At 49.3% G+C, this 57,671-nt stretch carries 45 protein-coding genes (2 of these 45 only partly in view); 33 read left to right on the plus strand and 12 right to left on the minus strand.

The genetic code is table 11. The features are described 5' to 3' along the window. Positions 1-1,341, plus strand: partial view of a response regulator gene (locus H7F31_RS15640; protein WP_187104938.1) — the 3' portion only. 234 nt of this gene lie to the left of the window's left edge; only the last 1,341 of its 1,575 coding nucleotides appear in the window; its start codon lies beyond the left edge, outside the window; its stop codon occupies positions 1,339-1,341. Positions 1,342-1,370: 29 nt separating this feature from the next. Here H7F31_RS15640 and H7F31_RS15645 read toward each other — a convergent pair whose 3' ends face one another. Then, on the minus strand, positions 1,371-2,966 hold the full coding sequence (locus H7F31_RS15645) for an alkaline phosphatase family protein (protein WP_187104939.1): 1,596 nt from the start codon (positions 2,964-2,966) through the stop codon (positions 1,371-1,373). Positions 2,967-3,142: 176 nt separating this feature from the next. Between H7F31_RS15645 and H7F31_RS15650 the strand changes: the two genes are divergently transcribed. The 8 genes from H7F31_RS15650 to H7F31_RS15685 all read left to right on the plus strand — a co-directional run bounded on the left by H7F31_RS15650 (position 3,143) and on the right by H7F31_RS15685 (position 14,019). After that, a complete protein-coding gene (locus H7F31_RS15650) occupies positions 3,143-3,523 on the plus strand; it encodes a glycoside hydrolase family 16 protein (protein WP_261800436.1) in 381 nt (126 codons plus the stop codon). A gap of 187 nt (positions 3,524-3,710) precedes the next feature. After that, positions 3,711-4,730, plus strand: coding sequence for a glycoside hydrolase family 130 protein (locus tag H7F31_RS15655; RefSeq protein ID WP_187104940.1), 1,020 nt, complete (start codon positions 3,711-3,713; stop codon positions 4,728-4,730). 145 nt (positions 4,731-4,875) lie between these two features. Beyond that, on the plus strand, positions 4,876-6,189 hold the full coding sequence (locus H7F31_RS15660) for an ABC transporter substrate-binding protein (RefSeq protein ID WP_087566372.1): 1,314 nt from the start codon (positions 4,876-4,878) through the stop codon (positions 6,187-6,189). A 302-nt stretch (positions 6,190-6,491) separates the two neighbouring features. Then, positions 6,492-7,364, plus strand: a complete 873-nt coding sequence (locus H7F31_RS15665; protein ID WP_087566371.1) for a carbohydrate ABC transporter permease — start codon at positions 6,492-6,494, stop codon at positions 7,362-7,364. Positions 7,365-7,379: 15 nt separating this feature from the next. Next, positions 7,380-8,210: a carbohydrate ABC transporter permease gene (locus H7F31_RS15670; protein ID WP_087566370.1), complete on the plus strand. Its 831-nt coding sequence runs from the start codon at positions 7,380-7,382 to the stop codon at positions 8,208-8,210. A gap of 98 nt (positions 8,211-8,308) precedes the next feature. Further along, on the plus strand, positions 8,309-10,096 hold the full coding sequence (locus tag H7F31_RS15675) for a cache domain-containing sensor histidine kinase (protein ID WP_187104941.1): 1,788 nt from the start codon (positions 8,309-8,311) through the stop codon (positions 10,094-10,096). A 13-nt stretch (positions 10,097-10,109) separates the two neighbouring features. Then, positions 10,110-11,705: a response regulator transcription factor gene (locus H7F31_RS15680; protein WP_187104942.1), complete on the plus strand. Its 1,596-nt coding sequence runs from the start codon at positions 10,110-10,112 to the stop codon at positions 11,703-11,705. Positions 11,706-11,712: 7 nt separating this feature from the next. Next, positions 11,713-14,019 carry a glycoside hydrolase family 3 C-terminal domain-containing protein gene (locus H7F31_RS15685; protein WP_187104943.1) on the plus strand — a complete coding sequence of 769 codons (2,307 nt, stop codon included), beginning with the start codon at positions 11,713-11,715 and terminating at the stop codon, positions 14,017-14,019. Positions 14,020-14,254: 235 nt separating this feature from the next. Here H7F31_RS15685 and H7F31_RS15690 read toward each other — a convergent pair whose 3' ends face one another. Both H7F31_RS15690 and H7F31_RS15695 read right to left on the minus strand, forming a co-directional pair. Further along, positions 14,255-15,487 carry a CynX/NimT family MFS transporter gene (locus H7F31_RS15690; protein WP_187104944.1) on the minus strand — a complete coding sequence of 411 codons (1,233 nt, stop codon included), beginning with the start codon at positions 15,485-15,487 and terminating at the stop codon, positions 14,255-14,257. A gap of 217 nt (positions 15,488-15,704) precedes the next feature. Then, on the minus strand, positions 15,705-16,265 hold the full coding sequence (locus H7F31_RS15695) for a helix-turn-helix domain-containing protein (protein ID WP_187104945.1): 561 nt from the start codon (positions 16,263-16,265) through the stop codon (positions 15,705-15,707). 198 nt (positions 16,266-16,463) lie between these two features. Here H7F31_RS15695 and H7F31_RS15700 point away from each other — a divergent pair, with 198 nt between their 5' ends. The 6 genes from H7F31_RS15700 (at position 16,464) to H7F31_RS15725 (ending at position 22,249) form a co-directional block, all read left to right on the plus strand. Next, on the plus strand, positions 16,464-16,871 hold the full coding sequence (locus H7F31_RS15700) for a hypothetical protein (protein WP_187104946.1): 408 nt from the start codon (positions 16,464-16,466) through the stop codon (positions 16,869-16,871). A 156-nt stretch (positions 16,872-17,027) separates the two neighbouring features. After that, on the plus strand, positions 17,028-17,909 hold the full coding sequence (locus H7F31_RS15705; protein WP_187104947.1) for an AraC family transcriptional regulator: 882 nt from the start codon (positions 17,028-17,030) through the stop codon (positions 17,907-17,909). A gap of 68 nt (positions 17,910-17,977) precedes the next feature. After that, complete coding sequence (locus tag H7F31_RS15710) at positions 17,978-19,369, plus strand: ADP-ribosylglycohydrolase family protein (protein ID WP_187104948.1); 1,392 nt, start codon at positions 17,978-17,980, stop codon at positions 19,367-19,369. A gap of 77 nt (positions 19,370-19,446) precedes the next feature. Beyond that, entirely contained in the window at positions 19,447-20,352 is a 906-nt protein-coding gene (locus tag H7F31_RS15715; RefSeq protein WP_187104949.1) for an AraC family transcriptional regulator, read from the plus strand. Between the two features lie 92 nt (positions 20,353-20,444). Then, the gene (locus H7F31_RS15720; protein WP_187104950.1) at positions 20,445-21,440 is read left to right on the plus strand and encodes a phytanoyl-CoA dioxygenase family protein; all 996 of its coding nucleotides are present in this window, start codon (positions 20,445-20,447) and stop codon (positions 21,438-21,440) included. Positions 21,441-21,445: 5 nt separating this feature from the next. Then, positions 21,446-22,249 carry a sugar phosphate isomerase/epimerase family protein gene (locus H7F31_RS15725; protein ID WP_187104951.1) on the plus strand — a complete coding sequence of 268 codons (804 nt, stop codon included), beginning with the start codon at positions 21,446-21,448 and terminating at the stop codon, positions 22,247-22,249. A gap of 109 nt (positions 22,250-22,358) precedes the next feature. Here H7F31_RS15725 and H7F31_RS15730 read toward each other — a convergent pair whose 3' ends face one another. Further along, entirely contained in the window at positions 22,359-23,171 is an 813-nt protein-coding gene (locus H7F31_RS15730; RefSeq protein ID WP_187104952.1) for a helix-turn-helix domain-containing protein, read from the minus strand. A 140-nt stretch (positions 23,172-23,311) separates the two neighbouring features. Between H7F31_RS15730 and H7F31_RS15735 the strand changes: the two genes are divergently transcribed. After that, positions 23,312-24,211, plus strand: a complete 900-nt coding sequence (locus H7F31_RS15735) for a sugar phosphate isomerase/epimerase family protein (RefSeq protein WP_261800437.1) — start codon at positions 23,312-23,314, stop codon at positions 24,209-24,211. 18 nt (positions 24,212-24,229) lie between these two features. On the opposite strand, the gene H7F31_RS15740 is transcribed toward H7F31_RS15735, so the two are convergent. Then, positions 24,230-25,138, minus strand: coding sequence for an AraC family transcriptional regulator (locus H7F31_RS15740; protein ID WP_187104953.1), 909 nt, complete (start codon positions 25,136-25,138; stop codon positions 24,230-24,232). A 125-nt stretch (positions 25,139-25,263) separates the two neighbouring features. Between H7F31_RS15740 and H7F31_RS15745 the strand changes: the two genes are divergently transcribed. Next, positions 25,264-26,100, plus strand: a complete 837-nt coding sequence (locus tag H7F31_RS15745; RefSeq protein ID WP_187104954.1) for a phytanoyl-CoA dioxygenase family protein — start codon at positions 25,264-25,266, stop codon at positions 26,098-26,100. A gap of 248 nt (positions 26,101-26,348) precedes the next feature. On the opposite strand, the gene H7F31_RS15750 is transcribed toward H7F31_RS15745, so the two are convergent. Beyond that, positions 26,349-27,179, minus strand: a complete 831-nt coding sequence (locus H7F31_RS15750; RefSeq protein ID WP_261800438.1) for an AraC family transcriptional regulator — start codon at positions 27,177-27,179, stop codon at positions 26,349-26,351. Positions 27,180-27,346: 167 nt separating this feature from the next. On the opposite strand from H7F31_RS15750, the gene H7F31_RS15755 reads away from it, so the two are divergent. From H7F31_RS15755 to H7F31_RS15770, 4 genes are all read left to right on the plus strand, one after another. Further along, on the plus strand, positions 27,347-28,090 hold the full coding sequence (locus tag H7F31_RS15755) for a phytanoyl-CoA dioxygenase family protein (protein ID WP_187104956.1): 744 nt from the start codon (positions 27,347-27,349) through the stop codon (positions 28,088-28,090). A 192-nt stretch (positions 28,091-28,282) separates the two neighbouring features. Next, the gene (sigK, locus tag H7F31_RS15760; RefSeq protein ID WP_087566344.1) at positions 28,283-28,981 is read left to right on the plus strand and encodes an RNA polymerase sporulation sigma factor SigK; all 699 of its coding nucleotides are present in this window, start codon (positions 28,283-28,285) and stop codon (positions 28,979-28,981) included. Positions 28,982-29,221: 240 nt separating this feature from the next. Further along, positions 29,222-30,244: a tRNA dihydrouridine synthase gene (locus H7F31_RS15765; RefSeq protein WP_187105382.1), complete on the plus strand. Its 1,023-nt coding sequence runs from the start codon at positions 29,222-29,224 to the stop codon at positions 30,242-30,244. Between the two features lie 281 nt (positions 30,245-30,525). Further along, complete coding sequence (locus H7F31_RS15770) at positions 30,526-31,218, plus strand: hypothetical protein (RefSeq protein ID WP_187104957.1); 693 nt, start codon at positions 30,526-30,528, stop codon at positions 31,216-31,218. Between the two features lie 42 nt (positions 31,219-31,260). On the opposite strand, the gene H7F31_RS15775 is transcribed toward H7F31_RS15770, so the two are convergent. From H7F31_RS15775 to H7F31_RS15800, 6 genes are all read right to left on the minus strand, one after another. Next, the gene (locus H7F31_RS15775) at positions 31,261-32,079 is read right to left on the minus strand and encodes a carbohydrate ABC transporter permease (protein WP_187104958.1); all 819 of its coding nucleotides are present in this window, start codon (positions 32,077-32,079) and stop codon (positions 31,261-31,263) included. A gap of 24 nt (positions 32,080-32,103) precedes the next feature. Next, positions 32,104-33,072, minus strand: coding sequence for a carbohydrate ABC transporter permease (locus H7F31_RS15780; RefSeq protein ID WP_187104959.1), 969 nt, complete (start codon positions 33,070-33,072; stop codon positions 32,104-32,106). Positions 33,073-33,130: 58 nt separating this feature from the next. Next, entirely contained in the window at positions 33,131-34,456 is a 1,326-nt protein-coding gene (locus H7F31_RS15785) for an ABC transporter substrate-binding protein (RefSeq protein WP_187104960.1), read from the minus strand. 30 nt (positions 34,457-34,486) lie between these two features. Further along, complete coding sequence (locus tag H7F31_RS15790; RefSeq protein ID WP_187104961.1) at positions 34,487-35,272, minus strand: tyrosine-protein phosphatase; 786 nt, start codon at positions 35,270-35,272, stop codon at positions 34,487-34,489. Between the two features lie 42 nt (positions 35,273-35,314). Further along, the gene (locus H7F31_RS15795; protein WP_187104962.1) at positions 35,315-36,136 is read right to left on the minus strand and encodes a metallophosphoesterase family protein; all 822 of its coding nucleotides are present in this window, start codon (positions 36,134-36,136) and stop codon (positions 35,315-35,317) included. Positions 36,137-36,337: 201 nt separating this feature from the next. Beyond that, positions 36,338-36,988, minus strand: coding sequence for a GntR family transcriptional regulator (locus H7F31_RS15800; RefSeq protein WP_187104963.1), 651 nt, complete (start codon positions 36,986-36,988; stop codon positions 36,338-36,340). A 228-nt stretch (positions 36,989-37,216) separates the two neighbouring features. Here H7F31_RS15800 and H7F31_RS15805 point away from each other — a divergent pair, with 228 nt between their 5' ends. The 12 genes from H7F31_RS15805 to H7F31_RS15860 all read left to right on the plus strand — a co-directional run. After that, the gene (locus tag H7F31_RS15805; protein WP_187104964.1) at positions 37,217-38,242 is read left to right on the plus strand and encodes a dienelactone hydrolase family protein; all 1,026 of its coding nucleotides are present in this window, start codon (positions 37,217-37,219) and stop codon (positions 38,240-38,242) included. Between the two features lie 205 nt (positions 38,243-38,447). Then, positions 38,448-41,636 carry a heparinase II/III domain-containing protein gene (locus H7F31_RS15810; protein WP_187104965.1) on the plus strand — a complete coding sequence of 1,063 codons (3,189 nt, stop codon included), beginning with the start codon at positions 38,448-38,450 and terminating at the stop codon, positions 41,634-41,636. Continuing rightward, positions 41,633-45,043 carry a hypothetical protein gene (locus H7F31_RS15815; RefSeq protein WP_187104966.1) on the plus strand — a complete coding sequence of 1,137 codons (3,411 nt, stop codon included), beginning with the start codon at positions 41,633-41,635 and terminating at the stop codon, positions 45,041-45,043. The genes H7F31_RS15810 and H7F31_RS15815 overlap by 4 nt, the downstream gene beginning before the upstream one ends. A gap of 191 nt (positions 45,044-45,234) precedes the next feature. Further along, positions 45,235-47,559, plus strand: a complete 2,325-nt coding sequence (locus tag H7F31_RS15820; RefSeq protein ID WP_187104967.1) for a helix-turn-helix domain-containing protein — start codon at positions 45,235-45,237, stop codon at positions 47,557-47,559. Between the two features lie 249 nt (positions 47,560-47,808). Next, positions 47,809-48,786: an ABC transporter permease gene (locus tag H7F31_RS15825; RefSeq protein WP_187104968.1), complete on the plus strand. Its 978-nt coding sequence runs from the start codon at positions 47,809-47,811 to the stop codon at positions 48,784-48,786. Positions 48,787-48,807: 21 nt separating this feature from the next. Further along, on the plus strand, positions 48,808-49,689 hold the full coding sequence (locus H7F31_RS15830) for a carbohydrate ABC transporter permease (RefSeq protein ID WP_187104969.1): 882 nt from the start codon (positions 48,808-48,810) through the stop codon (positions 49,687-49,689). 71 nt (positions 49,690-49,760) lie between these two features. Continuing rightward, complete coding sequence (locus H7F31_RS15835) at positions 49,761-51,374, plus strand: ABC transporter substrate-binding protein (protein WP_187104970.1); 1,614 nt, start codon at positions 49,761-49,763, stop codon at positions 51,372-51,374. A 325-nt stretch (positions 51,375-51,699) separates the two neighbouring features. Then, complete coding sequence (locus H7F31_RS15840) at positions 51,700-52,635, plus strand: ABC transporter permease (protein WP_261800439.1); 936 nt, start codon at positions 51,700-51,702, stop codon at positions 52,633-52,635. A gap of 5 nt (positions 52,636-52,640) precedes the next feature. Then, positions 52,641-53,534 (plus strand): carbohydrate ABC transporter permease, encoded by an 894-nt coding sequence (locus H7F31_RS15845; protein WP_261800440.1) that lies wholly within the window; start codon positions 52,641-52,643, stop codon positions 53,532-53,534. 100 nt (positions 53,535-53,634) lie between these two features. Then, positions 53,635-55,188: an extracellular solute-binding protein gene (locus H7F31_RS15850; RefSeq protein ID WP_187104972.1), complete on the plus strand. Its 1,554-nt coding sequence runs from the start codon at positions 53,635-53,637 to the stop codon at positions 55,186-55,188. Between the two features lie 25 nt (positions 55,189-55,213). Continuing rightward, entirely contained in the window at positions 55,214-57,520 is a 2,307-nt protein-coding gene (locus H7F31_RS15855) for a helix-turn-helix domain-containing protein (protein WP_187104973.1), read from the plus strand. Between the two features lie 93 nt (positions 57,521-57,613). Next, positions 57,614-57,671, plus strand: partial view of a polysaccharide lyase family 8 super-sandwich domain-containing protein gene (locus H7F31_RS15860; protein ID WP_187104974.1) — the start only. 3,221 nt of this gene lie beyond the right edge of the window; the window shows 58 of its 3,279 coding nt (coding positions 1-58); the start codon lies at positions 57,614-57,616; its stop codon lies off the right edge, out of view.

Raw genomic sequence — 57,671 nt, forward strand, 5'->3', positions numbered from 1 at the left:
TTCCTCATCATTAGCGGATATAGCGACTTTGCTTATGCGCAGAAAGCAATCGGGCTGGGCGCCAAAGGTTATCTGCTGAAGCCCGTGAAACGGGAGGATTTGCAGAAGTCGGTGGAGCATGTGCTGCAGGAGGTATCGACAAGGCAGGCTCTCTCCCGCAATATGAGGCAAGTATCCAGACGGGCCAGAGAGACGGATCGCAAGGAACTGTATATGTTCATGCAAGGGGCGGTCTATGATGGCAGCTGGATAGCCGAGACGGAGGAACAGAACTCGGAGCTCTGGCGGCAATACCGGCTGTGTCTGCTGCGAGAGGAGCTCTGGATAAACCAGCCGGGAGCCGTCAGCGCTCATGGCATGGAGTCCATTGCGTACGGCGTATATGGCAAGCGAGGCTGTTTGCCTTTGCAGCATCGTCCGCATCTCATCCTTGCGGTCGACGCGGCCGTCGATCCCGGTCCGTTGGCAGCCGCGCTTAAGGACGGAGGCATCGATGCCGTGGCCGTGATGACGGGACCTCGGCACGGGTTGAAGGAGCTGCCGGATAGTTATTCGGCGCTTATGGAGCTGTATCGCCACAGCTATCTGTTCCCGGACAAACGTTGTCTGACGCCGGCTCATATCGAGGGATTGGAGCAGCATTGGCAGCTGCCGTACGAAGAGATTTATGCCTTGTTCCAACTGGTCGGCACAAAAAACAGCGGCCAAATCGCCGACGGCATATCCGGTTTATTCCACAAGAGCGTCTTGCAGCGTTACCACATTCGTTACACGCAGCAGCTATGCCGCGCCATGGTGGAGATGCTGGAAGAATACGAGCGCGTCATCCGTCCCTACCTGGGGGAGGAGGCGCTGGATATCGATTGTCTGCGCAATCTGTTCGACTATCCGGGCATCCGCGATTATATCGGGGCGCTCCAGCAGCAGCTGCTTCGGCTAAACCAGTTTTATTACGAATTCAAGTGCAGCTACCGCAATACGCAGGATCTTAACGAAGCTATTCGTTACATTCACGAGAACTACCATAAGCCGCTGGATCTCGCGATGGTATCCAATCACGTGTCCTTGAATTACGCTTATTTTTCGAATCTGTTCAAGAAAAACGTAGGCAAAGGGTTCGCGGAGTATCTCCGCGACGTACGTCTGGATAAAGCGCGGCGGCTGCTCGCCGATACCGAACTCAAAATCGTCGAGGTGGCCGACATGGTGGGCTACGAAAGCTATAAAAGTTTTACAAGGACGTTCCGCGATGTGATGGGCATGCAGCCAACGGAATACCGGCAGCAGATCCGGCGGAAGCAGGGAAAGGAAGAAGAGGCATTCCGGGATACGGCGCTTTGACGAGCTAATGCAAGCCGTTCATGAGACGCCTATTGCTTTGCCAGAAGCTTTAGCAGAAATGATTTAATATCAATGAGCCGCAAGTATTGCGGCTTTTGATCTGTTCCGCTAACGATAAGAGGAACCAGGGATTCCGCTTGTCCAAGAGATCCGTGACCTCCACCTCCCTTGTGCGTAGGCGAGCTTCTGCCTGCCAATTCATAACCTGGCTTTGCGGTGACAATCAAATAATCTCCAGGGTGAGAAAACAAAGCTCCGGATAGCCGTTGCAATACATCAGGGTATTGACCGTATTTCAATGCATGATGCTGAGTATTAATTTTCAAATCCAACACTTCCGCATTTTGTTCGACGGTCCATTTTTGTTGGTAGGGATCAACAAGTTTTCCATTGGCTTTAAATCTGAGCTCTTTTGAATTTTCACCTTGAATGGCGTAGATCCACTCCTTTTCCTTCCACGAAATGATTTCTATGCGAGGATCAGCTTTTAATAAATCGGCAAGGTCTCTTAGCGGTTTGTCCGCTTTAAGATGATAAACGTAAGCCATGGTTTCATTGACTGCGAGTACGATTTCCGTTTCGTCCGTTACTGTTTCGCCCTGAGGCAGAATTTTATAGCCGTTGAAAAAGGAAGGCAGATCGATAACCGGATTTTCTCGTGCAGGCAAGATCTGGGTCATTCCGCTATCTCCAACTAGAATAAAAATCACTTTATCCAAAGCTTCTTTCGGCGAATCAAAGCTTTGCAATAAAGAGTGAAGCTGTTGATCTAATTTCTTGACTCCTTCTAGCTCCGAAGGTCCCTTTTTATGGATTTTTTGATCCAAATCAGGCAGATAAACATATAAAAAATCGGGCAATTTATTTGCTTCTATTAAATACTTGACGGTTTCAACTGAAAATTGATTATTTAAACCCATGCGGCTGATTAAACCGTCAGGCATTTTTTTAATGTCTTCAAGCGGATCGGACAATGAACCGAGCGCTAAAAAATCAGGTCCTTTGACAGGAATTGTTTTAGGTAAAGAAGCGGGAACCTGGATCCAGGGAGGAATGGTTAAAGTATGATCCATGTTGCCCCGATAAATCAAACCGTTAATACTGCCTGATTTCAACCCGAGTCGGGCCAAGTCCTCATAGATGGTAGGCACTTGTCGGTTTAAGTGGCTACCATTCAAGTTGACTAACGCATCGACCAATACCGGGTCAACGCCATGCTTAATGACCTCTATCGGTCCGGTTCCATAGTTGATTAGTTTATGATCTTTCATCGAATACCATATCAAACCAGGCACATGATGACTATCCGGATATGTTCCCGTAAGCAGTGAACAATCAATCGTCACGGACATGGTGGGAAAAGAACTAACCACATTTTTATAATATTGACCATTTTCGATTAGAAATTGTATAGTGGGAAGTTCTTTTTGCGCTATGCCTCTATCAATTGCTTGAGCCATTAAGGAATCGATCTGCAGCAAGATTACTTTCTTTGAATCTTCACCTTTAATGGATTTGACCCGGACTAAATCTTGTTCTTTAGGCGCTAATTCCTGCTTTTGGCAGCCCAAAGCCAGAATCAATGTAAAGATCATCACCAGGATCAGACACTTTTTTGCACGCATGATTGAAGTCCACCAGCCTTTCCATAATATAATTATTATGAATATACTGTTCCATCATCTTACTTTTATACATAGACGATTTTGCTTTTTTTGCCGGATGAATAACAACGGAGACGTTTCCCAAAAATTCGATAGATGTAGCCATCGGAACGCCAACCGATCCGGCTATCAGCGGAATGAACTTGATCTGGCAGGATGAATTCAGCGGAACGGCGCTCGACACGAACAAGTGGAATTACGAAACAGGATATTACATCACGAACGATCCGAACAGCTGGGGTTGGGGCAACGCGGAGCTGCAGCATTACACGAACAGCACGCAGAACGTATTCTTGCAGGACGGAAAGCTGAATATTCGCGCGTTAAACGATGTCAGATCATTCGCGCAGGATCCGAACCGATACGCGCAATATTCCTCAGGCAAAATCAATACAAAGGATCATATGTCGCTGCAATACGGCCGGGTCGACATTCGGCGATCAAGCCCGATATCGACGCCGAATCTGAATCGAAGCTGGCCGGCAAGCATGCGGGAAATGGAATTGGTAGAAAGTTGAACATGATCAGGCAGCTCATCGCGTGCTACTGAAGGTAAACGGCATCCTCTTGCCATGCAGGAGGGGCCGTTTATTTTTTTATTGATAGATTTCGGATGTTTTCTAAATTCGGTGGGATATAAGTGTGCAACGGGGAGGGCTATAATAACAACTATATTACGAAATCATGAAGCTGGAGGGGACATCATTGAACATTACCAGACATGCCGAAAACCCGATTGTCGTACCGGGTCTGTACGATTGGAGATTGGCAACCGTATTCAATCCTGCCGTTATTAAAGATAATGGGAAAACCTACATGATCGAAAGAACGGCGGGTTCGCTTACGCCTTGCAAAAACTATTTGGGCCTGCTTGAAAGCACGGACGGCGTCCACTTTACCCACGTCGTCGATACGCCGGTGTTAACGCCGGACGAGCTCGGATTCCCATACGGCAGCGTACAGGATCCGCGCATGGTCAAGATCGAGGATACGTTTTACATGACGATTGCGCTTCGTCCTTGCGCTATGAACTACTATCCGACGGGGACGGGCATCCCGGAGCGTTCCATTCCAACATACCCGGACGGCTGGGGAGAAGAGGAAGGTCATTGGCTGACTCGTTCGATCCTGTTGTCCTCCAAGGATCTGATCCATTGGGAGTATGTGTCCACAACGACGCCGCTTGAGATCAACGACCGAAACAACATCCTGTTCCCGGAGAAAATCAACGGCAAATACGCTCTGCTCCGCAGACCGGAAGAATATATCGGAGAAGAGTACGGCACCGAGCAGGCGGCAATCTGGATTTCGTATTCCGACGACCTGAAAACGTGGGAGGATCCGGTGTTGTTCGCGAAAGCGGAGCAAGAGTGGGAAATGAAAAAGATTGGCAGCTCGACTCCGCCAATTCGCACGGAACAGGGATGGCTTCTGTTCTATCATGGAGTCGATCAGCAAACGGTATATCGGCTTGGCGCGATGCTGCTTGATCTGGAGGATCCGACGAAAATTTTGGCTCGTACTTCGGACTTTATTATGGAGCCGGAGACGTATTACGAGAAATTCGGATACCAAATTCCGAATGTCATCTTCCCGACCGGATGTGTGCTGGATGAAGGAATTCTGCACATTTATTATGGCGTCACGGATACGGCCATTGCGCTTGCGACAGTGCCTCTCGATGAGATGCTTGAACATCTGCTTGAACCATCGAATCGAAAGTAACTGACATAATACAGGATAAAATCGAAGAATTTTGGGATATTTCCGATTATTAAGATTTTTTATAATGGAAGTATAGATCAATTGGGCGCCCCAATTACTGATCTTCACAAATAAAGCGATTACAAATATGGAAAGAGGGTTAAAAATGGCTCATTCAAACTTCAAAAAAAGAACTCTTCTTGTTTCGCTGGCAGGATTAATGGCCGTGTCGACTGCGGCATGCGGCAATTCCGAAGAAAACAACGCAAGCGGCGGCTCTAAAACGGAAACGGTTACGTTAACGATGATGCATCCTTGGACAACGCCTAACATCGACAACGATGTGTATAAGGCGCGAATCGAACAGTTCCAGAAAGATCATCCGGAAATCGTGATCAAAACCGATGAAGTCCCTTCCGCTCAATATAAAACCAAGCTTCGCACGCTCGCGGCAGCCAATAACCTGGCGGATATTAACGTTGTGTGGCCCGGAGCAGATTTGGCGCCGCTTGTAGAAGGCAGTTTGCTTGAGCCGATCAACGGTCTGATGGATAACTGGAAAGAAATTTTGCCGGAGAGCGCGCTCTCGCCATTTAACGTAGCCGATCAGCAATACGCAGTTCCGACGAAGCAAACATTTGTTGATATCGTTTATTACAACAAAGAGATGCTGGCAAGCGTAGGTTACGACGCATTCCCTACCACTTATGCCGATTTCATCGAGCTGGTGAAAAAGCTGAAAGCGGCTGGCTTGACGCCGATCTCGCTCGGCAACAAAGAACAATGGCCATTGCAGTCCTCGATTCTGTCTATCGTCGGCGACCGTTTTACGGGCAGCGATTTCCTGGAGAAGGTCATGAAAGGCGAAGCGAAATTCACAGATCCTGAATTTGTCAGCGCCATCTCCGTTATCGATGAGCTCGCCAAGCTGGATGCCTTTAATACGGATGCGAACAACATGGACTCGGTACAAAGCCAGGACTATCTGATCCAGGGCAAAGCGGCTTTGCATATCACGTCCTCGACAGTGGATGCGCGCGTGCGCATCAATAATGAACAAGGCGACAAATTCGGTATCGCTCTGTTCCCAAGCGTAGAGGGCGGCAAAGGCGATCCGGCCAAAAGCGCCGGCGTCGTTCAGTACGGCATCGCCATCAAAAGCAAGCTGGACGAGCGTAAAAAAGCGGCTGCCGAAGAATTTATGAAATATTTCGTAAGCGAAGATTTATACAAAGACTTGATCAGCAACGGCGTTGTAGTTCCCGCAAAAGTCGACGTTCCGGAGGATGCAAGCCCGTATCTTAAAGAAATGCTTGAATTGACGGGTAAAGGAACTGCTCCTGTATTCGACAGCATCATTCCGACTCAAGTTGTCAGCGTCATTCAGAACGGCTTGCAGGCTCTGACCGTAGGTCGCGGAACGCCGCAGGAAGTCGCGCAGGATACGCAAGCTGCAATGGATGAGTACAACAAGAAATAAGCTTCGATTTGTCAGGTTTGAGGCAATGACAGAGAAAACCCGGGTTCCGGGTTTTCTCTGTCTAGAGCCGTGGAAAAGTTAGCGGACTTTTTGAACTACCACAGAAAATCCATGTTCAAAAAGTTCGGTTCTCAGTACCGAGAAGATTGAATGAAGCTAGAAACTGAGTATCGGAGCGTAGCAGAGCTACGTGAGAAACGGAAGGTTCGGCTGAATTCAATATTCGACGTCGAATAGGCTACTCGGGATACTTCGTAATGGGAAGCGAACTTTTTGAACTACCTTAGAAGGGAGAATGATGGATGCATACGCTTAAACGGAGCAAGCTGGCCATCTTTATCGGATTGTTTCCAGCCCTCCTTATCTACCTGGGAATTGCCATCGTTCCAATCGGAATTTCCTTTTATTATTCGCTGATGGATTGGAACGGAATCGGCGCCAAAGAATTTGCCGGATTCGACAACTACGTGAGAATGTTCAATAGCGATACGTTTTGGCTTTCGGTTAAAAATAATATCGTCATTATGATTACGGGCTTGGTCGGCCAACTGCCGTTAGGACTTCTGATGGCATTGCTGCTCAACAAAGGCCTTAAAGGTTCGGGTTTTTTCCGTACGGTTGGCTTTATGCCGGTCGTTATCTCCTCGGTTATGGTCTCGCTCATTTGGGGGATGATCTACAACACGGAGTTCGGTTTGCTTAATAATTTCTTGAAGTTCGTGGGGCTCGAGAGCTGGCAGCAGAATTGGCTTAGCGATCCCAAGTGGTCGATTCTGTCCATCAGCATCGCCTACATCTGGCAGAACGTCGGCCTATATATGGTCATGTTCCTTGCCGCTCTTCAAAATATACCCGACGAAGTCAACGAAGCGTCGGAGCTGGACGGAGCGACGGGGCTTAAGCGGACCTGGTTCATTACGCTTCCCATGATTCGAGCCACGCTGATGGTCACGATCGTGTACAGCATCAGCAACTCCTTCCGCGTGTTCGACCTCATCCAGGTTTTGACCGGAGGCGGTCCGGCGCATCAAACCGAGGTTATGACGATCCATATGTATTCCAGCGCTTTCGTCAATTTGGAGTATGGATATGGTAGCGCGGTGTCGATTATGATTCTGCTGTTCAGCTTGGTCGTGATTACGATTGCAAACCGGCTCGGCAAGGAAAAGGCATAGGAGGGAGGAGCAATCGTGAAACAGAGATCTCCATTATTCAAAATATTCGCTTACGTATTTTTAGGTTTGTTCGCTATTATGAATCTGGTCCCTATCTTCTGGATGATTATTAACTCATTTAAGACGGAGCAGGAATATGCAGCGGATCCGTTTTCCTTCCCGACGGGTATCGAGCTTTCGAACTACGTGAAGGCTTGGGATATCGCCAATATGGACACTTATTTTATTAACAGCTTCCTGATTACGTTTATTTCGCTTATCGTGACCGTGTTTTTGGGCGCGCTTGCGGCGTTTTTCTTATCCCGATTCGAATTTAAGCTGCGCGGATTTACGTATGCCTTGTTCCTTCTCGGCATGCTGGTTCCGATCCATGCAACCTTGATTCCGATCTTCCTTATCATGCAAAAACTGAGCTTGATCGATACCTATTTCTCGCTCATTCTACCTTATACGGCTTTTCATTTGTCGCTCACCGTCTTTATTCTGGAAGGTTTTATGCGCGGCTTTCCGAAGGACATGGAGGAGTCGGGCATCATGGACGGCGCGGGCATCTTCCGGATCTTCTGGTCCATCATTTTGCCGCTTACGCGTCCCGCGATGGCAACCGTCGTTATCTTGAACTTCATCTACAACTGGAACGAATATCTATTCGCTTTGGTTTTGATCACGTCCAACAGCCTCAAGACGCTGCCGCTCGGCCTATCCAACTTCGTTGGCTTGGAAACAGCGAATTATACGCTTCAGATGGCTGCGTTAACGATTGCTTTTATCCCGATTGTCGTTTTCTATCTCCTGTTGCAGAAGCAATTGGTTACGGGCATGACGGCCGGCGCGGTAAAAGGTTGATTCGTTATTCCACATAGATGTACAATATGTCCCACAAGGTTAAACGCTAGGGCGTGTATGCATACACGCCCTAGAACCGGCAGCTAAGGAGGCGCATCATGACAATGGGCAGAAGAAGTTGGGCAAGGCTGAGCTTGAGGAAAAAAGCGCTCATCATCTTTCTGTTGTTCGTGATTTTGCCTACTGTCGGGGTTGGCGTTATTGTCCAGTACAACTACCAGCTCGTTTTGCGAGAACAATATATAAGCGCCATCCAACGTAATTTGGATAATGTCACAAGCCAGCTGTCCGAACAGACGAAGATGGTGACGGATATGGCCGACTACCTGATTTTAAGTCCGGATATGCGGCAATATTTGCGGACCTCTCCGCCTCTCGGCGATCAACAGAAAGCAGACTTGAAAAACGATATCGAAAACTTCCTGACCTTCCAGTTGATGTCCAAAAGCTATATCCGATCCATTGAGATCGTCGGAAACAACGGCAATTCCATCGGGATGGGCGAGCCGTTTACCGGCGATGAAAGCGGTTGGCAGGATCAAGCCATAGCCAAAAAGGGCGGCTTGTTCTGGACGCAAGGTTATGCCTTGGAAAGCGCCTGGTACGGTCAGGTTAACGTGTTTTCCTTGATAAGAGTGCTCAACTCCTATGTCGATATCACGCGGCCGCTAGGCTTGCTGACAATCCGGCTGGACGAACAAAGCATGGTGTCCGAACTGGAGAAGGGCATCCTGAATGATTCATCCGGCCAGGTTTATCTATTGGGTGCGGAAGGCGAGCTGCTTCTCGCTTCGAATGATCAGACGCCTCAAGATTACAAGCCTTATGCCGAACAAATCAACGAGTTAGCCCGGGGCAAGCGCAGTCTTAGCACGGTCGATGTAAACGGCGAGCCTCACATGACGCTTTATCATCGAATGCCCATAACGGATTGGACGATCGTCGCGATGATCCCCGAATCGCATATCTCCGAACAATTCCGAAGCGCGGAATGGATGATGACAGCGATATTGGCGGCTATTATCGTATTGGCTTTGGCAGCTTTTTACGGCTTTAATTATATGATCATAAGGCCCATATTAAGGTTGAAGAAGGAAACGGTTCGCGTAGCCGGAGGCGACTTCAGCGTAAGAGTTCCGGTGGAATCGCAGGATGAGATCGCGGACTTGAATCGGAAGTTTAATGCGATGGTCGGTACGATCGAAGAGCTGATCGAGCATAAGTACAAGCTGGAGCTGAACGAAAGAGAGTCTGAGCTCAAGCTGCTCCAGAATCAGATCGATCCTCATTTTCTGTATAATACGCTGGATATGATCCGCTGGACGGCAAGATTGGAGAAAGCGGACAAGTCGAGCCGTCTGATCGAAATGTTGTCCAAATTTTTCCGGGCTCGGGTAGGGAATAATCAACATCAGACTACGCTCGCAAAAGAAATGGAGTTTGTACAGGCCTACTTATTCTTGCAGCAGTACCGGCTGGGCGACAAGCTGGCGTACAAGTTGCATTTGGAAGCCGAGATCGAGGAAGCGCCAACGCTAAGGGCTTCCATCCAACCGTTGGTCGAGAACTTTTTCAAACATGGAGTGGACAAGTCAAAGCCTGTCCATATCGTCGAAGTTATCGCCTATCGGCATGAGGAAGATATCTGGGTGGACGTCTCGGATAACGGGAAGGGAATGACCCCTGAACGCAAGAAAGAAATCATGGAGGCCATACAAGGAAGTCATTCGCTTGAACCGATGATGGGCAAGCGCGGCGCTTTGCACAATATCCATGAGCGGATGACGATTTCCTTTGGGCAGCAGTATGGCTTGCAAATCGTCGAATCATCACCCGAGGGAACCGTGATCAGGCTGCGGCTGCCTCTACCGAATGCAGAAAGCTAAGGCGGTGCACATCATGGACAACCAGGTTGAAGAGAAACGGCAGCTTATCAAATTGATCATCGTAGACGATGAACCCGTCATATGCCAGGGACTTCGATATACAATCGACTGGAATGAACTGGGCGTCGAAGTGATTGGGGAGGCTTATGACGGCGAGGAAGCTCTTCGATTGATGGAGCGGGAGCAAGCGGATATCGTGCTGACGGATATTCGCATGGATGGCATGGACGGCTTGGAACTCTCCAGACAGCTTGCGCGGCGTTATCCGGATGTCCGAATCATCATCATAAGCGGTTACGAGGACTTTTATTATGCAAGGCAAGCTATGCGGATCGGCGTTCATGATTATTTGCTCAAGCCCGTGGAGATCGACGAACTAAGCAAGGCCGTTACCCGGATGGTGGAGGAGATGCGCAACCGCAGCCAACTGGACGGGATGCAGGAGATCAAGCTTTGGCTCACCAACGTTGCCAGAAATGGAATCGCGTACAGCAAAGAAGCGCCTTCGTCCTTGCAGGGCTCCCAATATCGTATTGTTGCCAGTCAGCTGGATCGGTATCAGGAGCGATACGGGGAGCTGGCGCAGGAGCAGCTCGATGAGCTGCGGGAGCAGTGGTCGGGCAACATTTTGCGAATCACGGACGGTCGGCCCGAGCTCCGTTCTTTCTCTATCTTTGATCACGAGAATTTGTTGGTCACCTTGATTGTGGCCGATCACAAGCTGCAAGCGATGGAATGGGAAGCGATATGGGATCAAATGGCCCGCGCGTGCAAGCAACCGCCTGTCGTTTATTTTGGGGTGTCGCAGCTTTACGAGGATTTAAACGAAACCGCTCTGCGCTGCGCGGAAGCGGCGAACCTGTTGAATTATTATGCGTTAGAGCAGGCAACGGTGCTTGACTCCCGGACGGAGCTTGTGTGGAGCGAAAGAAGGCGGCCGGCGGCGCTCGACTTGGCCCAGTCGGTACAGCTGCTATCTACGGCCTTGTTTAAGCAGAGCCAAAATGAAATGAAAGAAGCGGTTGCGAGCCTGTTCGCCTTCTTTAGGGAGCAGCTCTACTTTCTGTGCGAAATCGAGTCCGCGTACGAGGAGCTGCTTACGTTGCTGAGACAGCGGCTGCGCAAAAGCGGCATTACGGGGCTGGATTCGGGAGTGGGCGGCAGCGCCATCGATACAAACCTCTATAATACGTATGAGTCGCTCGAACAAGCGATACTGCGGGACATGCAAAAGCTATTCGAGATGATCGAGCAAAGCGGCGGCGACCGTTCGTACTGGATTGTCGAGAAGTCCAAACGGTATATCGATGAACATTACACCCAGGAGCTTAAAGCTTCCGAGGTTGCGGCTTGGCTTAAGATTACGCCCAGTTATTTCAGCTACATTTTCAAACAAAGCACGGGCAAAGGTTTTACCGAATATTTGAACGAGTTGAGAATGGAACGGGCCAAACGTTTATTGGCTACCACGCATGACAAAGTGTTCGAAATTGCGGCTCAGGTCGGCTATAAGGAATACAAGTATTTTGTCTCCGTGTTCAAGACATACATGGGGATGACTCCCAAGAAATACAGAAGCATGCAGGCAGGAAACATGGATCCGGGGTGAAGCATCTATGGAAAAATACAAGCAGTCCGGCTTGCCGATCAAAGAGCGCGTAGACGATTTGATGTCGAAAATGACGCTCAGGGAAAAAGTCGGGCAATTAAATCAACGGATGTACGGCTGGAATGCGTACGAGAAGCAGGAAGGCGGATCCTATGCGCTAACGGATGCGTTTAAGCAAGAGTCAGCCGCATTCGGCGGGATGGGCGCACTGTACGGATTGTTCCGCAGCGATCCCTGGTCGGGCGTCGATTATTACAACGGCATTGCGGCCGAGGACAGCGCCGTCGTGGCGAATCAAATTCAACGATATATGCTGGAGCATACCCGGCTGGGCATTCCCGTTATGTTTAGCGAAGAGAGTCCGCATGGCCATCAGGCGCTGGACGGGACGATGCTGCCGGTTAATCTTAATGTGGGATCGACTTGGAATCCGGCGTTAATGGAACGTGCTTATCGCTTGACCGCGGCGGAAATCCGAAGCCGGGGCGCGCATCTTGCTTTGGTATCCGTGTTGGATATTTTGCAGGATCCAAGGTGGGGACGTTCGGAGGAATGTTACGGCGAGGATCCCCATCTGGCGTCGGTGTTTACGAAAGCCGTTGTACGGGGCATGCAAGGGGATTGGTCTCAGCTCGCGGAGGCGGATAAAGTCGCCGTCGTATTAAAACATCTCAGCGCGCAGGGAGCCGGGATTGGCGGCAAAAACGCCGGACCGGCAAGCATCGGCGAGCGGGAGCTGCGGGAGATTCATCTGCCGGCCGCGATGGCCGGAGCGAAGGCGGGGGCGGCTGGATTTATGGCCGCTTATAATGAAATCGACGGCATTCCATGCCATGCCAACAGCAAGCTGCTGACGGGAATTTTGCGTGAGGAATGGGGCTTCGAAGGGATCGTGATGGCCGACGGCCAGGCGATTGACCGGTTGCTGGCGCTCACGGGCGGACATGAAGCAGCTGCTGCTCTTGCTTTATCCGCGGGAGTCGACTTAAGTCTGTGGGACAAATCGTTTACGACGCTGGAGGCGGCTGTTTTGTCCGGGCTCGTCGACGAGTCGTATATCGACAGGGCGGTTGCCCGCGTCCTTCGCTTGAAGTTCGAGCTGGGTTTGTTCGACCGTCCTTATACGGACGAAACCAAGGCGGCATCCGTCGTGGGCAGCGAGGACATACGCCGTATCAATTTGGCTATTGCTCGCGAGTCCGTCATTTTGCTCAAAAATGACAACATGAGACTGCCGTTTGATGCAAACGTTAAGCGTATCGCGGTGATCGGGCCCAATGCCGATCGAATATACAATCAGCTGGGGGACTATACGAGCGTCCAGCGTCCGAAGACCGGCTCGACCGTGCTGCAAGGGATTCGGATGGCGGCTACGGAAGACGTTGAAGTCGTCTATGCGCACGGCTGCGGAATCCGCGACGCATCGACAGGAGGTATCGCCGAAGCGGTTGAAACCGCCAAGGCCGCGGATGTCGCCGTGCTTGTTCTGGGCGGCAGCAGTACGAGACAATTCGGCGATCTGTTCGACGGCAACGGCGAAGCGGTCATTGCGGGCGAGCGACCCGCCGAGATGGATTGCGGCGAAGGGGTAGATTTGGCGGATTTGCGGCTGGGTGCAGCTCAAATTCAGCTGGCGGAAGCAGTGGCTGCAACAGGTACGCCCGTTGTCGTTGTATTGATTCAAGGTCGCCCCCATGCCATCGGCGAGGTGGACGAGCTGGCGGACGCCGTCTTGTGCGCATGGTATCCGGGCAAGGAAGGCGGACAGGCAATCGGAGAAATCCTGTTCGGTCATGTCAACCCTAGCGGCAAGCTCCCGGTTTCCCTGCCGCGTTCGACGGCGCAGCTGCCGGTATATTACAACCAGAAGGATCCGAGACGTCCGCGCGTATACGTCGATATGACGCCAGCGCCTTTGTATGCGTTCGGGCATGGGCTCAGCTATACGAGCTTCGAGTACAGGGAGCTTGGCTTGTCCGCCGCGACGATTGCCGCAGGCGATCTCGCAAACGGAGAGCGCGTCAAGGTTGCCGTCAAGGTTAAAAATACGGGCGATGTCGCAGGTTCGGAGACGGTGCAGTTGTACATTAAAGCCCGGGAGTCCATGGTGACCAGACGTATAGCCGAACTGAAGGGTTTCGTCAAGGTTGCTCTGGAGCCGGGCGAAGAACGGGAGGTCACGCTGGAGCTGGGAGCCGACGAGCTGGGCATCTGGGACAGCTCCATGGCCTTTGCGGTCAAGCCGTGCAAGGCGGAGGTTAAAGTAGGCGGCAATTTGCAGCATACTTTGAGTGCGGAGCTGGCGATAGTATAGGAGAATATATTACCGGATGTAGTATCTTGCCTTTAATTGAATCAGCACTGCGATCTCGACTAGGAGAAACGCAGTGCTTTTTTATAGTTTAGGAAAATAATGCGACATACCAGACTGTGGATCATGAGCCTGCGGTTGTCATGCAAAAATAGATTGACGGTCTTTGCGACTCTTAGGGCGGAAACAGGTTAAATCTCAAATTGTAAGGGGCTTAATAGTAACGAAAGTATCCCCTTCATGCTTTCCGCGGCAGCTCGTAACTATTTCGGCTACCTACAAAACGGTTTCTTGCTGCTCCTATACCGACTAAAAAGAGCAAGACCGAAGCGCCAAGCAGAATGAATAGTGGCAGGTTCCAACTATTTGTCGCATCATGCAGATATCCTATAAGAGCAGGACCGACTGCGGCAAAAAGATATCCGATCGATTGTGCCATGCCAGACAGTTTCGCTGCTTGATGCGCACTTTCAGTACGTAACCCGAAAAACATCATGGCCAAACTAAAGGCGAAGCCTCCACCAATTCCGAGCATGATGATCCACAACAGAAGAATATTGGAGCTTCCGTAAAGAAGTCCAATCGTTCCCGTCAATAGCAAAATGGTTGTAATGACCACTAAAAACCGTTGGCTAGACATGCGCCCAGCAATAACGGGGACAATAAAGGCAAATGGGAGCATAACTAACTGCATGATCGAGAGGTACCATCCTGATTGGTTTGGATCAATTCCTTGCTGCTTTAAAATTTCAGGCAACCATGCGATCAAAACGTAGAAAACCAGGGACTGTAAACCCATAAACAAGGTTACTTGCCAGGCAATGAGGGATTTCCAAACATTCACATCGTTGCTGGCCATTTGTTGACTCGTCGTGGTTGTTTGCTTCGTTTGATTTCTTAATTGGGGTAACCAACAGAGGATCGATACAAAGCTTAGAATCCCCCATATTCCCAATGCTCCCTGCCATTTTAGACCTGCGTTTACGGCTAGAGGCACACTGATTCCCGATGCGATTGCTCCACATAAATTCATTGAAATGGAGTAAATACCTGTCATGGAGCCAATTTTATTTGGGAAATCCCTTTTGATTATACTTGGCAATAATACATTACATACGGCAATTGCGAATCCAAGAATTGCTGTCCCGATAAACAGATTAGCTGCGCCAGATAAAGAACGTATTACAATACCTACAGTCAGAAAGAATAAGGCGATCATTATGATGCGTTCAACCCCATGCCTTTGTCCTAATTTTGGTACTAGGGGCGATAATAAAGCAAATGCAAGCAAGGGTACCGTTGTGATCAGGCCTGCTGATGTATTTGAAATATGAAGGTCATCCCTTATCAGACTCACTAAAGGACTGACTGATGTTAAGGGAGTACGTAAATTAGCTGCAATAACAATAATGCCGAGAATGATCAGCCCTATAGAGGATGGTACGGCTTTATTATTTTGTTTGTTCGGCATTCTTAATTTCTCCTTCCTGAATTCTTGCGTATTATTTGCTTCCTGCTGATTTTATAAAAACGATATACCCGCGCGAATAAATAAAGTATATTATAACATAATTTATTTATCAATAAGTAATTTATAATATACTTTCGTTCGTCTGAAAACAAAAATACAACTCTGAAATTCCCGTCATGGAATTCAAAGTTGTATTTAATAAGTGGAATTTTCGACTTTAGAAATCGTACTTTAAGGCTATATGGAGCACTGTTTCGCTATCCGTATGATTGGTATAAGAATGAGGACAATCTGCACGAAAACTGATAGTATCATATTGATTCAATGTGAAAATCTCTCCATTGACTTGAATTTCAATGGAACCAGTCATGACTGTCGCAATTTCAGTTGTATCGACATGATGACCTTCAGGCTGATACGAGCTATTTGGCTGTAAGTAAGCCCGACACATTTCAATATCGTTACTTTTAAAGATTGGTTCAATGATCCAATTTTTTTGATCATTAGAAAACCTCAATCCTTCGCCTGCTCGATACAAACTAGCAGAGTCTTCTGATTTGAACAAAGCCAATAGCGGTAAAGATATACCTTTTGAAATTTTCCATATAATCGCCAAAGTTGGATTTGTCTCTCCACGTTCGATATTCCCCAGAGTAAGTTTGCTTACGCCCGTTAGTTCCGATAAGTCGTCTAGGCTCATGTTTTTTTCTTTTCTGTACTTTTTCAAGGCAACACCGATTTGTAATACGATTTCTTTTGATTCATTGATTTCATCCATTAAATTCACCTCAACAAAAAAACGTTATAGCTAGTATATTATTTATCCAGATTCTTTTCCAGATCGCATATTTGAGCTTGCCAATCTCCCGTATTAAGGAGTCCGAAAGTCACCCGAATGGGGTAAATAGAGGCATGTGGCTTCCCTTATCCTTGAGTGATGCCATAATAACGTTTACGGTACCCTTGGAGCTGTACCGTGGCTCTGGATCGCGGAAGCTGGGCGATGCTGATTACTTGCGGCACAGAGCGCAGCGAACTTGCGGTAGCCCAGTGGATAGCCGCGAAAGGCGCCCGCTTGGAGGCTTCGCTAAAGCTGTACATGAATTTGGCGGCCACCCTACTGATCAGTCCGATCTTTCCTTCCCTTGGCAAGAGCCAGGAGGCTTATCGAAAGCTGGTCCAGGAAGTAGAAGGACAGACAGTCCAGCCAAAAACGAACGACCGCGACGAGCTGCACAATCGCTTCGAGGACCCGGCCTTCGCGAGCATTCGTTCGGAGCTCGAGCGCAAGCTGCTGCTTTGGACGATGGAAAAGGAAGACCGTCTTCCTCTGAATACGACGGTAAAGTTGAATTATGCGGAAGTGAAGGCGAAACATGCGTAATGGCTATGCAGTGCATATATGAATAAGAAGAGTCATTTTTTCGACAAAGAACCAGCCCTCGTCTTGAGAAATCAGGCGGGGGCTGATTCGTTTTGATCTTTCGGCATGTTGACAGCGCTAAATCGTCCCTCTACCATGAAGTCAGAGGTGAGAAGCATGGTCAAAAGCATGCGTCTGAACATTGAATACGAGCATGATATCGCGATCAACGCCTTTTATTGGACGCCGCGTTCGTATAGAGAACCGCTGCACTATCATGCGAGTCTGGAGATCGGCTGCTGCGTGTCGGGCGAGGGCGAGTTTTATTTCGGCTCCAAAAAATACGTTGTCGCTCCAGGAGATATATTTATTGTCAATAATACGGAAAGGCATATCGCCTGCTCGGCGGAGCATAATCCAAGCTCCTATTTGTTCCTGAATTTCGATCCTGGTCTGTTGCTGGAGGAGGACGAACGATTGCTGCTTCCCTTCTCCATTCCTTCGGAACGGTTTCAGAACCTGATTCCTTCAGGCTCGGCATTGGCAACAGCGATTTGGCCATTGATGCAATCCATATGGCTGGAGCTGGACCGAAAGCTGGAGGGATATCAAATGATGGCCAAAGGCTTGCTGCTGCAAATCGCTTCCCATCTGCTGCGTAGCTGCAGCACCGATATTCCGCCATCCGAGTGGAGGGAAATAACCGATTCCTTCTCGAACTTCCGCATCATATCCGCTTATATGCAGGAGCACTTCAATGAGCCGCTGGATCTGGAACAGCTTGCGCGAATGCTCCATCTGAGCTCCTCCAGAGTGTCGAGAATGTTTCAGGAGGTACTCGGACGAGGTTTCAAAGATTATTTGCTATTACTCCGGCTCGCCGAGGCGCGCCGTCTTTTGGTACGGACGGATATGCCGGTGACCGAGGTTTGTTTTGCAAGCGGATTCCAGAGCGTTTCTTCCTTCTATCGTTTATTTGCCGGAGCGGAAGGCATTTCTCCCATGGCCTATCGGAATAAATATTCGGGAATTGCAATTTTTGAGAATGATCTGCCTTGATCTGGGAAGCGTTCGGCTTCGTCTTCTTATATAATCAGTCCTAAACAAGCGGAAGGGATTGAATGCGTATGGCTGGTTGGGATCCATTGAAAGCGCTCGTAAGAGAAGAGGTTGTCCAAAGAACGGAAGAGGGGTGCGACACGCAGGGCTTCGCTCAAAGAGTGGAGGAAGCGGGCGACGATGAAGGAAAGCTCATGAGACTGTATGAGGAACTGTCCAAGCTGCAAGCGAGAACGGACTTCCCTTATGAGGAGCCGTCAGAGCTGGAGAGCATTCGCAAGCTGCGTCCGGAAGGACCGCGCAGTCTGAAGGCCGGATGGTCGGAGCAGCAATGGCGCGACAAATTTTATGGAGCGTGGCTGGGACGGAGCGTCGGTTGCGCCCTTGGCAAGCCGCTTGAGCACGGGCCGTACATGGCTGGAGCAAATGGCAATCCCGGCTGGAGAAACGTTCAGCTCTGGTTTGAAGGCGCCAACGCCTGGCCGATTCAAGGTTACACGCCGATCGAATCGCCGGGAGCGAAGGAGTTGGGTCTTGCTCATTACGGCTTGAAGAGCACGCGCGAGCGGATTGCATTTATGGAAACCGACGACGATATTCGTTATACGGTGCTTGGATTGATCATGCTCGAAGAGAAAGGACTGGATTGGGATTCATGGGATATCGGCAAGCTATGGCATAATCGCCTTACTTATGCTCAAGTTTGTACGGCCGAGACGCAGGCGTATTTGAATTTTTCTCAAATGACTTCTCATATGAAGACTGACAGACCGGAGAAATGGAAAGAAAAACTGGAATGGGTTCGCACGCATTTGAATCCATACCGCGAGTGGATTGGCGCCCAAATTCGCGCAGACGGCTTCGCGTACGGGGCAGCAGCAAAGCCCGAGCTGGCTGCCGAACTGGCATGGCGCGATGCCTCCTTCTCGCATATCAAGAACGGGATTTACGGTGAAATGTTCGTTGCGGCGATGATTGCCGCCGCGTTCGCCGAAAAGGACCCGCGCCGGATCGTCGAGATCGGCCTTAGCGAAATTCCGGCGACGTCCAGGCTTGCTGCGGATATCCATAAAGCAGTGGAGATCGCATCCGCGGCCAGGGATCAAATCTCGCTTGTTGATCAAATCTGGGAATCGTTCAAGCATTACCATCCGGTTCATACGAATAATAATGCGGCGCTGGTCGCGGCTTCCCTGATCTTTGGCGACGGGGACTTCGAGAAGGCGGTCACGACTTCCGTACTGGGTGGCTGGGACACCGATTGCAACGGGGCGACGGTAGGATCCATTATGGGCGCGGCATTGGGAGCAGATGCGCTTCCTTCCACATGGACGGCTCCTTTAAACGATACGTTGTATGCGGACCTGCCTGGCTTTCATCCCATTGCCATTTCGGAATGCGCGGAGCGCAGCTACAACGTTTTCCGCAAGCTGTCGGGACAATTGGCAGGTAACAGCTAGCTGCTTGGTCGGCTGAGATGTCCATCTGCCGCAGCAACTGATTTTTCGATAAAAGGGCTTAGATGGAGGGCATGAGGATGACAGCTAGCGAGTTGCAATCGATCCAGTTTCACTGCGTCGGAGATTTATGGGTGCAAGCGGGATACGTGCTCGGCCCTCGCATTATTCCGGATTTCGAATTGGTTTATTTTCCGGAAGGTACAAACACGGTTTATACGGCAGGCGGCAAGTCGTATTCGTTAACGGAGCCATGCCTCCTTGTCACCCGCCCGGGGGAAGAACACAGCTACCATTTCGATCCGGACAGAAACGTCCGTCATTTGTTCATTCATTTCGAATCGCTGTTTTTGAGAAACCGGGAGCCCGGATTCGAGAGTTTGTTCGAGAGCCGCTCTTACTATTCTGCAGACCTATTCCCGCTCGTGCCCGGTATATTGCAGAAAATATTGTGGATCGCGAACCGCCAGCCGCCTCATTGGCTGAGAAGACTGTCGTCGTTGATGCTGACGACATTGGAGGAGCTTGCTTCCACGGATGCTCACGCCATGAATGAGGCGGAGTCGCTGCCGATTCCGGTTCAGCAGGCTATTGCGTTTATGTCCAGGAAATTGTCCGAGGCGATTAGCATCGAAGAAGTCGCCAGCCGTTCGGGCTGGTCGCACGAACATTTTACGAGAGTTTTCTCCGCCTGTACGGGCATGTCGCCAAAACGGTTTCTGCTGGAACTCCGGCTGCGTAGAGCAGAGGAATGGATGCTGAGGGGCAAGGGAACGATCAAGCAGATCGCATTCCAAGTCGGGTTTACGGACGAACATCATTTCTCAAAAACGTACAAGAAAATCCGGGGGATCTCGGCTTCGGATTATATTAAGCGCTCCAATGCTACGCTGTTTCGCCATGCAGTTGAGCCTTTTGAACCGTCTTCGACCGTGTTTTTTCCGTCAAACCGGTTAGTCATCGTTCAAGAGTCGTACATCAAATAAATACATCATTTGTAGGTATCGTTCCATGGAGAACCATCATCGATTTTTTTACAATAGGAATTGAAACGAGTCGATGAAGGAGGCCTTTTTCAATGGGAAAATTTTATTATCCGAAATCCCGACAACGGGACAACAGATATTTGGTTAGCGTAGAGCAGTACAAGCAGTATCATCGGGATGGTTATCTGATCGTTCGCGGTTTGCTGGATTCTTCGCAGGTTGGCGAGCTGTACGAGCTGGCGGAAGATGCCAGACGCAAGGAACTAGAACCGCAAAAGAAAGCAGACGAGAATAACGGTGATCCTTTGAAGGATGAGTTCGCTGCGGCGACGAGAATTCACATGTTATCCCGTGTTAATGCTGCTGCGGAACGCGGCATGCTGAACCCGCTTATTCTTGACGTAACGGAAGCCCTAATCGGCCCTGATGTATACGCCTTGCAATCCATGATGTTTTTAAATCCGCCCGGCAAGGGCGGCCAGGGATGGCATCAGGACTCCTGCTACATTCGGACGCATCCGGATACGCTGATCGGCGCTTGGGTCGCTCTGGAGGAAGTCGATGAAGAAAACGGCTGTTTATGGGTTGTTCCGGGTTCTAATCACGAACCGGTCTATCCGCCGGATCGCGTTGGAGGAGGCAATGTCCATGCGCTCGACGCATTCTCCGATCTGCACGGCGTTCAAAACGTCAGTCATATCGACGATCAAGTGAATACGCTCTCCAAGGTGGTTGCCAACTACCCGCCGCCTATTCCCGTTAAGCTTAGCGCCGGAGACGTCCTGTTCTTTGACTCGCATTTGTTCCATCGCTCATACCCGAACCGTACGACGGACAGGTATCGCCGTTCGTATGTTTGTCACTATTGCAACGCGCGCTCCTGGGTGCCTTGGGATCATGACGGCTTCGAGGGGGACTCGGGCAATTATCGCCAGATATTGGCCAGAGGCAGCACGTCGCAGCCGTATTCCGAACCGGTCTTCGGGACCGAAGTGTATTTGACGGACGAGACAGAGGTCGGAGAAAGTATCGCCATGATGGGGATGGATAACGGCATGATGATGCCCATGGGCATGAAGAAGGAGTGAACGGTATGAAGTTAAACGTATTTAAAGCGTTGTGGGGACTGGAAGGAAGCTACGAGTTGCTGCTGGAACGCGCAGCGAATGCGGGGTATGCCGGCGTCGAGGCTCCGATGCCAAGCCGCGAGGATGAAGCGGGGTTTAAGGAAGCGCTTAAGCGTCATGGCCTATCCTACATTATTCAGACATTCACGTACGGCGACCATGCAGGCAGCTTCGAGGAGCAAGTCGAGCGGGCGGCAAGCTTCGAGCCTGTATTGATCGTCTGCCATAGCGCCAAAGACAGCATGAGCGAGTCCGATCAGGATCGGTTCTACGAGAAAGCTCTGCGAATCGAGCAGAAGGCGGGTATCCGGGTCGGTCACGAAACCCATCGCGGGCGCGCGATGTTCACGCCCTGGACGACGGCAAGACTTCTGAACAAATTTCCCGAGCTGCGTATCACGGCAGACTTCAGCCACTGGGTAAACGTTTGCGAGTCGTATCTGGAAGATCAGCAAGAAGCGATCGGGCTTGCGATCGAAAGAGCGATTCACGTGCACGGCCGAATCGGTTTTCCCGAGGGGCCGCAGGTGCCGCATCCGGCTTCGCCCTATTTCGAGAAGGAGCTCGGTTTGTTCCTGCAATGGTGGGAGCGCATCTTCGCGGCACAGACGAAGTCGGGCAAGGAGCAGACCACTTTTACGGCGGAATTCGGTCCTCCGGGCTATATGCCGACAGATCCGTTTACAAACAAGCCGATATCGGATTTGTGGGAAGTGAACGAGTGGATGACGGAATGCCTGAAGAAAAAATATGTGCAGTGGATGGGATAAAGGTTTTGTAGTGAAGAAGTGGAGCGAGCGAGCGAGCGGTATCGGGATTTCATTCCCATGCCGCTTTTGACGATGTTCAGGCTCAGGATGAGATCGTTATCCGTTCATGCTAGTCATTTGGATGCAAAGCGCCCCGCCTCCCCGCCTTCGAAGGGCAGTAGCCTCTAACTTTCTTGAATTGCTTGCTAAAATAATAGATGTTCTGGTAGCCCAGCGCTTCCGCTACCTCCCCTACCATCATGCCGTGCTGGTTTAGCAGCAGCTCCGCGCGTTCGATCCTCTTCTCGATGATATAGCTCTCGATCGTCTGGCCCATCGTTTCCCTGAACTTCATAGAGAAGTAGCGTGGCGACAAATACGCCTGCTTCGCCAGTTCCGCGATCGTGCCGGCCTGAGCCGGATTTTCCCGAATCGTTGCGGCGATCTTCGTCATTGCTTCGAGATGCGGGCTCCGCCTTCTAGAAGCCTCTTTGCTAGACAAGCTCTCCCGTTCCAATCCCATAAGAAGGAGGCGAAGCAGCATGCAGGCTTCTTCTTTATGGCGGTGCTCCCTTAAGGTCATAACTTGCACGAATCTGTCCAGATAGGCTTCGATAACGTACGGGGAAGAGATATCATAGCGGGACGGGAGAGCGGCCAGCATTTCGGAGCTCCCTTTTGCAGTGAAATGAATATAGGTGACGACTAGCGGCAGGTCGGGATTATGCCAGGCGTCCACGCGGTCGCCCGGCCGAAACAGATAACACTGGTTGTGCGACAGCGGATGCTCCTCGCCGTTAAGAACGAGCCGCCCTTCTCCCCGCCATACATACCACAGATCGTAATCGTGAAACGGAACGTCGCCGCGATTCCACTTCCACCCCCGTTCGCAAACGACCTTGCCGTAAGACTCTCCCGGAATGAACAATGGAACCCCCAGCATCTCCCGCCCAGCTCCTTTCTTCCTGCTTATAAGTCAAATTGTATAAATAGTTGAATCAAATCATTCATTTCTTTCGCATGTTTATTACTCTATCATTGAATGATAGAAACGACAAATATTATAAAAGGGTGGTGCTCGGCATGAAGAAATCGGCAAAAACGATTACGTCCGGGGGGCTAATGAGGCGCATCAGCGATGGATCGAACCGGCCCCCGCGGCTGGAAGTGCATCAATCCTGGTGGGCGATCAACGGAACGTCCGAAGAGGGCACTTCGATAGAGCGGAAGCTGGAGCGGGTGGCGGAGGCGGGATTCGCTGGGCTGCTAAGCCGCCTGCCTGAGCATGGCCAGGAAGACTGGGTCCGATTGCTGCGGAGTCATGGTTTGCATTGGGGCGTCCAGAGCTTTCCGTCATCGGGTGACACGTTCTTTCCGGTACTGAAACGGTGTCGCGAACTCGGAGCGCAATACGTGAACGCTCAGGTCGCAAACAGCTTCGTGACGGGCGACGAGGCCGTTCGTTTGCTAGGCGGGCTGCTGGAGACGGCCGGGCGGGCCCAAATCCCTATGTTCGTCGAGACGCATCGAGGCAAAATTACGCAAGACCTGCTTAGAACCCTGTCGTACATCGAAGCGCTGCCGGAGCTGCGCCTCACGTTGGACTTATCCCATTATGTTCTCGCGGGCGAGATAACCGTGGAGCAGGATGCGATCGAAGCGGGGCGTTGGTTCGAGCCTTTGTTCAGGCGCGCCTCCTGCATACATGGCCGGGTATCGAACGGCCAGCAGATTCAGGCGGAGATCGGCAGAGAGGGCGACGATCCATGCTCTGCAAGGTTCGTGAGCTGGTGGTCGAGTTGCATGCACGAATGGTTGACAGGGGCGGGACCCGGCGACGTATTTCCATTCGTCTGCGAGCTTGGTCCGGCGCCATACGCCATGAAGTCGGGAGAAGAAGAGCTGTCCGACCGATGGGAGCAGGCGCTCATTCTTAAGAAGCTGGCCGAACGGGCTTGGGCATTGGCTGTGGCAAAGATTTAGGGTATGGCTCCAGATCCGCTAGCCGCGGCTTCTCGGGGAGTTATCCCGCGCCGAGCCGGATATGCGCCACTGAGACGGCGTGCAGCCGATAAAACGTTTGAACACAGTCGCAAAATGCTGGCTTGACGCATAACCCAGCCGATACGCGATATCCGTTACGGAATGCTCCGTATCGGTCAGCTGCCGACAAGCTTCCTTAACGCGGAGCCGCTCGGAAAATGCCGTCGGAGCTTCTCCCGTGTAGGCTTGGAAAGTTCGGTAAAAGTGGGAGCTGCTGACGCCGGCCGTCATGGCAAGTTCGTCGACGGTGGGCCGCCATTCCGGTTCGCGCTCCATTCGGGCGATTAACGCATCATAATGGTGAAGCAAGTCGTGAGCGATCGTATCCGTTCTTGCGCCCGATTGTATCAAGGCGAGCAATGTATCGAGAAGCGCGCTGCGCACAACGACACTGCGGAGAGGGCTTTCCAAAGATATCGCATCTTTTAACTTCTGGAACGATTGCACTGCGAACAATCCGATCTGCTTTACGCGAGGCAATCGTTCGATCGCATCGCTGACGAGACGGCTTTCTTCCTGTGGGAGTCCAAGCCAGGCATGCCGATGAGGCGCTTCGATGATTAGCCACCAAAATTTGCAGGGTTCGATCGCGTTGAATCCGCCGCGGTGCTTCTCGCCCGGTCTGGAGTGGAACAAATCGCTGGCATAGGTTTCGAAGAGCCTGCCCTCAAGCTCCCAGCTCGCTTTGCCTCTTTCTATAAACACAAATTCATAGCAACCGGGATGTTGATGCTCAAATAGCGGCGCCGCTTTGCGGAGCTCATCGCTTCCAAGCATGACAAGTTCCGGTACACGCTGCACGGGCGGGTCGATTTCAGTGTTAAATGTCCAGCGGGCTTTAGACTTATCGGCATCGGTTTTTCCCATGAGTCACCGTCCTGATTGTTTCTATAACTATTCCGTGTTTCTAATCCTACTTAATACCGGCGCGAACGTCAAACGAATCGCTCGAGTAGTATGCTTAGGGCATCCAATTGAAGGAGGGTGCTTTGATGCAAACACAAGCCGAGAGAACCTACAAAATTACGCAAGCGGATAAGGAGATTTTCGCCCGCAACGGGTACTGGATCAGCCCCAAGCTGATTGACGACGAGCAGATCGCACGATTGCGCCAAGCGCATGAGCGCATTTGGAGCGGGGATTACGACGGCGACGCTTATCCGATGAACCACTTCCGATTAAGCGACAATCCGGATGCGCTACGCAAGCTGGACAACGGCTGGTGGATTAACGACGAAATTCGGGCTGTCGTCACGGATCCGCTGATTGGAGAGTTGTCTGCCGACTTGCTGGAGACGGACGAAATTCGATTGTGGCACGACCAAGTCATCTACAAGCCTGGAATCGGAGGCAAAGCAACGAAGGCCGGCAATGTCGGCTGGCATCAGGACTACGGCTATTGGCAATGCTCGGATACCTCCGATATGATTACCGTCTGGATCGCTCTGCAGGATACGGACTTGACCAACGGAGGCATGATGACGATTGTCGGATCTCATAGGTGGGGATTGGTGCCGGACAGCGATTCGTTCTTCAATCAAAATATGGAAGAGCTGAAACACAAATATTCGGATGGCCGCGACTGGGTGGAGGAGCCTTGTATCCTGAAAGCAGGGCAAGCAAGCTTCCATCACGGGCTCACGTTCCATGGCTCGGGACAGAACCGGACAAACGAGCCACGCCTGTCGGTCGTCGCCCATGTGATGAAAGGCGGTACCGGGTATCGTGCGGGAATCCAGCGCCATGACAATATTCGGCTGTTAGGACCTAGACCGGTGCAGGGGCAAACGTTCTCTAATGAGTATTTTCCGGTTATCTATAAGCGGTAAGAGGCACAGGAAAAGCAAAAAAGAAGGGTTTGTCCAATAAGTCTCAAAAATAAAAAGTTGGGCGGAAAGACGCGCCGTCCAACTTTTTTGTTTACCTGCTTTTTCATGACAGTGGCGAGGGGGATGCCTGCCACTTAACATTCAACCAAAACGGGGCGTCCAGCACTCCGTTTTCACTGACTTTTTGGATAGCCATATGGCCAGGTGCTAGCCTATTTGGCGGATTGTGTATGAATTTTCATACACACTTAACTACGTATACGATTTGTACCTAGGCCTTTCCACGAGTTCCGGCGAACTTGCGTTGCGGTAAGACCTGTCATTTGTTTCATTTGTCTGGCCAGATGATGAGTCGTTTGATACCCGCAGCGTTCGGCGATCTCCGTGACGGTTAATCCCGTATGGACGAGCAGATCAATCGCCTTGTTTACGCGAAGCTTCCATAAATAATGGATAGGCGTATCGTTCTCGTAATGCCGGAACAAACGAACGAGATGCTCCGAAGATACGCCGGCCTTGGATGCCAGGTCGGTTAATGAAATTTCCTCCATGAGATGTTCTTTCATCCACGAGATAGCTGTGTACACAGACGAGTGGTTCTCCCGTTCCGTCACGCGCTTGGATTCCAACGGATATAATTGCAGCGCTGCCAAGCCTAACGTTCGAAGCAACGGATCGCCGGGATATGTTCGATGCTGGACGGACAATAGAAGATCGGTTAGATGGTTCAATTCTTCGGACAACGGGAGTACGACAGGAAGTTCTGCCATTAACGTTAACGTTTCTTCCGGCAATTCCTCGACATGCACGGCAATCCACCGATGCCACGTCTCCTCATCCTCGGCGAATGCAAATCGTTCTTCGTAACCGGGCATCAGCTTTACGACATGGCCTGGCTGCACTTGCATCATTTGCCCCTCTATTGAAACTCTCATCTCGCCAGAATGCAGCAACACTAATTGAATGTCCTGCTGGATACGGGGACCGAAACGTCCGCCCGGCGGGTAAACGATCGATCCGGCTGTGACCGATTGTACATGGTCAAGGCTAATGGGACGGGGTAATGCTGAATCCGGCATCATCTTGTCTTCCTTTCGTCGCTGCTATTGTCATCATCGTATTCCATGTTTATTAGTGATGTCAATTATAGACACATATCCGATAATTGTATCCATTGTGGAGTTGGGGCGCTCGCTGTAAGCTTTCTCTATCAAGAGAATCCTTAATATCCTGGAGGGAATAACAAATGACTAACAAGTATACAGCGTCAATCCAACCGTTAAGCCAAGAGAATGTCGACTTTTTTAGGGAGCAGGGGTATTATCTCTTCAAAAAGGGAATGAGCGAGGATTTAATCGATGCCTTTAACGGACACATCTACGATATTCGCAACCAATCCCCGATGCCAGAGTGGGCCGCCGTCGAAGAGAGCAAAAAATATTCGCTGCGCCTGTTCAATCCGCATAAACATGACAGCTTCTCCAGGCAGCTTATGAAAAACAATATCGTACGCGGAGCATTGGCGCAGTTGATGGGCAAGGAAGCCGTATGCGTGCAGAGCATGTATTTTTACAAAGAACCCGGCTCTCCCGGCCAAGCGTCTCATCAGGATTATTATTATATTAAAAACGACCCTATGACGATGATTGCTGCTTGGACGGCAATGGAGGAATCCGTTGATGAGGAAAACGGCTGTTTGTGGGTCATGCCGGGTACGCACAAGCTGGGACTGCTGCCGCATGGCGCGGTCAAAAATATCGAAGAACACGAATCGTGGACCGAGGAGACGGAAGGCGTCGATACGAGCCGGCAAATCCCGGTTGTCATGGAAAAGGGAGATATCCTGTTTTTCAGTGAGCTTCTCATCCATTCATCCAACAAAAACCGAAGCAAAGATCGCTGGCGCCGCTCTTACGTATGCCACTATATTCGAGAGGATTCCAATGTTCTTCACCGCGAGGACTTGCGTCAGAAATATCCTTTATACTAGTTAGCGCAAATGTGATGTATGTCGATTTTGCCGTTTACAAGATGGATTCCTTACGTACAGGCACACATGGGCCCTCGCCTACATACAATGTACAACTGACGTTCTAGTGGGCAAGGGCCGGAAACGCGAAACGAAGATTCGGCGTTCGTTTCATCCGCGGTTCTGCCAATACAGCATGGGGGTGTACAAAGGATGGGATTGTTCTCGGCAATTGCTTTGTTTATTAAACAGCTGACTCTGCTAGTCTCGTATGTCAAAAACAACGCGTTCCCTCAACCGCTCAAGGAAGAAGAAGAAGCCAAACATCTCGCGCTTATGGCAGAAGGCAACGGAGACTCGCGCAACATCCTGATCGAACATAATTTGCGTCTTGTCGCCCATATTGTTAAAAAATTCGACAACACCGGCGAAGACCTCGAAGATTTAATCTCCATCGGCACCATTGGCTTAATCAAAGCGATCGAAAGCTTCCAAACGGGCAAAGGCACCAAACTCGCGACCTTCGCCGCCCGTTGTATCGAAAACGAAATACTTATGCATCTTCGCAGCTTGAAGAAGACGCGCAAGGACGTATCCTTGCATGATCCCATCGGCACGGACAAAGAGGGGAACGAGATCACGCTGATCGATATCCTTGGCACGGAGTCCGATGACGTGGCGGATAAAGTGCAGCTCAAGATCGAGAAGAGCAAGATTTACAAGAATTTGGACATATTGGATGATCGGGAGAAGGAAGTCGTCATCGGCCGCTTCGGGCTGGTGCATGGCGGAGATGAGCGGACGCAGCGGGAGATTGCGAAGGAGCTCGGAATCAGCAGGAGCTATGTTTCGCGGATTGAGAAAAGGGCGCTGATGAAGTTGTATCATGAGTTTTATAAGGTGAAGAAGTGATAATTGCCCCAACACACAGAATACCGTTAGTAATATATGTATCAGTTGATGTAACTTCAAAAAATGAAACCAAATGGCAGAGATGTCGTTTGGTTTTTCATGTTACGTACTAGACACATGAGAGTGTTTTGGTTGGCTATGAATAGTATAGTGCTCAGACCATTGGCTGCCGGCAAACTTAATAGTTGCATGATAAAAATATGTTATAATGGTGTTTATTTTAGCGGTTATCGTATGCTGATGAGAGGAATGGAATTAAAGTTGATTGAAAATTTTTGGGGGGAATTACCTAAACCGTTTTTTGTACTTGCTCCTATGGAAGATGTAACTAATGTTGTGTTTCGTCATGTTGTGAGTAAAGCGGGTAGACCTGATGTTTTTTTTACTGAGTTTACAAGTACTGAAGGTTACTGTAATCCAGATGCTATATATAGTGAACGTGGGAGATTATACTTTACAGAAGATGAACAGCCTATGGTTGCGCATATTTGGGGAAATAACCCTGATTATTATAGGGAAATGAGCATAGGTTTAGCTAAGCTTGCATTTAAAGGCATTGATATTAATATGGGCTGTCCTGCTCATAACGTCGCAGCTAAAGCTAAGGGTAGCGGACTTATTCTACAACCTAAGCTTGCAGCAGATATTATACAAGCTACTAAAGCAGGTGGATTACCTGTAAGTGTAAAAACCAGACTTGGCTATACACATGTTGATGAGTGGCGTGAGTGGTTATCACATATATTGCGACAAGATATTGCAAATCTTTCTATTCATCTACGAACCAAGAAAGAAATGAGCAAGGTGGCTGCTCATTGGGAGCTTATTCCTGAAATTAAACAGCTTCGTGATCAGATTGCACCCCATACATTATTAACGATTAATGGAGATATAGCTGATCGAAAAACAGGCTTAATGCTGGCAGAACAATATGGAATTGATGGAATTATGATCGGTAGAGGTATATTTAAAGATCCATTTGCTTTTGAGAAAACACCTAGAGAGCATAGCAGAGACGAAAAAATGGAGTTATTAAACTACCATATTGATTTATATGATAAATATGCAACAGAACTAGAACCGAGACCATTTGTTCATTTACTTCGGTTTTTCAAGATATATATTAATGGATTTGATAAGGCAGATGAGTTGAAAAATGAGCTCATGCAAACGAAGTCAACAGATGAAGTACGTCAAGTGCTACAAAACTTTACTAATATTGCGAAGGAGCTGGGGATTAGTCGGAGCTATGTGAGCAATTGAGAAGCGGGCGCTTATGAAGCTGTATCATGAGATTTTTAAGGCGAAGAAATAAGTTATAACAATAACAGACTGCTCGCTTAGGGCAGTCTGTTTTTCAATTTCGTCAAAGGTGAGGATGAAAATGGACGAGTTAACTCTAAGAATACTAAGCGACACGAATCTTTTGCAACGCTAGTGGTAGCCGATATTATAATGTTAAGCTCTCCCGCGATATTCGAAGGTTGACCGGAGCGTAAGCTGGGTACTCTAGTAGTAGAAAATCACTTTTGGGAGGTGAGAAATTGGATACGGTTTTATATTTTGGTTACGCCTTTGTGTATCTGCTTCTGGCAATATGGGGATTGTTTTATATATTGAGAAAAGAGGGAGGGTTTTCGCTATCGATATTCTTGCTGATGGTGACGGTTGCCCTTGTTTGGGATAATGCCGTCATTGCTTCAGGTAAGTTTATCGGAGAAGGACCCTTGTTAGAATCGCTGAATTTATCGCGTTTTTGGAGTCATGCCTTTTTTACGCCGACACTTGTTTTGTTCGGATGTTGGGTGATTGAACAAATACAATCCTTTCGGTCATACAGGAAGGACACACGCGCAAGATACATAGCAGGCATAGTCACATTAGGGTTAATCGCGTTCGAGGTGTACGAAACGACGCACAAGACATTCATACCCATTCGCGAGTATGGCGTGCTTCGATACGGAAGCCTAGAGGCTTCGGGTCCGCCCATTATGGTAATCGTCGTCATTCTAATATTGTTGGTTATTAGCATTATGGTGTTCGTGAAACAAAGATGGGGTTGGATGCTGGCAGGCGTCTTGCTGATGCTGCTGGGCAGCGCGATTACTATCCCCGTGGAGAGCTCGGCCGTGACCAATGCCTTCGAGCTAACCTTTATCATGTCACTGTGGTGGTCGTACTATAAATTATCTAGAGGATTTGATCTCGATCGGCACCATCGGTTTGAATCGAAATAGCCCCGGACTCTCGCGTCCGGGGCTATTTCTGTTCATCTACATTCACTTGATGCCAAATCGAATAAACGAGTCGACGATCTGCCTGCGAAGCACGAGGTAGATGAGCAGGATCGGCAGGCAGGACACGGTAGTCGCCGCCATGAGCGACCCCCACATGTTCGTGTCGGAATTGACGAACAGCTTCAGGCCGATCTGAATCGGCGCGCTATTCATATCCTTGGTTACCAGCATCGGCCACAAATATTCGTTCCACGCATTGATGAACTGTATGATGCCTAGCGATGCCACGGTGGAGCGGATATTCGGCAGGATGAGCCGGGTGAGAATGCCCCAGTCGCTCAGCCCGTCGATGCATGCCGCCTCGATCAGCACGCCCGGGAACGATTGGAACGCCTGATACAGCGATAGAATGGCGAACGTGGAGACGCTGAATGGCAAGACGATGCCAAGCAACGTTTCGTTCAGTCCCATATCGTTGATGAGGACGTAGTTCGGGATCATGATCGCCTGGAACGGAATGAGCCAGGTCACGCTGAGCAGGGCGAAGATAAGCGATTTCCCGCGGAACCTCCACCTTACGAGCGCGTAAGCGGCGAGCAGGCCCGTTGCCAGTTGCAGCACCGTCATCAGGATAGACACGCCGAACGAGTTGAAGATCATCCGCACGATCGGCATCTGAGAGAAAGCGTAGCTGTAATTCCCGAATGTCGGCTGAAGCGGGAACAAGCTGGCGGTAAAGATCTCCGACTCGTTCTTGAGCGAGGAGATGACCATCCAATACAACGGGATGATGGCTGCCGCGCACATCAGAGCAAGCGCTCCATGCTGGAACATCGAAAGAACCTGAGACCGTTTATTCATGATTGGCCAATCTCCTTTGAAGCGTTAATTATCATAAAAGGCGAACCTGCGGGATACGGCATTTAGCGACAGCGCAATCAGCCCGAATAGGACAAAGAACAGCATGGCGGCCGCCGAGCTGACGCCGACGTTCAAATTCGAGAACGCGAAGCGGTACATTTCGTAATAAATGTTCGTCGAAGTGCCGTAAGGACCGCCCGTCGTCAGAATATCGATATACGCGAACGTCCATTGGCTCGAGAACAGCAGGCTCATCGTCAGCATGAACAGAATCATAGGCGACATGAGCGGAACCGTAATGTACAAAAATTGGCGGAAGCTGCCGGCTCCGTCGATCGCTCCGGCCTCATAATATTCCCGGTTAATGCCGGTCAAGGCGGCAGCGAACATAATCGTGCTGAATCCGAGCATCTTCCAGCCCGTAATCAGCAGGATGATCCACTTCGCCCAAGACGCATCCGAGAAGAATGCAATCTGTTCCTGAACGAACCCGAGTTTAAGCAAGAGATGGTTGACGATCCCGTTGGACGGATGGAACAACCACCGCCATATGGCGCTTACGGACACCGGCGCTAGAATCATGGGAATAAAGAACAGCGCGCGATAAAAATTTTTCATGCGCGGATTCATCTGGTTCGTCACAACGGCGAGTACGAGCGGGATGGCTATCGAGAACGGCAGCAAGCCGAGCGTATAGAAAACCGTGTTGCCGATCGCTCCGGCGAAAGCTTCGTTCTGCAGCAGCCGCGTGAAATTATCGAAGCCGACAAACAGCTTGTCCGTGCCCGGAACCATGCTCCACTTGTGGAAGGCCAGATAGAATGTATTGATCAACGGTTTGTACATCCAGATTCCAAGCAGGATGGCCGCCGGCAGCAAATAGAGGTAGGGCTTTAGCTTGCGCCAGAACTTGGAACTGTTCCAATGGCGCGCAGCCGCCTTCTGTTTCCCCTTCGCAAGGGGGGAGTACAATTCTTCCATTGTTTTGCTCATCGCGATCCCTTCCTTGTCCAAAGACCTGCGTCTTGCCGAGTATTGCTGTATGGCTTCATTACTGGATCATGCCATTGATTGCGTCCTGCGCCTTGGTCAATGTATCCGCGACATCATCGTCCGATGTAATGGCCTTGACGATGGCATCCGTAAACAACGTTGCGATTTCGGTCGCGTTGTCGCCCGGCCAGATTGCCACCGGTTTGATTTTCTTCAGTTGCTCCAGGTTGATCTTATACAGCGGATTTTGCTCGACAAAGTCCTTCAGGCCGTTCGGATCATCGGCCAGCCCCGTGCGAAGCGGCAAGTAGCCGACCTGGGACGTAATGATCGTGTAGCCCCTGTCGCCGGTCACGAACTTGATGAATTCCCATACCGCCGCGTTTTTATTGGCGCTGTCCGGCCGCACGGCCAGCACGCTGCCCGAGTTGACGGGAACGGCTTCCTGGTCGGCGAACCGAGGCATGCCCGCACCGTACAGCTTCCAACCGCCTGCGTCAGCCGCTTGCTTCGCGCCGCTGTGGAGCGCCGTGGAGGAAGCGTACATGCCCAGATTGCCCGCCATAAATTGCTCGGAGAGCTCGGCTTCCGTGCCGGCAGCCGATGCGCCATTCTGGTACAGGTCCTTCCACATGCTGATCGCTTCAGTGCTTTCCGGGCCTGCGAACCGCGCCTCTTTGCGGTCGTCTGACAAGACTTGTCCGCCGTTGCTGAGGATGAGCCCCTCCGTTATCCAGCCGTTGCTAGGCGCTAGGCCGAAGCCGTCCTTGCCGGTTTTTTCTTTGATCTGAAGAGAGGCTGCTTTAATCTCTTCCCATGTCTCGGGCGGCTGCTCCGGATTGAGCCCTGCCTCTTGGAACAGCTTCCCGTTAATGAACACGATCGGCGTGCTGAACGTGAACGCCAGCCCGTACATCTTGCCGTCGATCTTGCCCAGCTCGAGCGCGTTCGGCGATATGCCCTCCAGATGCGTTTCAAGCTCCTCTTGCGGGAACGTGTCCTCATAAGCCTTGAAGCCAAGGCTTATGCGGGAGCTGTCGAGCGTGCCGAACGGATGCTGGACGATGTCCACCGACTTGCCGGCCGAGATATCCGCTTTATACTGCTGCATCGTCGCGTCCGGCACGCCCTCGACGATAACGCCTTTCTCCTTGCCGATCGTGTCGTTGAATTCCTTGATCAGCTGCTCCATCCCCGGCTTCATCGTCGGATAGGCGAGGCTGTACGAATAGAAGGCAACGGTCGTCGGGTTGGCCGGATCAAGCGTCCCCATCTCCGCTTGCGTCGCCGAGACGTTGTCGCCGCTTGCACCGCCGCAAGCGCTGAGTCCGATCATGGCGCCTAACGAGAGAAGCGTCATTGTTCGTTTCGCAATTCGTTTCATTAATCGATTCCTCCAGATCTCATTGTTGGACTATTCCAGGCAATAGGCTTGAATGTGTTGACGCAACTCGTCATCAATGCCGAATTCGGCTTCGAGGTACCTCTCGAAGGTGCCGTACTCCTGATCGATACGGTTTCGCGACGCGTTCAGGTAGCGCTCCTGCAGCTTCATCGCAGCTTCGATCTCGCGCAGATCGTCCATGCTCACATACTGGGCCGCGATATCGAACATTTGCCGATGAAACCCGGCCAGCGTCACATTGGACAATAGATAATCCTCCATCACGGTCTCGTACGGAACGCCCAATGTCAGCAAGATCAGCATGCTGCCGATGCCGGTACGGTCACGTCCGCCGGCGCAGTGATGAACGAGCGGCAAATTCGATGCCGGCGACTTCAACAGCTCCATCAATTGCTTGTACGAAGCGTTTCGAATCGGAAGATCGGTGTAGAGACGGTCCAGCATATCCTTCGAGAATTGCTTATGCAGCCCTTGCGCGAACATTTGGGCAAGGTCCAAATCCGGCTGATCCTCGGCGCCCGCATTCGCGGGGACTCGGAGATTGACCGCTTGGCCGATCTGCGGATCCGGCTTCTTCTCGGCTTCCGCCCGGTTGCGATAATCGAACACATTCTTGAGGCCGATCGCCTCTAAGGCCAGATGATCGTCAGGCGTTAGGCCGGTCAGCTCGGCGGCGCGGAACAAGAGCCCTTGTTTGACCGTACGGCCATCCATCGTGCGAAGGCCTCCCATATCGCGGAAATTATGTACCCCCTGAAGGGGGAGTAGGCAAGCTGGCATTAATTCATTAGTCATGGTTAGGGCTCCCTGTCGAATATTTTTGGATGGGACGAGCGATTAGTGCTGAGCGGCAAGCAAGGCAAGCGGGAAACGAAGATATTCCTCCCGGCCCCCCGGCATGACAACGGTCTGTACCGCCACGCCTTCCGGATTGACGCTGACCACATTGTAGCTGCAATAGTCCACCATGCTGAAGTGGTCATCGTCCGCCAACTCGCCGGTAAACGCCGTGCCGTTCGCCGCGATGCTGCAAATGCCGTTGTACGTGCCGACATTGTTTGTATGAACATGGCCCGCCACGATGCCGACAACGTCTGTTCCGGCTAGCACTTGGCCCAACTGCTCGCGGTCGGCCAGCACATGCTCAGCCGGCATCGATTCGATCGTCAGCAGCGGATGGTGAAGGGCGATAATCGTACCGCGTTCGGCCGGCGTGCTCAGTTCTTCCTCCAGCCATGCGAGCTGTTCGTTGTCGATACGGCCATAATGGTGCCCTGGAGTCTGAGAATTCAGGCCGATGAGACGAAGACCTTGAATCGTATGGCTGTAGTAGTACGGCTGCTCGGACGGCTCTTCCTTCAAGTAGCCTTCGCGGAACGGAGCGCGATGGTCATGGTTGCCGAGCACGACGTAGACCGGAATGCCGAGCGAGGACGATCCTTCATCGACAAGCTCGCGAATGTATTCGTAGTCCTCCGTGTTGCCTTCATGCGACAAGTCGCCCGTAATGACGACAAACGATGGATTGACGCGATTCTGCTGAATATGCGCGAAGACCTGTCTGACTTTATCCGCCAGATTGAATTTGACGAACGGCCCTTCCGTGTGCGGTGCGTTCATGTGCGTGTCGGTGAGGTGAACGAATTTGATTGGATTCATTTGATTTCCCTCCATTTGGCTTTTTATCTTGCATACAAGAATAATAGTTGTTGTATGTAAGGCTAATGTTAAATGAATAATTAGATTTTATAAACGAGCCGCCCCCGATTTACGAGAAATACAAAAAAGCCCTCGGCGCATCATGCGCCGAAGGCTATGAAAGTGATGGCATATAATGGAGCAGGCGTGCATTCGGATTAATCAAGTCATATAACCGTGGCGAAGCAAATCCTCGCGCATATTGCGCGAATGCTGATGAATGATCGTTTTGGCTTCCATATAGTTCTGATTAGAGAGATGATCCAGAATTTCCTTGTACAGCTTCCTCCCCGTATATGGGCGGTTATTGCCCTTCGTCAATCGGTAGGCGACGACAAAGTACAGCAGCTTATCCCTGTGCAGCTCGAACGTATCGATCATATACCGGTTCTGCAGAGCCGTAAGCAGCGTACGCATAAACATCAGGCCGTTCTCGTAATACTCGCGGTACTTCTGCTCCTCGCTTGCCTTCACGAGCCGGTCGTAATGCGATTGCATCGCCTCTAAGTCCAGCTCGTACATGCCCTGAGCCATTCGGTCCAAGGCGAACGAATACAACGCGCCCAGCAAATCGAAAATATCATACAGATCTTTAATGTCGATGCCTTTGACCAGAATGCCCCGTTTGTACAGCGTTTGGACGAACCCTTCCTTTTCGAGCAGCGATACGGCGGCGCGGACCGGGGTTCGGCTCATGCCGAGTTTCTCGGCCAGATCGCTCTCCGAGAACAAATCTCCGGGCAGATGCGCTCCGTCCAGAAGCTGTTGGCGTATAGATTGGTAAGCTTTATCGACAAGCGGTATTTCGGACATAAGATGGCTCCTCTATTCTCGAGCAGTTCATACCTGCAATACTCAATAGTATAAGGGAACAACCTAATTGCTGACAACCAGACATCGAAGCGCAACTAGGATAACTATTGGTGTTCGATCATTCTCTTTTTCGTTACAATTAAAACCTATCGTAAAATATCGTCATTTCGGCTAATAGAGTGAGGAGATAAACTAGACGGAGTAATAATGACATGGGGTGAGTTGAAGATGTATTCATGGAATGGAGATAGTCTGCTGGAGCAGTTGTACAATGAGGCTATAGAACAACATCAGAATCATAAAGCAACGGTGGGCTCGGACGAACGCAGCAGAATGTTGAAAGAAGCCTTGCAGGAGCTGATAGGCTCCGTTGCGCCAAATGCGACATTCAAGCCTAAGCTTCTGGAGCGTGTGGAACTGGATGATTATATTCGGGAAAGGATTGAGCTTTCCGCGACGCCGGGCTTAAGCTTTGGCGCCTATATTCTTCTGCCAAAACATGCAGAAGGGGCTCTTCCTGGCGTATTGGCGTTGCATGGACACGGCTATGGCAGCCGCGAAATTGTAGGCCTCTTGCCAGATGGTTCGCCCGATAGCGGGGTGCCGGGCATCCACCAGCATTTTGCTTTGGAGCTTGCGCGTCGAGGGATGGCGGTCATTGCACCCGATGTGATCGGCTTCGGCGAGCGTCGGCTGCATGCGGATTTGGCGGTCAATCCCAATGCGCCGAGCTCTTGTTACAGATTATCGACTGAGCTTATGATGCTAGGCAAGACGTTGACGGGACTTCGAGTTGCAGAATCGCTTAGAGCTTATGCGTATCTAGCAGGTAGACCGGAAGTAGATAAAGAACGAATCGGCGTGATGGGTTTCTCCGGAGGAGGATTAATTGCTTTCATCACGTCTATTCTTAGACCGAGCATTCGTGCGACTGTGTTGACGGGCTTTACTAACACGTTTAAAGACAGTATTTTGGCTGTGCATCATTGTATTGATAATTATACGCCGGGCATTCTTCGTCATGCAGAGCTTCCTGAGCTCATCGGATTAATCGCCCCCCGTCCGTTGTTTTTGGAGTCCGGTGAGAGGGATCCGATCTTTCCTGTTGAGGGCTTTAGACGCGCAGCATCTGCCATTCACGAAATTTATGAGTCAAAAGGAGCCAGTGATCGCTTGGCGGTAGACGTTTTCCCGGGCGTTCATGAAATTAGCGGAAGGCAAGCCTACGATTGGTTAAAAGAGACACTAACATAATAAATATCCAACGTAACATGGTCTCGTGCGCAGAGGGGACCGTGATTTTTTAAGATTGTGAAATTTTAAGCTTTTGAGCGGGATGAACATGCAATATTGATGTTTTCGTTACGATTTGGTGCTAGTCATTATTCGCGATATCTGTCATCCTTTGCAGGAAATCTATCATCCACTTAAACGATGAGAAACGAAGGCAGGGGAAGAGATGACGCAAGTATCGGAGGACAAAAGACGGCTCCAAGCCTTGATAGAGCGGGCGGAAGCTATAGTAGATGTAAGAGGATGTTATTATACGGACGGTGCCAAGCTGGCAATCGACGATCTGATGCAAGCGGCACGTGAAGCGTTGAAGGGCGAGAACGGCTTGCCGTTTAAACGCAATCGTGAGTTCTATGCTCCTCGTGAGGAAGAAGCGGTATTGTTCGCAACCAAGCGGTATACGATGGTGCCGCCTTTCGCCAAAGAGCGCAGCGTATATACATCGTATGGAATGGAGTCCGCTCTGGAGTGGTTCGAGGAGCAGGATCTGCTTCGCGGAGGCAAGGAGCGGCTTGTTTATAAAGCGGACTTGGCATTATCGAAAGCGGATGAGCTGCTGCATAATGCCCGAATTGGCGGGGAAGTCGGTTGCCTGGACGATGAAGCTGTTCGTAAGCTTCGAGCATCCGCGGAAACCGTGGAACAACTAAAGCCATCATCGGATGACGCATTGAGCGATCATTCCAGCGAGGAGCTTGCGCTAGCCGTCGTGGACTGTTTTAATCGAATTCGCGAATGCCGCTACTCCCGAGTGCTTCGAACGGATGTGGATCCATGCGCGTCACTCTATTTGACTGGCGAAGGACTCCAGCAGGTGAAAGCCGTGATCGAGTCGGATCCGCTAGTTCGAGAGCAGTATGAACGTATTGCAGGGATTGCGGGACATTTTAGCCTGGATGATCTCGAAATAGCCGTTGCGAGCATCAAGGACGGAGAATCGGATTATGACGAGCTGAACCAGCATTTTTACTTGTGGAGCTCGACGGACAAAATCGTCAATTTCCAGGCTCCGGAACATGCGGCGAAGGCGAGCATTTCATTTGTGCTTCCATCCGAGGAGAATGAAGAAGAAGGTCTCGGACATGTATGGATCGATCAATTGGAAATTTTATCAGCAAGCGGGGGCAGTCTTAAGATCCGGAATGCCGGTTTCGACGAGGGCTCAGACAGTCCCGACTTCTGGATTCCGGAAGCGCGCAAGGGAAATCCTCACATGCGATGGGAAAGCGAATATCCATATTGCGGCGGTGGCGATCGGAAACGGCTGGAGCCGGCTAATCCATCATCGCAGGTTGCGACGAAACACAAAGAAGGCGTTCGTAACCATTCGCTCTATCTCTGCAATCCAACCCGTGAGGACGAGGCAGCCTGGACCTGCATCGAACCGTTTAATGTCGAAAGCGGAGTCGGGTACACGCTAACCTTCCAAGCCAAATTGGATGGCAAGCTGAAGGCGGGTTTAAAGACGGTTGTTACGTACTATAACGAATCTGGAGCGCCGATCGGAGAATATACGTATCTGTTTAATCGTAAATCGTCTATCCCGGGAGGACGCTTCCAGCTTGCGATGCAGTGCGACGCCATTCAATATGCCCTGACGGGCGAGATCGAGTATGCCATGAAAGTCAAATATGCGCTTCTATACATTCTTCATGATTTCAGCCAAGGAGCAGAGCATTGGATGGTCACCAATCTGCGTCCCGAAGGCAGCGACAGCTACGGTGCGGTACAAGGCGGAAGGCTGCTCAGCAGCGCCGCTGTCAGCTACTCGATGATTAAGCAGGCGCATGTTTTTTCGGGCGAGGAGAAGCGACAATTTTACGCACTGGTCGAATATTTGCTCCGATACATGCTGGATTTGAGGGATCGAACAGAGTGGACGCCGAGAGAGGCGCAGGAAGGCTGCAGCAATTGGCAAACAGATATGTGCGCGGGTACCGGCCTTATGATGATGGCGCTGACCGATTTCCCGAATCGCCATACCTGGCTGTATAATGCGGACGCTATTCTAAAGGCGCAGCTGGAGTTGAACGTGAATCCGGATTCATCTTGGCCAGAGTCGATTCGTTACCATCATGCGGCATTGGAGCGGTTCGCTGGATATGCGAAGGCGGCGCGCAATGTGCTCGGAGATGATTGGTTCGAGACAACGCCGCTCGCACGTATGTTCGGATTTAGTATCGAGATGCAAACGCCGGGCTACGAATACTTCGGCGGAAGGATCGGCACGCCGCCATTCGGCGATCATGCGCTGGGGGATGGCAGCGAATTTGGCAGCTTTGCTACTTATTTGGCGGATGTCGCCAAGGTCGATCGCAAGCTGGCGGATCGGATGTACCATACGTGGACGGCAGCCGGCAAGCCGTTTAAGAAGCTATGGGGAGAAGGCATCGTGCTGGAAAACTTGCTTGGCCAAGGCGATAATTATGTGCCTTCAACGTCGCTTGAGCTGAGCTCGACAGCTAGCTTTCCGGATGCAGGCATTTATATTTTCCGCAATGAAACCGGAGATTCGAAGCAAAGCTACTTTGGGATCATGTCCAGTCCCGGTCCGATCGCGCACGGGCATCTGGATCAAGGTGCCTTTGTCATCTACAAAAACAATATCCCGCTAGTCATGGATTCGGGAATCGAAGGTTACTTCGACAGCGGCACAAGCTGGCATATTAGCTCCTACTCCCATGCCTGTCTGCAATTTGCGACCCGTCAAACCGTTATCCCAAGCCATAACACTGGCGCGATAAATCTGTCAGCGGGAACGTACAGTTTGGAGCGAGGCTGGGTTGATGTACCGAGAACGAGTAAAGTGCTGGAAGTGCAATTAGGCGAGGATCTGGAAAGGATTACGATCGAAATAGCTAATCCCGAAGGACAGGGCCGGCATATTCGTCATGTCACGTACGTGAAGCAAGCGGATCTGTACGTCATCCGGGATACGGTCGAGGATTTCACGGGATTGGTTCAATTTACGATTCCTGTTGCATCCAAACAAACCAAAGTGGAGGGCAGCGCCTTGCTTTCGGAAGGCGTATACGGAGTTGATCTCGAAACGGTGTTTATTCGCCCGTTGCAGTCGATCAAGGTGGAGAAGGGGCGGTCAACGCCGTTCTTTGACAGCGGAGACGATGGTGTCACCATGATGGAGTATATTCGTGCCGTTGCGGATGCGAGCGAGGGATTTTTGACGGTGCTGTATCCTAAGGAACGCGGACAACAAAAGCTGCGGACGAAGACGGATCAAGACGGAACGATCATTCTGCATGCCGGGAAGTTGAGTTACGAGCTGAAAGCTGCACCAGAACAATACGGTGTCGTAGTAAGCCAAACTGAACGCGAAGGAGCGGAACAACGATGAATGCACAGATTGATTTGCTCAAGGAATGGAAACTATCGGGAAGACCGGCGGATGAAAAATATAGCTTGACACAAAAACTCGTCATCTCTTATCCTGCCGCGGACGATGCGGGAGGGTGGTATCCGATCGGGTTCGAACGGGGGCATCATGCGGCGCAGGATGCGATGGGCTGGCACGGCTTAATTCTGAAGCTTTATTGCGTTGACGATTCGACCGAAGTGAGTGTTCAAGCCAATTTTGCGGATCATATTCCGGTGAAAGCCGGAATCGCAGTCGCCGGAGCTGGCATACACGAGGCGAGGGTAAGATTGGAGGACTTCCAAATCGAGACCGCAAAGGCTAACATCTGGCGGTTTCTGCAAAGCTTCGAGCTGCAAGGCAATGCCGAGCTTCTTACCGCGAAGCTCGTACGGGGAGAGAGACTGTATGTACACGCCGACGTGAGGGGCAAGTCCGGCGAAGCCGGAGAGGTGGTTTCCTACACGATGTCGGTGTACAACTGCACGGACAGTCGGCAGCGCGTGTCGGTAAAGCAGCGGTTTGAAGGCTGGGAGTCGCTCTTAGCGGAGCTGTCGCCGAAGGAATTCGACCTCGCGCCGTACGCCAGTCAGGAGGTAACGGCCGTCTTTATGATGCATGAATCCGTGGTGCCTGGAGGTCACGAAAGTACCTTGCTGCGTTTTATAGGCAACGGGGACGGTACCAGCGCTGCCGAGATCGAGCTTAAGACGCTTCGAAGACTTGCTCATCCGTATATTTACTGGTCGAAGGAGCAGTGGGCGGAGCGCAAGAGGCTGATCGATCGTCACGATTGCTTCCATCCGGGATATGAGCGCCTCCTTCAAGATGCGGCGGCATGGGAAGTTAAGCCGCCAGTGCCAGTCGATGAGCGGGACTATTGCTATGACACGCAAGAAGAGCATTTCATCATGTCCGCTGCTTACGCTTACGCGCTGACCGGCGAGAAACATTATGCGGAGAAAGTGGCGCAATTTTTCCGGTACTTCATCAACGAAGAATACGGATATCCGAAGAAGAAAAAGGGCTGCAGCCAAAGCTATGTCCAGGAAGGACATTTTTTTCAGCATCTCGCGATTCCGTATGACATCATCTTCGATGCTGGCGTGTTGACGCCGGGGGAGCACCAAGGGATCGAGAAATGCTTCCGGATTTATATGGATATTCTAGACCATCATATCCATAGCGGTCATATATCCAACTGGCTGCTATCCGAAATAACCGGCGCGTTTTATTGCGCATTAGCCATTCAGGACATGGAGAGAGCGCTTCGCTTTGTATTCGGGCCCGGAGGATCAATCGAGCAGCTGCGATACGGTCTGTTCAATGATGGCTGGTGGCATGAGTGCTCGGTCAGCTACAATACCTGGGTATCGTCGATGTATATCCATACGGCCCATGCGCTCCTGCCGTTTGGCATCAATATCGTCCATACGCATTTCCCTGCGCCGTTTAACGACGAGGTGAACAGCACGTACAACGGGGAGGATGCCCGTTTCCGTTTTGGGATGTACAACAAACGTTGGGGCGGCAATAGTAAAAGCTATATCCGCATTAAGGATATGTTCGATGCTACGATCCCGTTTTTGGACTACCGGGGAGTACTGTTCGGCATCAGCGATTCCGAGGAGCGGAAGCTGGAGGGCGTACATTTTGGGTCTACCTACGATTTGGCTTATTTTTATTACAAAGATCCCGAATACGTACCGGTTATCAAAATGAATAACGTAGTCGACCCCATCTTTGGCCATGCGGAATTGCCCGACGTTAGTTCTTCTTATGTGACAAGCAACGCCTATTCCGATAATGTAGGCGTCGCAATGCTGCGAAGCCAGACGGAGGGAAGGGAGCAGCAGGATCGAATCCAAGCGGTGCTCCGGTACGGCTCCCATGGCTACGCGCACGGTCATTTTGACCGGACAGGGCTTTTATCCGTCATGCGTTACGGCCGAAGCTTCTTTAATCCTGAGCATGTTTGGTGGGGTTATCATCATTTCATGTACAAATTTTACGTGCAAAACTCGATGACCAAAAACATGGTCGTCGTCGACGGGAAAGTGCAGGTGCCGGCCGATTCCAGACGTACGTTGTTCTATAGCGGAAACGCCATACAGGCAGTGGCGGTGGAGACGACCGCAAAGTGGGCTTATCCCCCATATGGCGGCATGATTTATCGAGACGACGAGACGCTGGAGGGGCGCTGCGCGATGAATGCCAGCACATTGCCCGAAGCGCCGGCCGGGGCGATATACGGGGAACTGTCGGATTATACCGAGCCCGTTCGTCAGAAGCGGGTGATGGGGATAACGGATGATTTTATCGTTATGTTCGATTATGTGGAAGGAGAGCGTGAGCATCAGTTCGATTGCCTGTTCCAAATCAAAGGTTTCCAAGCTCTGCAGGCCGAGAGCTTAACTAAAACGAAACATACGAGCCAGCTGACGGATAATCTCATGTCGGATGCGCAGTTTATTACGGATTGCCATTGGTATGAGGTCGATGGAGCAAGCGTTGCCAGCTTCAAGACCCTATACGGCGAAGGCGAGGATCTGCGTGGAACAAGAACGTCATACAATCGTCCCGGCCTGCTCAAAATGGATGTTCATGCGGCATGGCCACAGCATACCGAACATTTTATTGGGCGGGCGGCTGAGTATCACGGCATTACGATACCAATGGCGTACAAGGTCGAGGCGGACGGAGAAGTCCTTTCGGAAGGCGCTTTTGGTGCATGGCTGTTAGGAGAAGGCAAGGTCGATCTGGCAATCGCCGAAGGCGTCCAAACCTTGACCTTACGTGTGAAAAATGATCCGATATATACCGAGCAAAAATATCCGCTGCGGACAAAGCAAGGTTTGTTCTGGGGCGAGGCTTACATCGTAACAGCGGACGGAAAGAGACTGACACTGAGTGAATTGTCGCCTGTATATAACAATGTGGACAGTGGCTTCGGCATCGGCAAGGATTACGAGAATGGACGCGTAACGATCGTAGGCAACGAATATCCGGGAGCGATACCGACAAGCCCGATCGATCATGAACAAGAAGCGGTAATAAGCGTCAATTTGGAAGGTCTGCAGGCCGCTCGCTTTATAGGATTGATCGGAGCGGATGCGTTCCCGGGCGATGAAGCCCAGAGACGTACGACATACGGTATTCGGACGCAAGGCAAGGTTGGACGGTTCGTTACAATCGTAGAGCCTTACGAGGGAGATCGCGTGATCCGCTCCGTGCAAGCTTTGGATGCGAATACGGTTCGAGTCGGGCTCATGGACGGCAGACTGCAAGAAATAGTTGTGAACGACATCGATTCCGATAGCGCGTCATTATGCTTACGCGAATATCGCAACGGCAGCTTCATTCGTGAGGAACGGGCTGCAAATTCATAATACAAAGGCAAGCAAAGAGGTATGAATATCCGTTTCATGCCTTTTTTGCTGTCATGTAAATGACTTCTTAAAAAAGCGTACTTAAAACTTAAAAAAGCGCATACCAAGCCGTTAGGGTCTATCCCTATAATTTAAGTTACAAACTCACATAGACAACAGTAGATTATAACTTTGAAATGAGGAAAGGTCACATGAGCACGCTGCGTTATTTTGTGTTGAAAAAGAGTCTGCTGATCCGAATTATTTTATCTTATTTAATCGTAGGAATTTTAATCATTGCGGCGTTAACGCTTGCGATTACGTCCAAAGTATCTGAAAGCTTGAAGAATGAATTGACGGAATCAACGGATCGTTCGTTGGAGCAATCCTACAATACCGCAAACATATTATTGAATTCGACGTATCAACAATTTGGAAACGCTTTCGATTCCGCTGACATTCAAGCCGGCTTTTACGCTAACGAGTTCGATACGGGATTGATGGGGCGAATCGGAAACAAATTGACTGAACTCGCTAATACCAATCCGATGGTGCATTCGGTATATGTGGTTAATACGCGGCATGAGCTGGTGTTTTCTTCTCTCACGACGGTAAGAACTTTTGACGAATTTTATGACCAGCAAATCCTGCAATTGCTTGAAAATTCCGGTGCTATGCGCGGAAGCATTTTTATCCCGCGGCATACTTCCTTTGTCTCGGATACGAAATCATTTAGCGGGAATTTAATTAGCGTCGCTTATTCAAGCGCGAGAGACGAAAAAGCGACAAATGGGGCATTGATTCTGAATTTGGATCAGCAAGTGCTGCAGCATATGATGATGAACGGCGCGGGAAGCAACTCGTTCCAATCGATGATTCTCAACAGGCAAGGAGTCGTCATCTCCCATTCGGATCTCTCGAGGATCAACTCGAATTTGTCAGAGCTGGATGTCGTTCAGCGAATTTTGCAATCCGAATCGCCGCGAGGCGTCGTAGAGACGGAGCTGGACGGCACCGAACATCGGCTGTTCTATATCAAATCCGAAAGTCTGGGCTGGGTATTCATTGGCGATATTAACTATCAGTCCTTGCTAAGCAAGGTAAATACTATGAGACAGTACATCCTTGCCGTTACGGCCGTGATCTTGATTGTCGTGGGGATAAGCGGATTTTTTTTCACTCGCATGATCTACGGTCCGATTCATCGACTCATCAAAAATGTTGCGGGGATGCGGGGCACTGAAGCGAACAACGAGCCGATCAGCGAATTCGACATGCTTACAGGAGCTTTTCGGCACTTGGAACGAGAGATTCAAGATTTACAGAGCAGCATGACGGCTTACAGGCATACGGAACAAAGGGAAGTTTTGCGGTTGTTAACGACAGGAGGCTGGACCAGTGATTCGGATATAGAGAGGAGGCTGTCAAAGATCGGCATGTCACTTCCAGCCGAGGGCTTCCAGGTGTGTATGCTGCGTCTGGATGCTTTCGGGGAGCTTGAAGAGACATACAGTCCTAACGATTTATCCTTGTTAAAATACGCTATTTCTAACGTTGCCGATGAAATTTGCTCCTCCCACTTTCCAGCCTACAGCTTTGATGGAGAGGAAGATCGGATCGTCATTTTGATCTTGAAGCCACAAGGCTCGGAGGAGCTGGTCAAACAGATTCTTATGGATATACAAGACAATACGGAAAAATTTTTGAAGATGTCTGTTTCCGCTTTTATAGGCTCATATGGGAGCGATCTGCGAAGCATACCACTATCCTGGCAGTCGGCTTATAATGTGTCGCGATATCGCATGGCATTTGGTCCCGGATGTTTAATCGCCACCGAAATCGAGCGTAGCCGTGAGCCGATATCCGATACTTTGTCCGCCACGATGGAGAAGCAAGTGTCCGAAAGCATGAAGGTTGGAGACCTATCGAAAGCCATCTATTCTCTCCAGGAGTATTTTGCACATCTACGCAAGGCTCCTTTTGACGAAATGATGATTTTGTTGAATCAGCTGTTGTTTACCGTGACACGTACCGCTAAAGCGATGGCGACTGGAGACCGCAGCGGCCTTAGTACGGATATCGGCGCTTTGGGACAGCAATTGTACAAGTGCGAGACGCTCGATCAAGCGGAGGAATGGTTCGTTGGACTCAGTGAAATGGCGATCAGTATGCGGGATAAGCAGTCTTCACAAAAAAACGTCATGATCGTGGAGAAGCTAAGAGAGCACATTCATCAATCGTATATGGATCCGAATCTGACGATCGAGAAGCTAGCGGAAGTGGCAGGTTTATCCGTCAACTATACAAGAAAGATTTTTAAAGATATCGCATGTGTTTCTATAAACCAATACCTGAGCGATTATCGATTCGAAAAAGCAAAAGTGCTGTTGCTGACAACGGATTTACCGGCCAACCGAATAGGGGAGATGGTCGGGATCGACAATACAAAGTATTTTTACATCTCGTTTAAAAAGTATAGTGGAAAAACACCGGATCACTTCCGAAAAAGCAATGATGGTCGGGATGACCTGAAGTAAATAGAGAATGAAAAAGCCCCCTTTTTCTGAAGAAAAAGGGGGTTGTTTGTTCAATTATAGGAAAGTATAAAGGACGGCGACAGCCGTTTCACCTTGTCATTCTGGCATTTTTTAAACGGTTAATTGAATTTTAAACCCTATCCTTTCTTTGATTATATGCTTTTTCATCGATTTTTGAGGTTTAGCGAATGACTAAGACAAGATAGAGTGATGACATGACAACAGCAAAGAGATTGAAGGAGGATCTACATGAGCCACACCACTGCAAGCCAAACCGAGCAGCCTTTCCCGAAAAGCAGGAATCGAGGGAAGCTCGGAGCATTCTTTTTTGAACTATTAAAAAACAAATTTTTATATCTTCTCGCATTGCCGGCAATGATTTGGTTTTTTGTTTTTGCATACTTGCCAATGGGCGGGATTGTCATCGCGTTCCAAGATTTTAAGGCAATGAAGGGAATCACCGGCAGTGAATTCATCGGACTCAAAAACTTTCAGTTTTTCTTCCGATCGAGCGACTGGATTCAAATTGTGACCAATACGCTGTTTTTGAACATTTTATTTATCGTTTTTAATACGCTTGCAGCCGTGGTCATTGCCATAATGGTTACGGAAATGGGTGGCAAGTGGTACAAGAAAATTACTCAATCCGTCATGATCTTTCCGCATTTTCTGTCCTGGACAGTCGTAGCGATGTTCGTGATGGCATTCGTTGCAACGGATGGCGGCTTTATCAATCAGATCTTGTCCGTGTTCGGAATTGGCCCTATTCAATTGTTGTCGTCGCCGGGCTATTGGCCTCTTATTCTTGTATTGCTTAAGATATGGCATGGAGCTGGCTTTGGCTCAATTATTTATATGGCTACGATCTCGGGAATTAATCCGGATATTTACGAATCTGCTTCGATGGATGGAGCTAGCCGCTTCCAAAAGATTCGTTATATTACATTGCCGCTGATCAAGCCTACCGTTATTTTGCTAACGATACTGGCGGTTGGCGGCATCTTTAACGGGGACTTCGGTATGATTTATGCGATTATCGGACGCAATCCATTGCTCTATCCAACGACGGATGTCATCGATACGTATCTATTTCGTGCAATGATGGATCTTGGCGATATGAGCATGTCGGCTGCGATCGGCTTCATGCAATCGTTGATTGGATTCATCCTCGTTTTGACCGTCAACTATATCGCCAAAAAAACCGCACCAGAATCTGCTATTTTCTAGATAAGGAGTCGATATGAAACCATGATAAAGGAAAGCTTCCCGGATCGACTGCTCAAAGGATTATTTTATGTCTTGATGGGACTATTCTCACTTTATTGTTTATTGCCCTTCTGGTCCGTCGTGGCCAGTTCCTTTACCTCGGAAGCATCCATCTTGAAGAACGGATATATGTTTTGGCCAACAGATTTTAGCTTGGAAGCCTACAAAATGATTTTCAGGGACAATACGATTTATCGCTCTTACGGCGTCACGACCTTCATTACAGTGGTCGGAACGGCGATGTCCATGATTTTGACCAGTGCGATGGCGTATACGCTTTCGGTAAAATCCGTGAAATATCGTAATCATATGGCTTTTTATATTTACTTTACGATGCTTTTCCATGGCGGCCTAGTCGCCTCGTATCTACTGATTTCAAAATATCTGGACATGAAAGATACGATTTGGGTACTTATCATTCCCAGCATGCTGAGTGCATGGAATATGTTTCTGCTTCGCAATTTCTTCGCCTCTATTGACGATTCGATTGCCGAATCTGCCAAGATTGACGGAGCAAACGATGCCTACATTTTGTTCCGCATCATTTTGCCAATATCGCTGCCGGCTTTGGCGACAATCGGACTATTTTATGCCTTAGGATATTGGAACAAGTGGTTTGACGCTGTTCTGTACATTAATGATAAAAATTTGTATCCGCTTCAATATTTAATTCAACGAATCATGAACAATTTGGACTATGTCAATCAAATCTCTGCGGATATCAGCATTCCGAACTTTATTCCGCCAGCGATGACAGTGCGCCTTGCTACAACGGTCGTAACCATTGGCCCCATTATTTTCCTCTATCCGTTCTTGCAGAAGTATTTTGTCAAAGGCCTTATGGTAGGCGCCGTAAAAGGCTAGATCCGCCTTTTGGCGGTTTAGTATAAAGCAAAGCAATAACATGTAAGTAGAAAAAGGGAGGAATTAGCAACATGAAGAAGAAAGTTTTGACGGTTTCATTATTATCCGTTGCGCTTGTCGTTTCTGCGGCAGCTTGCAGCAGCAACAAGGTTGAACAAGGTACGCCTTCCAAAGGAACAAATGCGGTGTCTACACCGCAGCCGCCTAAGGCAGTGACGCTAAAAGGTATGCTTTTTGGCGACGAGCCAAAGGACCTGCCGATTGTTTTGGAGGAGTTCGAAAGTCGGACAAAGGATACGCTGAATACAAAGCTGGTGATTCAATGGAATCCGCCATCGGATCATAAGCAGAAAGTTAAGCTGATGATGGCCGCAGGCGAAGAAGTAGATTTTGTGTTTGATGCAGATTTTCAAAATTTGAGAGAGCTTATTCCTCAAGGCGCTTACGCTCAATTGGATAAATATTTTAACAACGACGAGTACCCGGGCTTGAAAGCGGCGTTTTCTCCAGAGTTCATCGAGATGAACAAACGTTATGACGATCATTTGTATACGATTCCATTCACGCAATATTTCTTTGATATTCCGGTTGTATATATTCGCAAGGATTTGCGCGAGAAGCTTGGCTTTAGCGAGCCGATCTCCAGCTACGAAGAGCTTCAACAATATTATGAAAAAGTTCTCGAATCCGAAAAGGGTATCACTCCGTTGGCTGTTAGAGGCAATGGCGGCTTCCAGGAAATGCTTGCTCCGGAGAGAGAGGAGCTTGATACGGTACGTCCTCTGAATCTAGGCGGAGTTATATATTATGTTCATCTGTCCGATGACTTGAAGCAAGTACAGGATGTTGTCGCATTTGGCGACGATGCCTCCGCATGGGCGAAACTGCCTGCTCCGCTTGATACGATGAAAACAGCATTCGCACAATACGACAAATGGGCGGAGTGGAGCAAATATTTGGAGAAGGACGTACTCAGCCAGAAGGATCACAAGGCTTACTTCATGTCCGGTAAAGCAGCATCCTATTATGGTACGATTTCGTCGTATGCTGCGGATAAGAAAAAACTGCAGGAAACGATTGCAGATGCAGACCTGGAGTTTTTTGTCTTGAAGGATAAGATTCGCAACATGGAGCCGCAGGCCATCTCGACCTCTTACAAATCGAATAACTCAATCGCGATTCCGGTGTCCTCCAAAAACATCGACAGAACGATGAAGTTTTTTGACTGGTTGTTCCAAAGCCGCGAAAATCATGACTTATTCGAATATGGAATTGAGGGCAAGCATTGGGAGGCTGTTGGAGAAAACCAACTGAACCTTCTGGACGAATCGGATAATTATGTGTTCCCTGGCTACGAATTCAGCTGGAACCCCAATATGATCCGCCTGCCAGCGGATTTGGATGAAACGGCGAAAAGTTACTTCGAATATTCGGCCAAAGAGGACACGTATTATGCCCCGGTGCTCGCTAAGTTCACATTTGACACCTCTAATGTAAAAGGCGAATTTGCCAACGTTCAATCGAAGGCAGATCCGTTTGTCCAAACGCTGAAGGCCGGCCAAGTGAAGAATTGGGAAGCCGAAGCAGTGGCGCTTAACAAGGAACTGAAGGCGCTTGGTTTGGATACGATTCGTGAAGAGATCAAAACGCAAGTTCAGGCCTATCTGGATGCTGGCGGCAAATAAATTCATGGAGGAGAGCCGGGCTGTGGAGTAAGTTCCGCACCCGGTTCTTGCTGAATAACCGTATGGATATCATTGGATCGTCAATCGGCCTGGAGGAAATGCCGGAGAGTGATTGTTATTGAAAGGTTTGGGCTCGTACATGGAGAAGAAGCCGGATGGTCTATACTCATAGATCCTCCGGTTTTTTATTGGCTATATTCAGAATTGATTCATATTTCAATACCAGTTTCATTCTTTGATATTTGAATTTTCCAGGAACCGTGCTAGTTTGATGGAGCGGGATCCTGCTTGAGTTAACAACATGTCGATCGAAAGGAGAAGTTATGTGAATGTAAAGTCAGCTAGAAAACAAGGCGTTTGGAGAGAGCTTAATAAAAACAGATGGGGATATTTGATGGCGCTTCCAGGCATCGTGTTTCTCCTTATGTTTTCCTATTTGCCCATGAGCGGCCTTGTCCTTGCATTTAAGGATTACAATCGCGTGGACGGAATTTTTGGAAGCCCCTGGATCGGATTGCGTAATTTCGAATCGTTTATCACATCACCTGATGTCTTGAGGGTAGCCTTCAACACGTTGTATTTAAATGCTTTATTCATTGTATTCGGCACGCTAGTGCAAATTGTGATTGCTATCCTGTTACATGAAGCTGCAAAAAAATGGTTCAAAAAAGTGGCGCAATCGTTGCTTTTCTTTCCTTACTTTGTATCCTGGGTTGTTGTAGGTGAACTTGTATATAGTATCTTATCCAAGGATTTTGGTTCGCTCGACAAAATACTGACTCAGTTGGGATTGCCGCAAATTGATTGGTATACAGAACCTCAGTATTGGAGAGCTATATTGGTGTTTGTTTATATATGGAAATGGACGGGGTACGGGGCCATTATATATATAGCTGCTTTGACAAGCATAGATACCACCTACTATGAAGCTGCTACAGTGGATGGAGCAAACCGATGGCAGCAAGTGAAACATATAACGTTGCCGTTGCTAATGCCGACAACGATCATCCTTACTCTGTTGGCCATAGGAAGAATCTGTTACGGCGATTTCGGGATGATATTCGGAATCGTGAAGGAAAATGGGATTTTAATGCCTACAACAGATATTCTGGATACGTATGTCTATCGTTCTCTACGCGTCTATAATGATATCGGAATGTCGACTGCGGTAGGTTTTGTTCAATCGATTATGGGCTTTATCCTTGTTTACGCAAGCAATCGGCTTGCACGAAGAATCGGAGATGGCACATCGCTTTATTAAGGAGGGTGAAAACAATCAAACTATCTCTGGTGGATCGCACGTTTAATTGGATTGTGTACGGGACAGTATCCGTCTTTATGATGATTTGTTTATATCCTTTAATTCTTATGATTTCCAGCTCCTTTTCAACGGAAAAGGAAATCATTAAATTAGGATATTCGGTATGGCCGAGAGGATTTACGCTGGACACCTATTCCTATTTGTTCCAGAGTGGCGGCGAGTGGATTATGTCCTCCTATCTGGTCAGTATATTCGTTACGGTTGCCGGTACGATAGGCAGCATGCTCATCACGGCGATGTTAGCGTATGCCTTGTCTTCGAAAAAGCTGAAATACAGAAATTCCATTTCGATGTATTGTTATTTTACGATGTTGTTTAACGGCGGGCTTGTACCCTGGTATATCCTCATTGTCAATTATTATCAGTTAACCAATACGCTCGCTGCATTGATTGTTCCTTATTTATTGAATGTTTTCTTTTTATTCGTCATGAGGAGCTACTTCGATACCATTCCCGAGCCTTTGCTGGAATCCGCAAGAATCGACGGAGCTACTGAAATTTATATATTCGCAAGGATCATGATTCCAATTGCTCTGCCAGGCATTGCGACGATCTCTTTGTTCTACGCCATACAATACTGGAATGATTGGTGGCTGTCCTTGTTGTTTATTCGTGACGACTCATTATATCCGTTACAATATCGGTTATACAATCTGCTATCGAACACGCAAGCGCTGGCAAGTAACATGTCTGAAAGCGCAGCTGACAAAATCGCTGTACCAACCGTAACCGTCAAAGCGGCGATTACGATGATTACGATCGCGCCGATTCTTCTCGTATTCCCATTCATTCAGCGGTTTTTTGTTAAAGGGTTAATGATTGGCGCGGTTAAAGGCTAGTAAGCGGCGAATTCCATTGGAGGGAGTGATTCATGGACATTTTCAGCTTGACATAAAAGAAGTATGATCGTAAATAATCGGAGAAGGGGTTAAAACGAAAATGAAAAAGAATTGGAAAAAGGGATTGCCCGTATTACTCACTACATTGACGACAGTGTTAGCGATTACTGCTTGTTCAGGCAATAACAATACGCCAGCGGCGAGTGCGACGAACAAGCCGGTTAAGGGAAATGACAACAAGCAACCAGTGGATCAGGCCAGCGAACAAAAATTGGCAACCATTAATATGGTTATGCCAGGGGATCAGAGCTCTCGCATGAAGGCGTTTTTAGAAACCGAGTTCGCTGAAAAGATGAAAGAGGAGTTAAACCTGGAATTCAATATTAACTATATACCTTGGGCGCAGTATTATGATAAATTGAATCTTATGTTTTCTTCTGGCGAGGCTTTGGATATATTCTGGGGAAGTCCAAGCAAGCTGGCGGAATTTGCAAACAAAAAAAATATTATGGCTGTAGATGAAATCCTGCCTGAAAACGGTCCTAACATACTCAAACATTTCCCGGAAGAGAATTTTGAAGCGGTCAAATTAAACGGTCAAATGTACGCGCTTCCAGTTGCTAAAGCTCCTACTGCAGTGAAATTCCACTCCTTGCTAGTGAGAGAGGACCTTCTGAAGGAGGCCGGCATGGATGCTATTACATCCGTTCAGGATATTAATGACTTCGCAGCTAAAGTGCAGGAGTTGCATCCGGAGATGACGCCGATATTCGAGGTGGATCCCATTACTCCTTACTACAGGGCATTCGCGCCGCAAGATGTGTCGCTCACGCCTATGGGGAATGCTCCTCAATATTATGTGAATGAGGATGAACCGGGGGGAAAAGTCTATTCCTTATTCGATAATGTGGACATCGTCAAACAAATCAGCGAAATGCGCGCTGATTGGAGAAGTAAAGGTTATATCAAGGATAATCAGTTAACCAATGCCGGCAACGGGTTGAGTGAGTTTAATTCAGGCAATTATGCCATGACGACAGGAGCAGCTGGCGACCGGGCGGTGAATTTCATAGGTTCATTAACGAAGAATGTTCCTACAGGCGAGCTCAACGAATATTTATTAAATCCGGAGAAGCCTAGGTACAAGCAGATGGTTGTCACAGATGTGTTCTATGTAGCCGCGCAATCCAAGCATGCGGATCGTGCCGTACAATTCTTAGACTGGGTATATGAAAACCAAAGTAATTACGACTTTATGATCAATGGCGTGAAGGACAAGGATTTTAAAGAGGTTGGCGATAAAATCGAGAAGATTAACAATGATGAGCTTTGGCCGGCTTGGATGCTATATAACAAGACCTATGCCAAATTCAGTACCATTATCCCGGACAAGACAGCCAATAGCTACAAGAATTGGGATGAAGGCGCTGTTCTATCGAAAACGGCAGGATTTGTATTTGATAACGCCAGCGTGAAGGATGAAGAAGCGAGAGTGAAACAAGTGACGGTTGAGAAGATCTATCCGATTCTCTGGGGCTTCCTTGATTATGAAGAGAATTTCCCGGCCGCTCAAAAAGCGTTGAAGGACGCAGGAGTTGACAAGATCCTTAAAGAATATGAAAAGCAGCTAACAGATTATCTCGGCAACAAGTAAATTTTCTATGGAGTGAGCGGACTACATGACTAAGGCCAGAGCAAGTAAGGAAGCATTCATCGCACATACGTTTTTCATTAAATTACTGCTTATATATTTGGGAACGGCTGTGATGTCCGTGCTTGTTCTGGCTATTATTATGTATTATTGGTTTGGCAATAAGAGTACCGAGGATATTCTGGCGATGAACCGTTTGAATTTGAGCAGCGTTCAGGCCAAAGGCAACAGCGCGATATCCAACGCCGAACAAATCGCTTATCAAATCTACAAGCATAGCGAATATCAAGGCCTTATGAGGGATGAGAAGCCAAGCGTTCCCGATTTGCTCAATACCTCTAAATTCATCGATACGATTCTGCTGACGAATGAGGAAGTAGCTTCGATCTACATTATCAAGAACAAGCAAATGATGATGGAGAAGACGGGAAGAGGCATAGTAGAGAAGGAGTCTGCGCTTCTTGAGCTGGCAGAATCCATGGGCAATCTGACACCTGTGGTGCGATCCGTATCTTACATTACCGGGGAGTCTGCTCACGTGATCTCTGTTATGTTCAAGGATGGGGAGACGGGGGCTGTACTGGTCACTTTGGATTCGGAACAGGTGAAGAAAGAGGTATTCAATCAGGATGAAAAGAATACAGCCGCCGCTGCCATATTCGACTCCGAAGGTCAAATTCTGCTACGCAGCAATGAAGAGCCCGCCTATCTGGACTTATACCACAACGCATACGAGCAGCTGAATCATAACGGGCCGTTATCCGGAAGCGGCTCCAGGCATATGAAGGATGAGCAGGGTCTCATTGCCAACTATATTGTGTATGAAAATCCAAATTGGACCGTGCTTTCGCTCATTCGGGAGAATGATATCATTCGGGAGCAATCCACGGCCATGAATACGATTATTGTCGTCATATCCGCTATTTTCGTGCTGCTGCTGTTTATTTCGATTATCGTTTCCAAACGATATTATTTGCCAATGACGGTGATTTTCAGCCAAATTGTCAGATCCGCAAGGAAGACCGGCGTTCCTGAGTCCAAGGAAGCGGTCAACCTGAAAGTCATCGTGAATTCGACGAAATCGCTGTTTGAACGGATGAACGTGCTGGAGCATCAAGAAGAGAAGAGTATATTTGCGATGCAGTCGCGCTACATCCATACCTTATTGCAGCATAGCGGCGAGTTGAATGAAAGGGAGATCAGAGAGCAACTGCTGGCATTAAAAGCGGTGAGCAATCTGCATCATCCATATGTGATTCTAGTAGTTCGAATCAATGATTATTTGAGCTTTAATGAGCAGAATACGAAGGTCTCGGCGTCCTTAAAGCTGAATTCGTTAGGCAATTTAACGCTTGAGATGTTAGGCTGCGATACCAATAGCACCTATTTGGTCGTGGATGAGGAGCATCTCGTTTTCTTGCTTCAAGTTGATGAACATAATGGAGACTTCCAACCGGCTGATTTAGACCAAATTCTCTTGCAGCTGAGAGAAACCTCGATGAGCATTTGGAATATTGGCTTCACAGCCGGCGTTAGCGATAAGGAAGAACATTACAAGAATATATCAGCCAGCTATATACAGGCCTACGAGGCAACGAATTACCGTCTTTATTATGGCAAGGAGTCTGTGCTGTACACCTCGGACGTATTCATTGAATCGGAGAATATGGACGAAGCCATTCGAAAAGCAGAGAAGCAATTGATCAAGGATGTTAAACAGCTGGCGAAATTCGAATTCGATGAGCATGTGAAGGAATACCTGGAATTATTATGCGCTCTCCCTTACCGGACCACTGTAAAGCTGCATGCCCAAATGATTCATTCGCTATTCCTTATTCTTGAAGATGTCATTTTCCAGCAATCCGCAAAGCCCGAATATGACTACCCGTCCATCTATGATCGTGTTCAGACTATGGAATCATTAGCAGATCTGAGCAAATGGTATGGGGAAGTCTATGCGTTGATCAGCGGGGAAATCATTGCGATCAACAACTCCGGTACTTCGGACATTGTGCGGAAAATTGTGGAGCTGACGGCGGAGAACTATGCAAACTCAGGCATTTCTGCAAACGGGTTGGCAGATGAGCTTCAAATTACGCCCCAATATTTTAGCAAAGTGATTAAAGAGGCACTCGGGATGAGCTTCCCGGATTACATTAATAATTTAAGGTTAACCAAAGCGCGTGAATTGCTGATCTCTCATCCCGATATGGGCGTGAAACAAATTTACGAGAGCATTGGCTATAACAATGCGGCTTATTTTACCGCGCTATTCAAGAAGACATACGGCGTGACCCCAACTCAATTTAGAAAAACGGTAAATGAGCTGGATTAAGCTTCCAAAAAGGAGGTGAGGCGAAAGAATACTAAACTAGGCAAAGTTGTAAGCGCTATCATTTTATCATGAAAACAAAGGAGGAAGTTGGTTTTGAACATTTCAAAAATCAGCACCGCGAGCAAGTTGAGGAAAAGGTCTTCCATTGCGA

This window comes from Paenibacillus sp. PAMC21692 (assembly GCF_014303795.1).
GTDB lineage: Bacteria > Bacillota > Bacilli > Paenibacillales > Paenibacillaceae > Pristimantibacillus > Pristimantibacillus agaridevorans.

What these genes read in the sequence shown, in the direction of transcription:
- H7F31_RS15645 (WP_187104939.1), bottom strand. Translation starts at nt 2,966, where the DNA reads ATGCGTGCAAAAAAGTGTCTGATCCTGGTGATGATCTTTACATTGATT.
- H7F31_RS15650 (WP_261800436.1), top strand. Translation starts at nt 3,143, where the DNA reads ATGAACTTGATCTGGCAGGATGAATTCAGCGGAACGGCGCTCGACACG.
- H7F31_RS15660 (WP_087566372.1), top strand. Translation starts at nt 4,876, where the DNA reads ATGGCTCATTCAAACTTCAAAAAAAGAACTCTTCTTGTTTCGCTGGCA.
- H7F31_RS15665 (WP_087566371.1), top strand. Translation starts at nt 6,492, where the DNA reads ATGCATACGCTTAAACGGAGCAAGCTGGCCATCTTTATCGGATTGTTT.
- H7F31_RS15675 (WP_187104941.1), top strand. Translation starts at nt 8,309, where the DNA reads ATGACAATGGGCAGAAGAAGTTGGGCAAGGCTGAGCTTGAGGAAAAAA.
- H7F31_RS15680 (WP_187104942.1), top strand. Translation starts at nt 10,110, where the DNA reads ATGGACAACCAGGTTGAAGAGAAACGGCAGCTTATCAAATTGATCATC.
- H7F31_RS15685 (WP_187104943.1), top strand. Translation starts at nt 11,713, where the DNA reads ATGGAAAAATACAAGCAGTCCGGCTTGCCGATCAAAGAGCGCGTAGAC.
- H7F31_RS15690 (WP_187104944.1), bottom strand. Translation starts at nt 15,487, where the DNA reads ATGCCGAACAAACAAAATAATAAAGCCGTACCATCCTCTATAGGGCTG.
- H7F31_RS15695 (WP_187104945.1), bottom strand. Translation starts at nt 16,265, where the DNA reads ATGGATGAAATCAATGAATCAAAAGAAATCGTATTACAAATCGGTGTT.
- H7F31_RS15705 (WP_187104947.1), top strand. Translation starts at nt 17,028, where the DNA reads ATGGTCAAAAGCATGCGTCTGAACATTGAATACGAGCATGATATCGCG.
- H7F31_RS15710 (WP_187104948.1), top strand. Translation starts at nt 17,978, where the DNA reads ATGGCTGGTTGGGATCCATTGAAAGCGCTCGTAAGAGAAGAGGTTGTC.
- H7F31_RS15715 (WP_187104949.1), top strand. Translation starts at nt 19,447, where the DNA reads ATGACAGCTAGCGAGTTGCAATCGATCCAGTTTCACTGCGTCGGAGAT.
- H7F31_RS15720 (WP_187104950.1), top strand. Translation starts at nt 20,445, where the DNA reads ATGGGAAAATTTTATTATCCGAAATCCCGACAACGGGACAACAGATAT.
- H7F31_RS15725 (WP_187104951.1), top strand. Translation starts at nt 21,446, where the DNA reads ATGAAGTTAAACGTATTTAAAGCGTTGTGGGGACTGGAAGGAAGCTAC.
- H7F31_RS15730 (WP_187104952.1), bottom strand. Translation starts at nt 23,171, where the DNA reads ATGCTGGGGGTTCCATTGTTCATTCCGGGAGAGTCTTACGGCAAGGTC.
- H7F31_RS15735 (WP_261800437.1), top strand. Translation starts at nt 23,312, where the DNA reads ATGAAGAAATCGGCAAAAACGATTACGTCCGGGGGGCTAATGAGGCGC.
- H7F31_RS15740 (WP_187104953.1), bottom strand. Translation starts at nt 25,138, where the DNA reads ATGGGAAAAACCGATGCCGATAAGTCTAAAGCCCGCTGGACATTTAAC.
- H7F31_RS15745 (WP_187104954.1), top strand. Translation starts at nt 25,264, where the DNA reads ATGCAAACACAAGCCGAGAGAACCTACAAAATTACGCAAGCGGATAAG.
- H7F31_RS15750 (WP_261800438.1), bottom strand. Translation starts at nt 27,179, where the DNA reads ATGCCGGATTCAGCATTACCCCGTCCCATTAGCCTTGACCATGTACAA.
- H7F31_RS15755 (WP_187104956.1), top strand. Translation starts at nt 27,347, where the DNA reads ATGACTAACAAGTATACAGCGTCAATCCAACCGTTAAGCCAAGAGAAT.
- sigK (WP_087566344.1), top strand. Translation starts at nt 28,283, where the DNA reads ATGGGATTGTTCTCGGCAATTGCTTTGTTTATTAAACAGCTGACTCTG.
- H7F31_RS15765 (WP_187105382.1), top strand. Translation starts at nt 29,222, where the DNA reads ATGAGAGGAATGGAATTAAAGTTGATTGAAAATTTTTGGGGGGAATTA.
- H7F31_RS15775 (WP_187104958.1), bottom strand. Translation starts at nt 32,079, where the DNA reads ATGAATAAACGGTCTCAGGTTCTTTCGATGTTCCAGCATGGAGCGCTT.
- H7F31_RS15780 (WP_187104959.1), bottom strand. Translation starts at nt 33,072, where the DNA reads ATGAGCAAAACAATGGAAGAATTGTACTCCCCCCTTGCGAAGGGGAAA.
- H7F31_RS15785 (WP_187104960.1), bottom strand. Translation starts at nt 34,456, where the DNA reads ATGAAACGAATTGCGAAACGAACAATGACGCTTCTCTCGTTAGGCGCC.
- H7F31_RS15790 (WP_187104961.1), bottom strand. Translation starts at nt 35,272, where the DNA reads ATGACTAATGAATTAATGCCAGCTTGCCTACTCCCCCTTCAGGGGGTA.
- H7F31_RS15795 (WP_187104962.1), bottom strand. Translation starts at nt 36,136, where the DNA reads ATGAATCCAATCAAATTCGTTCACCTCACCGACACGCACATGAACGCA.
- H7F31_RS15800 (WP_187104963.1), bottom strand. Translation starts at nt 36,988, where the DNA reads ATGTCCGAAATACCGCTTGTCGATAAAGCTTACCAATCTATACGCCAA.
- H7F31_RS15805 (WP_187104964.1), top strand. Translation starts at nt 37,217, where the DNA reads ATGTATTCATGGAATGGAGATAGTCTGCTGGAGCAGTTGTACAATGAG.
- H7F31_RS15810 (WP_187104965.1), top strand. Translation starts at nt 38,448, where the DNA reads ATGACGCAAGTATCGGAGGACAAAAGACGGCTCCAAGCCTTGATAGAG.
- H7F31_RS15815 (WP_187104966.1), top strand. Translation starts at nt 41,633, where the DNA reads ATGAATGCACAGATTGATTTGCTCAAGGAATGGAAACTATCGGGAAGA.
- H7F31_RS15820 (WP_187104967.1), top strand. Translation starts at nt 45,235, where the DNA reads ATGAGCACGCTGCGTTATTTTGTGTTGAAAAAGAGTCTGCTGATCCGA.
- H7F31_RS15825 (WP_187104968.1), top strand. Translation starts at nt 47,809, where the DNA reads ATGAGCCACACCACTGCAAGCCAAACCGAGCAGCCTTTCCCGAAAAGC.
- H7F31_RS15830 (WP_187104969.1), top strand. Translation starts at nt 48,808, where the DNA reads ATGATAAAGGAAAGCTTCCCGGATCGACTGCTCAAAGGATTATTTTAT.
- H7F31_RS15835 (WP_187104970.1), top strand. Translation starts at nt 49,761, where the DNA reads ATGAAGAAGAAAGTTTTGACGGTTTCATTATTATCCGTTGCGCTTGTC.
- H7F31_RS15850 (WP_187104972.1), top strand. Translation starts at nt 53,635, where the DNA reads ATGAAAAAGAATTGGAAAAAGGGATTGCCCGTATTACTCACTACATTG.
- H7F31_RS15855 (WP_187104973.1), top strand. Translation starts at nt 55,214, where the DNA reads ATGACTAAGGCCAGAGCAAGTAAGGAAGCATTCATCGCACATACGTTT.